Annotated in this window: 49 protein-coding genes (1 of these 49 cut by a window edge); 27 read left to right on the forward strand and 22 right to left on the reverse strand. The window is 65.8% G+C overall.

Annotated features, from left to right (window positions below; genetic code table 11):
• Nucleotides 1-172 precede the first annotated feature (172 nt).
• Genes ACE3RX_RS08640 through ACE3RX_RS08650 form a run of 3 tightly spaced genes read right to left on the reverse strand, consistent with a single transcriptional unit; the run spans nt 173 to nt 2,788 of the window.
• Nucleotides 173-961, reverse strand: coding sequence for a fumarylacetoacetate hydrolase family protein (locus ACE3RX_RS08640; RefSeq protein WP_374482373.1), 789 nt, complete (start codon nt 959-961; stop codon nt 173-175).
• Between the two features lie 16 nt (nt 962-977).
• On the reverse strand, nt 978-1,751 hold the full coding sequence (locus tag ACE3RX_RS08645) for a glucose 1-dehydrogenase (RefSeq protein WP_374482375.1): 774 nt from the start codon (nt 1,749-1,751) through the stop codon (nt 978-980).
• 41 nt (nt 1,752-1,792) lie between these two features.
• Nucleotides 1,793-2,788 carry a flavin reductase gene (locus ACE3RX_RS08650; protein ID WP_374482377.1) on the reverse strand — a complete coding sequence of 332 codons (996 nt, stop codon included), beginning with the start codon at nt 2,786-2,788 and terminating at the stop codon, nt 1,793-1,795.
• Between the two features lie 191 nt (nt 2,789-2,979).
• Here ACE3RX_RS08650 and ACE3RX_RS08655 point away from each other — a divergent pair, with 191 nt between their 5' ends.
• From ACE3RX_RS08655 to ACE3RX_RS08670, 4 genes are all read left to right on the forward strand, one after another.
• On the forward strand, nt 2,980-4,632 hold the full coding sequence (locus ACE3RX_RS08655) for a methyl-accepting chemotaxis protein (protein ID WP_374482379.1): 1,653 nt from the start codon (nt 2,980-2,982) through the stop codon (nt 4,630-4,632).
• 74 nt (nt 4,633-4,706) lie between these two features.
• On the forward strand, nt 4,707-6,137 hold the full coding sequence (locus ACE3RX_RS08660) for a coniferyl aldehyde dehydrogenase (RefSeq protein WP_374482381.1): 1,431 nt from the start codon (nt 4,707-4,709) through the stop codon (nt 6,135-6,137).
• Nucleotides 6,134-7,267: an acyl-CoA dehydrogenase family protein gene (locus ACE3RX_RS08665; RefSeq protein WP_374482383.1), complete on the forward strand. Its 1,134-nt coding sequence runs from the start codon at nt 6,134-6,136 to the stop codon at nt 7,265-7,267. Before ACE3RX_RS08660 ends, ACE3RX_RS08665 begins: the two co-directional genes overlap by 4 nt.
• Nucleotides 7,264-8,427, forward strand: coding sequence for an acyl-CoA dehydrogenase family protein (locus ACE3RX_RS08670; protein WP_374482385.1), 1,164 nt, complete (start codon nt 7,264-7,266; stop codon nt 8,425-8,427). Before ACE3RX_RS08665 ends, ACE3RX_RS08670 begins: the two co-directional genes overlap by 4 nt.
• Before the next feature lie 80 nt (nt 8,428-8,507).
• Here the strand turns inward: ACE3RX_RS08670 and ACE3RX_RS08675 are convergent, their stop codons facing one another.
• Complete coding sequence (locus ACE3RX_RS08675) at nt 8,508-9,980, reverse strand: FAD-dependent oxidoreductase (protein ID WP_374482387.1); 1,473 nt, start codon at nt 9,978-9,980, stop codon at nt 8,508-8,510.
• A 202-nt stretch (nt 9,981-10,182) separates the two neighbouring features.
• Here ACE3RX_RS08675 and ACE3RX_RS08680 point away from each other — a divergent pair, with 202 nt between their 5' ends.
• The 5 genes from ACE3RX_RS08680 to ACE3RX_RS08700 all read left to right on the forward strand — a co-directional run bounded on the left by ACE3RX_RS08680 (nt 10,183) and on the right by ACE3RX_RS08700 (nt 18,104).
• Nucleotides 10,183-11,892: an FAD-binding protein gene (locus ACE3RX_RS08680; protein ID WP_374482389.1), complete on the forward strand. Its 1,710-nt coding sequence runs from the start codon at nt 10,183-10,185 to the stop codon at nt 11,890-11,892.
• 41 nt (nt 11,893-11,933) lie between these two features.
• Nucleotides 11,934-12,695: a glucose 1-dehydrogenase gene (locus ACE3RX_RS08685; RefSeq protein WP_374482391.1), complete on the forward strand. Its 762-nt coding sequence runs from the start codon at nt 11,934-11,936 to the stop codon at nt 12,693-12,695.
• A 30-nt stretch (nt 12,696-12,725) separates the two neighbouring features.
• Nucleotides 12,726-14,327, forward strand: coding sequence for a FadD3 family acyl-CoA ligase (locus ACE3RX_RS08690; protein ID WP_374482393.1), 1,602 nt, complete (start codon nt 12,726-12,728; stop codon nt 14,325-14,327).
• Between the two features lie 48 nt (nt 14,328-14,375).
• The gene (locus ACE3RX_RS08695) at nt 14,376-15,599 is read left to right on the forward strand and encodes an NADH:flavin oxidoreductase (protein ID WP_374482395.1); all 1,224 of its coding nucleotides are present in this window, start codon (nt 14,376-14,378) and stop codon (nt 15,597-15,599) included.
• A 177-nt stretch (nt 15,600-15,776) separates the two neighbouring features.
• Nucleotides 15,777-18,104 (forward strand): ATP-binding protein, encoded by a 2,328-nt coding sequence (locus ACE3RX_RS08700; protein ID WP_374482397.1) that lies wholly within the window; start codon nt 15,777-15,779, stop codon nt 18,102-18,104.
• A gap of 24 nt (nt 18,105-18,128) precedes the next feature.
• On the opposite strand, the gene ACE3RX_RS08705 is transcribed toward ACE3RX_RS08700, so the two are convergent.
• A complete protein-coding gene (locus ACE3RX_RS08705; RefSeq protein ID WP_374482399.1) occupies nt 18,129-18,932 on the reverse strand; it encodes an enoyl-CoA hydratase in 804 nt (267 codons plus the stop codon).
• A 29-nt stretch (nt 18,933-18,961) separates the two neighbouring features.
• Complete coding sequence (locus ACE3RX_RS08710; RefSeq protein ID WP_374482401.1) at nt 18,962-20,269, reverse strand: spinster family MFS transporter; 1,308 nt, start codon at nt 20,267-20,269, stop codon at nt 18,962-18,964.
• Between the two features lie 202 nt (nt 20,270-20,471).
• Between ACE3RX_RS08710 and ACE3RX_RS08715 the strand changes: the two genes are divergently transcribed.
• From ACE3RX_RS08715 to ACE3RX_RS08740, 6 genes are all read left to right on the forward strand, one after another.
• The gene (locus ACE3RX_RS08715) at nt 20,472-21,206 is read left to right on the forward strand and encodes an SDR family NAD(P)-dependent oxidoreductase (RefSeq protein ID WP_374482403.1); all 735 of its coding nucleotides are present in this window, start codon (nt 20,472-20,474) and stop codon (nt 21,204-21,206) included.
• Between the two features lie 12 nt (nt 21,207-21,218).
• Nucleotides 21,219-21,848: a nuclear transport factor 2 family protein gene (locus ACE3RX_RS08720; RefSeq protein WP_374482405.1), complete on the forward strand. Its 630-nt coding sequence runs from the start codon at nt 21,219-21,221 to the stop codon at nt 21,846-21,848.
• The gene (locus ACE3RX_RS08725; RefSeq protein WP_374482407.1) at nt 21,848-22,543 is read left to right on the forward strand and encodes an EthD domain-containing protein; all 696 of its coding nucleotides are present in this window, start codon (nt 21,848-21,850) and stop codon (nt 22,541-22,543) included. Before ACE3RX_RS08720 ends, ACE3RX_RS08725 begins: the two co-directional genes overlap by 1 nt.
• Before the next feature lie 195 nt (nt 22,544-22,738).
• Nucleotides 22,739-23,257, forward strand: coding sequence for a hypothetical protein (locus ACE3RX_RS08730; protein ID WP_374482409.1), 519 nt, complete (start codon nt 22,739-22,741; stop codon nt 23,255-23,257).
• Nucleotides 23,258-23,373: 116 nt separating this feature from the next.
• Nucleotides 23,374-23,934 carry a hypothetical protein gene (locus ACE3RX_RS08735; protein ID WP_374482411.1) on the forward strand — a complete coding sequence of 187 codons (561 nt, stop codon included), beginning with the start codon at nt 23,374-23,376 and terminating at the stop codon, nt 23,932-23,934.
• A 104-nt stretch (nt 23,935-24,038) separates the two neighbouring features.
• Nucleotides 24,039-24,569, forward strand: coding sequence for a metal-dependent hydrolase (locus ACE3RX_RS08740; protein WP_374482413.1), 531 nt, complete (start codon nt 24,039-24,041; stop codon nt 24,567-24,569).
• A gap of 24 nt (nt 24,570-24,593) precedes the next feature.
• Here ACE3RX_RS08740 and ACE3RX_RS08745 read toward each other — a convergent pair whose 3' ends face one another.
• The 13 genes from ACE3RX_RS08745 to ACE3RX_RS08805 form a co-directional block, all read right to left on the reverse strand.
• A complete protein-coding gene (locus tag ACE3RX_RS08745; protein ID WP_374482415.1) occupies nt 24,594-26,510 on the reverse strand; it encodes an ATP-binding protein in 1,917 nt (638 codons plus the stop codon).
• Between the two features lie 6 nt (nt 26,511-26,516).
• Nucleotides 26,517-27,497: an ABC transporter substrate-binding protein gene (locus ACE3RX_RS08750; protein ID WP_374482417.1), complete on the reverse strand. Its 981-nt coding sequence runs from the start codon at nt 27,495-27,497 to the stop codon at nt 26,517-26,519.
• Between the two features lie 185 nt (nt 27,498-27,682).
• On the reverse strand, nt 27,683-28,153 hold the full coding sequence (locus ACE3RX_RS08755; protein WP_374482419.1) for a MarR family winged helix-turn-helix transcriptional regulator: 471 nt from the start codon (nt 28,151-28,153) through the stop codon (nt 27,683-27,685).
• Nucleotides 28,154-28,202: 49 nt separating this feature from the next.
• Complete coding sequence (locus ACE3RX_RS08760; protein ID WP_374482421.1) at nt 28,203-28,817, reverse strand: hypothetical protein; 615 nt, start codon at nt 28,815-28,817, stop codon at nt 28,203-28,205.
• Nucleotides 28,814-29,449 carry an SCO family protein gene (locus ACE3RX_RS08765; protein ID WP_374482423.1) on the reverse strand — a complete coding sequence of 212 codons (636 nt, stop codon included), beginning with the start codon at nt 29,447-29,449 and terminating at the stop codon, nt 28,814-28,816. The genes ACE3RX_RS08760 and ACE3RX_RS08765 overlap by 4 nt, the downstream gene beginning before the upstream one ends.
• A gap of 22 nt (nt 29,450-29,471) precedes the next feature.
• Nucleotides 29,472-30,083 carry a cytochrome c gene (locus ACE3RX_RS08770; RefSeq protein ID WP_374482425.1) on the reverse strand — a complete coding sequence of 204 codons (612 nt, stop codon included), beginning with the start codon at nt 30,081-30,083 and terminating at the stop codon, nt 29,472-29,474.
• Between the two features lie 12 nt (nt 30,084-30,095).
• Entirely contained in the window at nt 30,096-30,686 is a 591-nt protein-coding gene (locus tag ACE3RX_RS08775) for a cbb3-type cytochrome c oxidase subunit II (protein WP_374482427.1), read from the reverse strand.
• A 3-nt stretch (nt 30,687-30,689) separates the two neighbouring features.
• Complete coding sequence (locus ACE3RX_RS08780; RefSeq protein WP_374482429.1) at nt 30,690-32,321, reverse strand: cbb3-type cytochrome c oxidase subunit I; 1,632 nt, start codon at nt 32,319-32,321, stop codon at nt 30,690-30,692.
• A gap of 407 nt (nt 32,322-32,728) precedes the next feature.
• The gene (locus tag ACE3RX_RS08785; RefSeq protein WP_374482431.1) at nt 32,729-33,403 is read right to left on the reverse strand and encodes a dihydrodipicolinate reductase; all 675 of its coding nucleotides are present in this window, start codon (nt 33,401-33,403) and stop codon (nt 32,729-32,731) included.
• 69 nt (nt 33,404-33,472) lie between these two features.
• Entirely contained in the window at nt 33,473-35,491 is a 2,019-nt protein-coding gene (locus ACE3RX_RS08790; protein WP_374482433.1) for a PAS domain S-box protein, read from the reverse strand.
• 81 nt (nt 35,492-35,572) lie between these two features.
• Nucleotides 35,573-35,779 (reverse strand): hypothetical protein, encoded by a 207-nt coding sequence (locus ACE3RX_RS08795; RefSeq protein WP_374482435.1) that lies wholly within the window; start codon nt 35,777-35,779, stop codon nt 35,573-35,575.
• Between the two features lie 128 nt (nt 35,780-35,907).
• Nucleotides 35,908-36,513, reverse strand: coding sequence for a hypothetical protein (locus ACE3RX_RS08800; protein WP_374482437.1), 606 nt, complete (start codon nt 36,511-36,513; stop codon nt 35,908-35,910).
• 460 nt (nt 36,514-36,973) lie between these two features.
• A complete protein-coding gene (locus ACE3RX_RS08805) occupies nt 36,974-38,122 on the reverse strand; it encodes an alpha/beta hydrolase (protein ID WP_374482439.1) in 1,149 nt (382 codons plus the stop codon).
• Nucleotides 38,123-38,848: 726 nt separating this feature from the next.
• Between ACE3RX_RS08805 and ACE3RX_RS08810 the strand changes: the two genes are divergently transcribed.
• Genes ACE3RX_RS08810 through ACE3RX_RS08820 form a run of 3 tightly spaced genes read left to right on the forward strand, consistent with a single transcriptional unit; the run spans nt 38,849 to nt 41,917 of the window.
• Complete coding sequence (locus ACE3RX_RS08810; RefSeq protein WP_374482441.1) at nt 38,849-39,616, forward strand: SDR family NAD(P)-dependent oxidoreductase; 768 nt, start codon at nt 38,849-38,851, stop codon at nt 39,614-39,616.
• Nucleotides 39,617-39,631: 15 nt separating this feature from the next.
• Nucleotides 39,632-40,729, forward strand: coding sequence for an alkene reductase (locus tag ACE3RX_RS08815; protein WP_374482443.1), 1,098 nt, complete (start codon nt 39,632-39,634; stop codon nt 40,727-40,729).
• Between the two features lie 42 nt (nt 40,730-40,771).
• A complete protein-coding gene (locus ACE3RX_RS08820; protein WP_374482445.1) occupies nt 40,772-41,917 on the forward strand; it encodes a helix-turn-helix transcriptional regulator in 1,146 nt (381 codons plus the stop codon).
• Nucleotides 41,918-41,982: 65 nt separating this feature from the next.
• Here the strand turns inward: ACE3RX_RS08820 and ACE3RX_RS08825 are convergent, their stop codons facing one another.
• Nucleotides 41,983-42,843, reverse strand: a complete 861-nt coding sequence (locus tag ACE3RX_RS08825) for an SDR family NAD(P)-dependent oxidoreductase (protein ID WP_374482447.1) — start codon at nt 42,841-42,843, stop codon at nt 41,983-41,985.
• 133 nt (nt 42,844-42,976) lie between these two features.
• Here ACE3RX_RS08825 and ACE3RX_RS08830 point away from each other — a divergent pair, with 133 nt between their 5' ends.
• The 9 genes from ACE3RX_RS08830 to ACE3RX_RS08870 all read left to right on the forward strand — a co-directional run bounded on the left by ACE3RX_RS08830 (nt 42,977) and on the right by ACE3RX_RS08870 (nt 52,591).
• On the forward strand, nt 42,977-43,768 hold the full coding sequence (locus ACE3RX_RS08830; RefSeq protein WP_374482449.1) for an SDR family oxidoreductase: 792 nt from the start codon (nt 42,977-42,979) through the stop codon (nt 43,766-43,768).
• Between the two features lie 75 nt (nt 43,769-43,843).
• Complete coding sequence (locus ACE3RX_RS08835; RefSeq protein WP_374482452.1) at nt 43,844-44,824, forward strand: bifunctional MaoC family dehydratase N-terminal/OB-fold nucleic acid binding domain-containing protein; 981 nt, start codon at nt 43,844-43,846, stop codon at nt 44,822-44,824.
• Nucleotides 44,825-44,833: 9 nt separating this feature from the next.
• Nucleotides 44,834-45,970 carry an acyl-CoA dehydrogenase family protein gene (locus ACE3RX_RS08840; RefSeq protein WP_374482454.1) on the forward strand — a complete coding sequence of 379 codons (1,137 nt, stop codon included), beginning with the start codon at nt 44,834-44,836 and terminating at the stop codon, nt 45,968-45,970.
• Entirely contained in the window at nt 45,942-46,361 is a 420-nt protein-coding gene (locus ACE3RX_RS08845; RefSeq protein WP_374482456.1) for a MaoC family dehydratase, read from the forward strand. Before ACE3RX_RS08840 ends, ACE3RX_RS08845 begins: the two co-directional genes overlap by 29 nt.
• A gap of 18 nt (nt 46,362-46,379) precedes the next feature.
• The gene (locus ACE3RX_RS08850; protein WP_374482458.1) at nt 46,380-47,555 is read left to right on the forward strand and encodes a lipid-transfer protein; all 1,176 of its coding nucleotides are present in this window, start codon (nt 46,380-46,382) and stop codon (nt 47,553-47,555) included.
• Between the two features lie 12 nt (nt 47,556-47,567).
• Nucleotides 47,568-48,734 (forward strand): acyl-CoA dehydrogenase family protein, encoded by a 1,167-nt coding sequence (locus ACE3RX_RS08855; protein ID WP_374482460.1) that lies wholly within the window; start codon nt 47,568-47,570, stop codon nt 48,732-48,734.
• Between the two features lie 27 nt (nt 48,735-48,761).
• Entirely contained in the window at nt 48,762-49,970 is a 1,209-nt protein-coding gene (locus ACE3RX_RS08860) for an acyl-CoA dehydrogenase family protein (protein ID WP_374482462.1), read from the forward strand.
• Nucleotides 49,967-51,100 (forward strand): acyl-CoA dehydrogenase family protein, encoded by a 1,134-nt coding sequence (locus ACE3RX_RS08865; protein WP_374482464.1) that lies wholly within the window; start codon nt 49,967-49,969, stop codon nt 51,098-51,100. The genes ACE3RX_RS08860 and ACE3RX_RS08865 overlap by 4 nt, the downstream gene beginning before the upstream one ends.
• A gap of 45 nt (nt 51,101-51,145) precedes the next feature.
• Nucleotides 51,146-52,591, forward strand: coding sequence for a DHA2 family efflux MFS transporter permease subunit (locus ACE3RX_RS08870; RefSeq protein WP_374482466.1), 1,446 nt, complete (start codon nt 51,146-51,148; stop codon nt 52,589-52,591).
• A 12-nt stretch (nt 52,592-52,603) separates the two neighbouring features.
• Here ACE3RX_RS08870 and ACE3RX_RS08875 read toward each other — a convergent pair whose 3' ends face one another.
• Together ACE3RX_RS08875 and ACE3RX_RS08880 are read right to left on the reverse strand one after the other, a co-directional pair.
• Nucleotides 52,604-55,198, reverse strand: coding sequence for an ATP-binding protein (locus ACE3RX_RS08875; protein WP_374482468.1), 2,595 nt, complete (start codon nt 55,196-55,198; stop codon nt 52,604-52,606).
• A 154-nt stretch (nt 55,199-55,352) separates the two neighbouring features.
• A protein-coding gene (locus tag ACE3RX_RS08880) for an FAD-dependent oxidoreductase (RefSeq protein WP_374482470.1) crosses the window boundary here: on the reverse strand, nt 55,353-57,355 show its 3' portion. The gene runs 130 nt beyond the window's last position; the window shows 2,003 of its 2,133 coding nt (coding positions 131-2,133); its start codon lies off the right edge, out of view — the gene reads right to left on this strand; the stop codon is at nt 55,353-55,355.

The raw sequence follows: 57,355 nt of genomic DNA on the forward strand, positions 1-57,355 counted from the left end.
CCAGCAGGTCCGTGCCGATGTTGCCCGGGCCGATCAGGGCGCATTTGATTTTCTTCATGGCGAATCCTTGTTGGGGCTTGGGGTGCAGGACGCGCGGCGAGGCAGGGGAGGGAGGCGGGCCAGAGGCCCGGGGGTTGGGAGCCAACCCCGCCGCGCGGCTGCAAGCGGAAAATCAGCGGAAGCGGACCGAGCAGCAGCCCAGCCCGTCGATGTTCAACGTGAAATGGTCGCCGGCATGCACCGGAACCAGCGGCGCCAGCGCGCCGGACAGGATCAGTTCGCCCTTGTGGAAGGGGATGCCGAAGCGGCCCAGGGTGTTGGCCAGCCACGCGACGGCCTCGGCGGGGTGACCCTGGACAGCTGCGCCGGTGCCGCTGCCGGCCGGCTCGCCGTTGCGCTGCATCTCCATGCGTACCGCCGCTAGGTCGAGGCTGCGCGGATCGGTACGGCGCTGACCGACGACGAACACGCCGCAGGACGCGTTGTCCGCGACGGTGTCCTGGATGCGGATCTTCCAGTCGTGGATGCGGCTGTCGACGATTTCGAAGCAGGGCGCCACCCAGGCCGTGGCGGCGAGCACGTCGTCACGGGTGATGCCCGGTCCGTGCAGATCGTCCTTCAGCATGAAGGCGATCTCGCCTTCGGCGCGGGGTTGGATCAGCCCTGCGAGGGCGATGTCGATGTCGGCACCGTCCGGGTAGTGCATCGCATCGGTGAGGAAGCCGAAATCGGGCTGATGCACGTTCAGCATGTCCTGCACCGGTTTGCTGGTGACGCCGATCTTCTTGCCGATCAGCTTTTCGCCCGCTGCCTGCCGCAAGCGCAGCAGGTGAAGGGAGATGCGATAGGCGTCGTCGATACTGATGTCGGGGTGGCTGTCGGTTAGGGGGGCGATGGTGCGCCGCTCGCGGAGGGCCGCATGCAGGGCGTCGCCGAGACTGGCGATCAGGCTGTCGTTCATGGCGGGGCTCCGTGGCTTAACCGGGCCAGACGCTGGATTCGGCGCCGCCATCCACCTCTATGACCTTGCCCGTCACCCACGCGGAGGCGGGCGAGGCGAGATAGAGCGCGGCGGCGGCAATGTCCTCGGGCTGGCCGAGGCATTGAAGCGGGGTGTTGCGGATCATGCCGTCGCGCATCTCGGCAGGCAGGGCGCGGTCCAGCGCGGCGGTGAGGATGGGGCCGGGGGCAATGGCATTGACGCGCACTTGCGGGGCGAAGTCCTGCGCCAACAGGCGCGTCAGCTGGGTCAGCGCGGCCTTGGCGGAGCCGTAGGCACTGAAGTGGGGCTGGGCGTAGCGGGCAGCGCCGGAGGTGATGTTCACGATGTTGCCGCTGCCGGCCTCGCGCATGTGGGGCACGCACAGCTGCGTCAGCGCGTAGGCGGAGCTGACGTTGAAGCGCAGCACTTCCTCGAATCGCGCCGCCGACATCTTCAGCGGATCGTTGGGGCCCGCGCCGCCGGCGTTATTGACCAGGTGGGTCAGACGGCCGAAGGCTTCGATGGTGGCGCTGACAGCTGCGCCCCGCTGGTCGGCGTCGTTCACGTCGCAACTGATCGCCAGCGCCCGGCGGCCGAGTGCGCGCACTTCCTCGGCGACGGCCTCCACGTCGGCCAGGGTGCGGGCGGCGCAGACGACGTCAGCGCCGGCTTCGGCGTAGGCCAGGGCGATGGCGCGACCGATGCCGCGGCCGGCGCCGGTCACCAGCGCGACCTGGTTGGAGAGGGAAAAGCGTTCAAGCAGGGGCATGCGAGTTCCTTGAAGGGGCAGAGGTGTCCGTCGGCGCGGGATCAGGCTGCGGCGGCCGGTAGGTTCGTCGGTGCCCACAGGTCGGGCAGGCCGGGGTCGGTATTGGCGATCAGGTGCTTGAGCAGCATCTTCAGGGCCATGATCTCGCCAGCCCCGAGCTTGTCGGCGAGGTCCTCTTCCAGCGCCTTGGCGTGGGCGATGTGGCGCAGGGATGCTTCACGCCCATCGGCGGTGAGGACGTAACGGGCCTTGCCAGCGTGGAATTCGCGGGCGATGAAGCGCTGCCCCTCTAGCGCCTTGAGTTGTGCCTCGGTGGCCAGCATGCCGGTGTAGCCGATGATGCTGTTGAGTTCGTCCAGGCTCAGGCGATCACGGACGGCTAGGGTGGACAGGATGAAGAAGGTCGGTTCGTCGAGGGCCTGGCTGGCCAGCATCTGGCGTACCGAATTCAGCATCTGGTAGTGGGCGCGGCCCAGCAGATAGCCCAGCAGGTCTTCCGTATAGCTGCATTCGGGCGGCGGGTTGGCGCCGAGTCGCACTTCCTGGCGTGGCTTGCGCGCGGCAATGGCGTACTGGCCGGCCTGGAAAACCAGCGGCGGATGTTCACAGCGGTCGTAAGCCAGCACCTCGCCGACGAAGATCAGGTGGTCGCCGCCTTCATAGCTGAAGGCCGTGCGGCACTGGAAGCGGGCCGTGCAGGCCGGGATCAGTGGTGCGTCGGAGATTCCCTCGTCCAATACGATGTCGGCGAACTTGTCGGCCCCTTGGGATGCGAAGCGGCCGGACAAGGCCTCCTGGTCGGCGGACAGCACGTGCACGTTCCAGTGCCGGCTGCTTTCAAAGACTGGCCGGCTGCGGGCGGATTTCGCCAGGCTCCACAGCACCAGTGGCGGGTTGAGCGAGACGGAGTTGAAACTGTTGGCCGTGATGCCGATCGCCGTGCCGTCTTCGGCGCGGGCGGTAATGATCGTGACCCCGGTCGTGAAGGTGCCGAGAGCGGCGCGGAAAGCCTGGGGGTCAAAGCTCGCTTGGGTCATGGGAAGCCTCCCTGGGGCGTTGGTTTGTGAGGCGAGTATCGACACGGCCTCTCTGTGCAACATCGTCCCAACGGACTAACGGCGGGCTTGGTGCGGCAGTACCCGAAGGGCCTCATCCAATCGGACGATGGGCGGCGCGGCAGGGCTTGCTAGTGTGCGCATCACTCCGGGCTTCCCATGTATGCAACGCCATGTTCGAGAAGATCACCATTGCCCAGCGCCTGTGGCTGTGGGCCCTGCTGTCGACTGCGCTATTCCTGGCCGCCGTGGCCTTCGGCTGGTATGGCCTGTTCGAGGCCCGCGAGGCCTTGCGTGTCGTCCATGAGGAGCGGCTTGCGGCGTTGGGGCGTTTCGAAACCATCCAGCAGAAGCTGCAGGCCAACCGGCGTCTGGTGCTGCTGGCCTTCCAGCTCGATCCTGAAGGCGGTTTCGCCCGCGCCCACAGCCGCCCCTTGAGCCATTACCTGGACGAGATCGAACGCAACAACGGGCAGATCGATGCGTTGTGGAAGCAATACGCGGAGAAGCCACACGGCAGCGAAGAGGCCCGTCTCGAGAAGACTTACGTTGAAGCCTACCGGCGCTGGCGCAGCGAACTCGACGAAGTGCTGGCACCGCTGCGTCTCGAGAGCTTCCGCCTGAACAACATGACCGCCTTCGTGCAGGGCGGCGAGCCCGCCGGCGAGGCGGCCGCTGTTGCACTGGGCGCGCTCCACGACTACCAGGCGGCCGTAACCGCCCAGGACTACAAGGCGGCTGGCGAACGCTACGATGCGACGGTACTGGCCTACATCACGTTGGCCGTTATCGGTGCGCTGGCCGGCTCACTGATGGCCTTCGGTACCCTGCGCCGGATGCGCACCGCCTTCGGTGTGGCGTCCGGCGTGGCGCGGGCGATTGCCGACGGTGATCTGGCCCGGCCTGTTCCCGTCATGGGCAAGGACGAATTCGGCGTGCTGCTCACCGACGTCGGGCAGATGCGCGACAACCTGCATCGCCTGGTGGATGAAATGCGCTGCCAGGTGGAGCAGCTGGGCGTCGAGGCGCAGCAGATGGCCGGTACGGCGACCGATGCGTCAGCCCATGCCACGGCGCAGGCCGAGGCGGTGAGCAGCATCTCGGTTGCGGCGGCCCAGCTGGCCCGCTCCATCGAACAGGTCGAAGCCCACGCCGACGCATCCCTGCGCATGAGCCGGGAGTCCTTTGGACGCTCGGAGGAGAGCGAGCGCTACATCCAGCGCATGGCCGAGGAAATGGGCGGCGTCGCCCAGGTGGTGACGCAGACCGCCAGCCATGTGCGCGAACTCGACAACCTGTCCGACCAGATCAGCGGTGTCGTGCGGGTGATCCTCGAAGTGGCCGACCAGACCAATCTGCTGGCCCTCAATGCGGCCATCGAAGCAGCCCGCGCCGGTGAGCAGGGGCGCGGTTTCGCGGTGGTGGCGGACGAAGTGCGCAAGCTGGCCGAGCGTACGTCCTCGTCCACCGCCGAGATCTCGGCGACGATCGCCGACATCCAGCGGCGCACCCGCAGCGTGTGCGCGACGATGGAGTCCGCCGTCGAGCGGGTGCGCAGCGGCGCGGAGCTGGCGGCCCAGGCCGGCGAGTCGGTGGTCGGCATCCGCGCCGGCAGCGGCCAGGTGATTGCCGCGGTGGATGGTATCGGCGATGTGCTCAAGGAGCAGGCCGCCGCCACCCGCGAGATCGTCCGCCGCGTGCAGAGCGTTTCCGACGGCACCACGGCCCTGTCCACCAGTGCAGCGCGGAGCGCAGAATCGGCGGCGGGCCTGGACCGGCTGGCCCGGACGCTGGAACGTCTTTCCGCCCGTTTCCGCCTGGCTTGAGTTTTCTTCCGAGCAATTCCTGACAGCCCGATCGTTCGCGGCCGCTCCACCAACCCTGAGGTGAATCGAAGACCATGAGCACTCCCAACAGCACTCCGGCGCTTGCCGACATCCTGTCCGCCCAGCAGGCGGCCTTCACGGCCTCCGGTACCGTCGTGGCGGACACGCGCCGTCGCCGCCTGCAGACGGCCATCGACCTGCTGGTGAAGTACCACAAGCCGCTGGCGGCGGCGATGGACGCCGATTTCGGCGGCCGCCATCCGGGCTTCTCCTTGATGAACGATGTGCTCGGTTCGCTGGCGTCCCTCAAGCATGCCCGCGATCACTTCGAGCCGTGGATGGCGCCGGACAAGCGGGCACCCTTTGCGCCCTATGACCAACTTGGTGCGGAAGCCTGGGTGATGGTCCAGCCCAAGGGCTCGGTGGGCATCATCGGCACCTGGAACGCACCGCTGTTTACCTTGTTTGCGCCGCTGGCCTATGTACTCGCGGCGGGCAACCGGGCCATCCTGAAGCCGTCCGAGGTCGTGCCCCGCACGGCAGCGCTGGTGGCGGAAGCGGTTACCGACATGTTCGATCCGCTCGAAGTGGGTGTCGTGACCGGCGGCCCGGACGTGGGCGCCGCCTTTGCGGCGCAGCCCTTCGATCATCTGGTATTTACCGGCAGCACGGCGGTCGGCAAGGCCGTGATGCGGGCCGCCGCCGACAACCTGGCGCCGGTGACGCTGGAGCTTGGCGGCAAGTCGCCGACGATCATCGGCCGCAGCGCCGACCTGGCGACCGCCGCTTTCCGCATCGCGGCGGGCAAGGGGGCGAACGGCGGCCAGCTGTGCGTCAATCCGGACGTGATCTACGTGGCACGCGAGCAACTGGAATCCTTCGTCGCCAGCCTGAAGACGGCCTTCGCTGGCTTGTTCCCGACGGCGGCCGGCAATCCGGACCTGACGGCGGTCGTCAATGAGCGCCACCTGACCCGTATCGACGGCTATGTGGCGCAGGCCGCCGCCGCGGGCGCCCGTGTCGAGACCTGTCCCGATGGGGTGATCTCCGGCGACGGCGAGCGCCGTCGCCCGCTGCGCATCGTTATCGACCCGCCGGCGGATTCGGCGATCATGCGCGAGGAGATCTTCGGGCCGGCGGTCGTCGTGCTCAGCTACGACGACATCGACGCGGTGATTGCCGACATCAACGGGCGCAGCCGTCCGCTGGCCCTGTATTACTTTGGCGAGGATGCAGCCGAACAGCAGAAGGTGTTGACGCACACCCTGTCCGGCGGGGTGAGCATCAACGAGGTGATGTTCCACGCGGCCATGCACGACGCGCCCTTTGGCGGTGTCGGCGCCTCTGGCATGGGGCGCTACCACGGCCGCGAAGGCTTCCTCGAATTCAGCCACCTGCGCACCGTGTTCAAGGCGCCTGCCTACGATCCGCGCCGGGAGTGGGGCATGCTGCCGCCCTACGGCGAACACTTCCTGGCGGCGATGGAAGCGCAGGTCACGCCGTGAGTGCCTTCGCCATTCCCACCGATGAGCAGCGCGCGCTGCGGGAAACCGCGATGGCCTTTCTGGCCGGGCATGCCAATGCGCGCAGCGGCCGCGATGGCGACGCTGCCTTGTGGCAGACCATGGCCGAACTGGGCTGGCCGGCTGTGCTGGTGCCAGAGGAATTCGGCGGCCTGGGCCTCGGCGTCGCGGAAGCTGTCGTCTTGCTGGAGGAAATGGGGCGCAGCCTGACGCGCTCGCCGTTCTTCTCCACGGTAGCGCTGGCTCAGCCGTTGTTGCTGCACGCAGCCACTGAAGAGGCCTGCCAGCGCTGGCTGCCGGGGCTGGCGGAAGGTTCGGCGACGGCGACGGTCATTGCGGCCGACGGCCTGGCGCCGGCGTTTCGCCCTGACGAGCTGGCGATCCGTGCCTGCCGCCGCGGTGACCGCTGGGAACTGCAGGGCTGTGCGGAGCAGGTTCTTGATGGCGACGGCGCCGACATGGCCTTCGTCGTCGCCGAGCTGGAGGACGGCGCCTGCGGGCTGTTCCATGTTCCCGCTGACACACCGGGTCTGCAGCGCAGCGCGCTGGAAAGCTGGGATTCGACCCGCCCGCAAGGCCGTTGGGTTTTCGATGGGGTGCAGCTCCCGCTGGAGGCGCGTATCGACCGCCCGGCTGGCTTTGTAGCCGGCGTTGCCCATGCCCTGCAACTCGCCGCGCTGATGCTGGCGGCGGAGCAGGTCGGCGGCGCGGCCCGTTGCCTGGAGCTGACCGTCGCCTACACCGGCGAGCGGCGCCAGTTCGGGCGGGCGATCTCCGGCTTTCAGGCCGTCAAGCATCGCTGCGCGCAGATGATGGTGAAGCTGGAGACGGCCCGCTCGGCGCTGCAGGGCGCATTGGCGACGCTGGAACTCGATGAACAGGCCGTGGCAAGCGAGATCGCCGTGGCGCGGGTGCTGGCCACCGAGGCTTACCGCTTCTGCGCGGCTGAGGCCATCCAACTGCACGGCGGCGTAGGTTTTACCTGGGAATACGATCCCCAACTGCATTTCAAGCGCGCCCAATGGGCTTCCCACTGGTTCGGCGACGCAGACGCGTGGCGCGACGCGGTAGCCGACTGTGTGCTGGGTCGCGTGACGGAGAGACATCAATGAACAAGACGATGCCCGACGAACAGCAATTCCGGGCCGACGTGGCCGACTGGATGGAAAGCCATCTGTGTGGACGCTTCGCGCCGCTGCGCCACCGCGGTGGCCCGGGAGACGAGATGGCCTATCCCGAACTGCGCCGCGAGTGGGAGGCCGAGATGGCCGCCGGCGGCTGGATCGGTCTCGGCTGGCCGGAGACCCACGGCGGCCGCGATCTGCCGCTGGCGCTGCAGGTGGCCTTTCATGAGGAATACGCCCGCGCCGGTGGCCCCGGCCGCATGGGGCACATCGGCGAGACGCTACTGGCGCCGACCCTGATCGCCCATGGCACGCCGGAGCAGCAGGCGCGCTTCCTGCCCGGCATCCGCACCGGGCGGGTGTTCTGGTGCCAGGGTTACTCCGAGCCGGGCGCCGGCTCCGACCTGGCCGCCATCTCCACCCGTTGTTGGCTGGAGGACGGTGAATGGCGGCTGCGCGGCCAGAAGTTGTGGACCTCGCTGGCCCACGAATCCGAGTGGATCTTCGTGCTGGCCCGCAGCACGCCCGGCAGCGGCGGGCGGGAAGGGCTGAGCTTCCTGCTGGTGCCCCTCGACCAGCCCGGCGTGGAGATTTGCCCGATCCGCCAGATGACCGGCGAAGCGGAGTTCAACGAAGTGTTCTTCGACGACGCCCGCACGGCCGCCGACTGCATTGTCGGCAAGCCTGGCGACGGCTGGCGCATCGCGATGGCGCTGCTCGGCTTCGAGCGCGGCTTGTCCACGCTGGGCCAGCAGATGCACTTCGCCCATGAGCTGCATTTGCTGGTGGAGGCGGCCCGTAGCTGCGGCGCCGACCGGGACGTGGGGGTGCGCCGGCGTATCGCCGATGCGTGGATCGGCCTGCGGGCACTCCGCGCCAATGCACTACGCATCTTCGCGCGCGGCGAGAACGCCACCGGACCCGAAGCGCTGGTCTACAAGTACGCTTGGTCGAACTGGCACCGGGATCTGGGCCAGTTGGCGATGGACGTGATGGGCGTCGCGGGGGATGTGCCGGCCAACGAAGACCCGTGGCGAAGGCTGCAGCAGGTGTTCTTCTTCTCCCGCGCCGATACGATCTACGCCGGGACCAACGAGATCCAGCTCAACATTATCGCCGAGCGCGGGCTGGGGATGCCCAAGGGCTGAACGGAGCGGGCTTCGCCCGGCTTGACCTCAAAGCCCACTTGCCGCCAGCCGTGTCGTAAGCGGCTGGCGGCGTTTCCATTTCAGCGCTGGGCGGCCGAGCCTCCGGCCTGACGGCCGAAGAAGGTCGAATCGCCGAGGGACAGGCCGGAGCTGTAGCCCTCACCCCAGCGCGGCAGGCCACAGGCGGTACGCCCTGCGGCGAACAGGCCGGCGATCGGGCGGCCGTCCGCGTCGAGCACCTCGCCCCCCGGCAAGGTGTGGAGGCCGCCGAGGGTGAAGGCATGGGCTTCCAGATCCTCGCTGCAATAGCTGAGAGCGGCAAAGGGCGGTACGCTCAGCGGCCGCAGCCACGGCGCGGCCTTGTGGAAGTAGGGGTCCTGTCCCTCGGCGGCGCGCACGTTGAATTCTTCAACTGTGTGTTGCAATGCGCCGGCGGGAATGCCCAGCTCCTGCTCGATCTCCGCCCACGTCTCGCCGACCGCGGCGATTTCGACGTTGGGCTTGATGACCGGCCGGCCGAAGATTTCGTTGTCCACCAGCAGCCAGGCGCGGCCACCCGGCTGACGCAGCACGTAGTGGCCGACACGGCCATGGTAGGCGTCCTCGTTGATGAAGCGCTCGCCGCGTTCATTGACGAAGATCCCCTTCACCAGTGACTCGGGCGGGAAGAAGGGCACCGTCGCAAAGAACTGATCCATGTGGATCGCCGTTGCGCCGACCGCCATGCCCATGCGGATGCCCGAGCCGTCGTCGTTGCCACCGCTCACTTCCTTCACGCAGGCCAGCGCCGCCGGGGCGAAGCGGGCCACCATGTCCCGATTGACGATGAAGCCGCCCGCCGACAGCACCACGCCCTTCAGGGCGCGGACGAAGCGCACTTCGCCGTCGATGCGCGCCACCACGCCGGCCACGCCACCGTCGCGATCCACCACCAGCGTCAGCCCACGGGCGTTGTAGTGGATGTCGGCACCGGCGGCCGCGGCCTGGGCGCACAGGTGTTCCATCAGCACCTTGCCGCCGCCCCAGCCCTTGAACTGCACCGTATGCCCGCGTGGCGCGGGCTTGGCGGTGGCGCTGAAGGGCCAGGCCAGCTCGTTGCCGGACCACAGCAGGGTGTCGTCGGTGGTGGGCTCGATCCACTTGCCGGGCAGGTAGCTGCCCTTGAAGGGCACGCCGAGTTCCTGCAGCCAGCGGAAGTGGGCCTCGGCGCCTTCCGCATAGACGCGCACGCGCTCGCCGTCGGCGCCCGGGCCGCCGCTCAGCGTCAGGTAGGCGGCCAGGTCCTCGGTGCTGTCCTCGAAGCCGTTGGCGCGCTGGATGGAGGTGCCGCCGCTGCCGCCCACATACACTTCGCCGCCCGACAGCGCGGCACTGCCGCCACCGGCTGAGGCGACTTCCAGCACGCACACACGGGCGCCGGCCCGGCGGGCCTCGATGGCGGCACAGCTGCCGGCGGCGCCAAAGCCGACGACGAGCACGTCGGTCTCGATGTTCCAGGCCGGGACGTCCTCGACGCGGCAGGGACGGGAAGGGGTGTAGGTAGCGTTCTGCATGGGGCTTTGCTCTCCGTTCTGATGGGCAGGGTTTTCTCCAGCGTGATCGTGGCGGCAGCGCGGGAGGCGCCGCATCGCCCGATTGAACGATGGCGTTCGCCCGCCGGGGGATGCCCGGTTCGGCCTAGTCCGCCTTGACGATGGCCGGCCGCCGGGCAAGCGGGAACATCCGCTGCGGCCAACCATTTCCGAGGACCCCAGCGTGAGTGCACAAGAACAGAACCAGACCGCCTTCGATGTCATCGTCGTCGGCTCCGGCGCCGGCGCGATGACGTCCGCCGTGATCGCCGCCGACCACGGCCTGTCGGTGCTGGTGGTGGAGAAGAGCGACAAGTTCGGCGGCACGTCCGCCATTTCTGGCGGCGGCATCTGGATTCCCAACAACCCGCACTTCAAGCGCATCGGCGGCAAGGACAGCTACGACAAGGCGCTGCAGTACGTGCGTGCCGCGACGGCCGGCCGGGTGGACGAGAGCCGCCTGCGGGCCTACCTCGACAACGCGCCGAAGATGATCACCCACCTGGAGACCAAGGGCCGCCTGCGCTATGCGGTGGCCGACAAGTATCCCGATTACTACCAGCACCTCCCGGGTGCCTTGCCCGGCGGGCGCACGCTGGACCCGGAACTCTTCGACACCAGCCTACTCGGCGACGAGCTGCGCCATCTGCGCACGCCGTCGCCGTCCACGCTGCTGATGGGACGCATCGCATGGACGGCCCGCGATGCCCACAAGGCGATGGCCAAGGAGCGCGGCTGGCGTCTGAAAGTGATGGGGCTGATGCTGCGTTACCAGCTGGACTTGCGCTGGCGGCGCAAGACCCGCAACGACCGCCGTGCCGCCCTAGGCAGCGCGCTGGTCTGCGCGCTGCGCCGCACCCTGATGGATCGCCAGGTGCCCCTGTGGCTGAACACCGACTTTCAGGACCTGATCCGTGACGGCGAACGGGTGACGGGCATCCGGGTGAAGCGTGAAGGGCGTGAGCTGCATCTGCGGGCGCGCCGTGGCGTGATCCTCGGCGCCGGTGGCTTCGAGCAGAACCAGGCCTTGCGCGACAAGTACCTGCCCAAACCGACCCGCACCGGCTGGAGCGCAACGCCGCCCGGCAACAATACCGGCGCGGCGCTGGAGGCCGGGTTGGCAGCCGGTGCGGCCACCGACCTGCTCAACTGGTCCTGGTGGGCGCCGACCATCGCCGTGCCGAAGGAAGAGAAGCCCCGCGGCGTGTTTGCCGAGCGTGCCTTCCCGGGCGCCATCGTCGTCAATGGCCTGGGCCGGCGCTTCGTCAACGAGGCCACGCCTTACCTGGAGTTTGTGGACGCGATGTACCGCGACAACGGGGCCAGCGGCGGCAAGTCGATCCCGGCATGGGTGATCTTCGACGCCCACTTCCGTTTCCACTACGCGATGGGCCCGCTGATGCCGGCCCAGGTGATGCCGGACGGCCGTCTGCGCAAGGAATGGCTCAACACCGTGTACTGGAAGGCCGACACGCTGGCCGACCTGGCGCGCCAGATCGGCGTCGATGCGGCTGGTCTGGAAACCACTGCGCGGACCATGAATGAATACGCCCGGACCGGCGTGGACAAGGATTTTGCCCGCGGCGGCAACGTCTTTGACCGCTACTACGGCGACGTGAACGTGAAGCCCAACCCGTGCCTCGCGCCAATTGCCAAGGGGCCGTTCTACGCGATGCGGCTGGATGCCGGTGATATCGGCACCAAGGGGGGCCTGCTCACCAACGAGCATGCCCAGGTCGTCCGTCCAGATGGCTCGCCGATCAGCGGCCTGTACGCCATCGGTAACACCTCCGCGTCGGTGATGGGCACCAGCTACCCCGGCGCCGGCGCGACCCTCGGCCCGGCGATGACCTTCGGCTACATCGCCGCCAATCACATCGCCTCGGGCAACTGAACGCGCAACCAATAAGAAACGACCCAAAAAGGAGACGCAGCATGGCAGGACGTGTGCAGGACAAGGTGGCGCTGGTCACCGGCGGGGCGAGCGGCGTGGGGCAGGCCACCGCGCGGCTGCTGGCCGCCGAGGGCGCCCGCGTGGTGATCACCGACATCAACGAGGCCGCCGGCCGTGCTCTGGCCGACGAACTGGGGCCTGAGGCCTTGTTCCTGCGCCAGGATGCCGCTTCCGAGGCCGACTGGCGCACTGTTGAGGAGACGGTGAGGGAACGCTTCGGCGGCCTCAACGTGCTGGTGAACAACGCCGGCATCCTCATCAAGGGCAGTATCGAGGAAGCCAGCCTGGACGACTGGCAGCGCCTGATGCGTGTGAACGCGGACAGCGTCTTCCTCGGCTGCAAGGCCGGTGTCGCGCTGATGAAGGCACGCGGCGGCGGCTCCATCGTCAACATGTCGTCGATTGCCGGCATCGCCGGCAAGGACGACTACGCGGCCTATTGCGGCTCCAAGGGTGCCATCGCCGCGCTGACCCGTGCCGTCGCCGCCCATTGCCGGCGCAGCAAGTACCGCATCCGCTGCAATTCGGTGCACCCGGACGGCATCCTGACCCCGATGAGCACCGCGGCCTATCCGCCGGGCATCGACCCGGCACGGCTGACCATCGACGTCGACCCGATGTTCCGGGCCTGCCTGCCGGAAGACGTGGGCAACGCCATCGTGTTCCTCGCGTCCGACGAGTCCCGCGCGGTCAATGGCATCGAGCTGCGCGTGGACAGCGGCCAGTTCGTGATGAGCATCTGACCCGTCCGTAACCCTGGAACCTATTTCGCCATGCCAGCCTCCATGCCCGACCTGCCGATCCCGGCCATTGCGCCGACCATTCCTGCATTGCTGTTTTCCGCAGCCCGTCACCACGCGTCCCGTATCGCCATCGAGGAGAACGGTCAGCGCATCACCTACGCCGAGCTGCCCGACCGGGCGTTGGTGGTGGCGCGGGCGTTGATGGCCTGCGGTGTAGAGCCAGGTGACAAGGTGGCGATCTGGGCACCGAACTGCAGCGAGTGGGTGCTGGCGGCCCTCGGCGTGCATTGCGCCGGCGCCGTGCTGGTGCCGATCAATACCCGCATGAAGGGCCAGGAGGCCGCCGACATTCTGGCCCGCAGCTACGCGCGGGTGCTGGTTTGCATCGGCGAATTCCTCGGTGCCGACTATCCGGCCATGCTGGCACCGCACCGTCCGCCAACGCTGGAACGGGTCGTGGTGCTTGGTGACGGGCATCCGATCGGGGAAGGCACGCAGGCTTGGGTGGATTTCCTGGCCGGCGGCGCCCAGGTGGCCGGGTCGCTCGCCCGCGCCCGGGCCGAGGCAGTGGACATGCGGGACACCGCCGACCTGATGTTCACCTCCGGTACCACCGGCAAGCCGAAGGGTGTCATGCACGCCCACGGGCCGACCTTGCGGGCCTTCGCCGAGTACGTGCGGATCATCGGCCTGCGGCCCGGCGACCGCTACCTGATCGTCAATCCCTTCTTTCACACCTTCGGCTACAAGGCCGGCTGGGTGACCTGCCTGATCGCCGGGGCGACCATCCTGCCGCACCCGGTGTTCGACGCGGAAGCGGTGTTCCAGCGCATCGAGGCTGATCGGGTGACCGTGCTGCCCGGTCCGCCGACCCTCTACCTGTCGATGCTGGCCCATCCGCGGCTGGCCGAGGCGAACCTGTCCAGCCTGCGCATCGCTGTCACCGGCGCCGCGACCATTCCGCCGGTGCTCGTCGAGCGCATGCGCAGCGAGCTGGGCTTCGAGGTGGTGACCACCGCCTACGGCCTCACCGAATGCGGCGGGCTGGCGACGATCTGCGACCCGGACGATGACGCTGCGACCATCGCCGGCACCAGCGGCAAAGCCATCCCCGGCACCGAGTTGCGTATCGTCGACAGCCATAACCAGCCCTTGCCGGCGGGCGAGGCGGGTGAAATCTGCCTGCGCGGCTTCCACGTGATGCAGGGCTACTTCGAGAATCCCGAAGCCACCGCCGAGACCATCGATGCCGACGGCTGGTTGCACACCGGCGACATCGGCACGCTGGACGCACGCGGCTACCTCCGTATCACCGACCGCCTGAAGGACATGTTCATCGTCGGCGGCTTCAACTGCTACCCGGCCGAGATCGAAGCTGCGCTGACGGAGCACCCGGCCATCGCCCAGGTGGCGGTGATCGGGGTGCCGGACGAGCGAATGGGGGAGGTGGGCTGCGCCTGCGTCGTGCTACGCGCTGGCGCTGCGCTGGACGCGGCCGGCCTCATCGCCTGGTCGCGCAACCGCATGGCCAACTACAAGGTGCCGCGCCTGGTGCGCTTCTTCGATGCGCTGCCGGTGAATGCGTCCAACAAGGTCGCCAAGAACGAGTTGCGCAGCTGCGTCGCGGCCTGAGCGGATTCCCATCCTGCCCCGATCCGATTCCTACGCGAAAGGCCCACCATGGCTGACGACATGCTTTTCGAGCCGTTCCGGCTCGGTCCGATCACGCTGCGCAACCGCGTCATTCGCGCCGGTGCCAACGAAGGCATGGTCGTCGAAGGGGCGCCGAGCCGGGCTCTGGTCAAGCACCACCGGGATCTCGCCGCCGGTGGTGTCGGCCTGACGACCGTGGCCTACGGTGCGGTCAGCGACGTGGGGCGCACGCTGCCGAACCAGGTCTGGCTGCGTCCCGAGATCCTGCCAGACCTGCGTGCGCTGGCCGACGCTGTGCACCGGGAAGGCGGCGCGATTTCCTACCAGCTGACCCACGGCGGCTCCTTTGTCACGTCGCGCCGCGTGGATGGCCCGACGATGAGCGCCTCCAGTGGCTTCAACAAGGCCGGCTTCCTGCGTGGCAACTTCTGGCATCGGGCGATGAACCGGGCCGACATGGAGCAGGTGGCGCGGGAGTTCGTGGATGCGGCCCTGCTGTGCCGGGACGCGGGTTTCGACGCGGTCGAGCTGCACATGGGCCATGGTTACTTGCTCAACCAGTTCATCTCGCCCTTGTCGAACCGCCGTACCGATGTTTTCGGCGGCAACGCCGTGAATCGCGTGCGCTTCCCGGCCGCCGTGCTGGCGCGGGTCAAGGATGCGGTTGGCAGCCGCATGGCGGTGCTCGCCAAGATCAACGTGGCTGACGGGGTACCCGGCGGGGCGACGGTGGAGGACGGCATCGTTACCGCCCAGGCGCTGGAAGCGGCTGGCGCCGACCTGCTGGTGCTGTCGGGTGGGCGCAACGTCGAGTCTGGCTGGTTCATGTTCGGCAGCAACTTTGCGATGGACGAGATGGAGAAGGTGCTCAAGGGCAGCTGGATCACCGGCCTGATGCTCAAGGCCGCCCAGGCCCGGGCGCCGCGGGTGGACTTCCGCGAGATGTACTTCCTCGACTATTCGCGACGGATCCGCGCCGCGGTGAAGGTGCCGCTCGGCTACCTGGGCGGCGTCAGCAGCCCGCACAACGCGCGCCAAGCCGTGGCCGAGGGCTTCGACGCGGTGGTCATGGCGCGCCCGCTGATCCACGATCCAGCGCTGGTCGCCAAATGGCGGAATGGCGCGCAGGACACGTCGGGCTGCACCCACTGCAACCGCTGCGTGCCCTACATCTATCACCCAGCGGGAACCTGGTGCGTGATGAACCCGCCCAACGATCCGGCACTCAATCGCATCCGGGCGTCTGCCTGAAAACCCGCTCGAATCCATGTTCGGGGCTGTGCTCTCCGGCTCCGCCCGAAATGTTCTCCCACCGCGGGGCTTGCGTGTCGGAGGTGGAAATACTTCACTGTCTGCAGGGAGCGGATGACTTAGAGTATGAATCAATAATAATCATAAAAATGAAAAAATCGATACTCAGAGCCATTCATGGCTGGTGTAACCCTGAGCTGGGTGCCAGGACGGGGCAGGATTGCGTTGCTCCTGTTGGTCGTTACCCTGCTTACCTGTGTCTCCTGGATCGCGGCATCGGTTGTAACCGACCGCATGATGGATGTGGCCTACCGGCAGCAACTCCAGTTGGCCCAGCAACAACTCGACAGCCTGGACGGAAGCATCGAGGACGCGCTGTCATCCCTGGCGGGTATCCCTGCCGTGCTGGGGCGGGCGGATTTCATCGGCGCCGAGCTCGTGCGCCAAGCGCGCCACATGGAAGAGGCGACCCTGCCCCTGGTAGAGCGCAAGCAGCGCTGGGAGCGTGACCCTGCCTTGCAGCAGGTCGGTAGGCGCCTTGATTTCGCTGCGACAAGGTTGAAAGCAGACGCGCTATGGGTGCTGAATGCGCGGGGCGATTGCGTGGCATCCAGCAATTTCGACAAGCCGCTGAGCTTCGTGGGGCCCAACTATTCGGACCGCGCGTATTTCCGTGACGCGATGGACGGCCGCCAGGGCCGCCAGTATGTGGTTGGCAAGTTGAGCCGGGTTCCGGGCCTGTATTTTTCTTCGCCCGTCATCGTGGGCGACAGGATCGTCGGGGTGATTGCCGCCAAGCGGGATCTCACACGCCTCGATGGATGGACACGTTACATCGATGCGTTCATCACCGACGCCTATGGCGTCGTGGTGCTGGCGCGCAACAAATCCCTGGAATTCCGTACGCTACCAGGCGTTGATCTGTCGGCAATGCCCGAACGGGAACGGCAGGACGTCTACTCTCGAAGCGTCTTCAAGCCGCTCGCTCTCACGCGTTTCGACGCTAAGACCTACCCGCATCTGATGCTGCTGGATGGCGAGCGGAGCATCCCGTACCTGTTCCTCAGTGCGAAGGAAGCGAGCAGCGGATTTACCGTTCATTTGTTGCAGCCGGTGCCCGAACTGCGGCGGCTGGAGACCCAGCGGGAATCCCTCTTTGCGTTGCTGGCGGTGTCGGCCAATCTGCTGGTGGTGACGGGGATTTTCATAGCGCTGTATTTCTCGTCCCTGAAGAGGGCGCGCCAGGAAACCTTGCGCGTCAATCAGGAGCTGGAAGGGCTGGTGGTGCAACGGACCTCCGAACTCAGGCAGGCAAAGGAGATGGCAGAAGCGGCCAATGAGGCGAAGAGCCGTTTCATTGCCAATATGAGCCATGAAATCCGCACGCCGATGAATGCCATCATCGGCCTGTCCGGCATCCTGAGGCGGCGCTATGAGAACGATGAGGCGGCCGACAAACTCGGCAAGATCGAGGCGGCCGGCAAGCATTTGCTGTGCATAGTTAATGACATACTGGATATCTCCAAGATCGAAGCCGGCCAACTGGTGCTGGCCGAGGAGCGTTTCGACATTCGCTTGCTGGCGCCCTCGGTTATCGCCATGCAGGCCGATCTGGCGCATAGCAAGAACATTCACATCGAGGTCGTTTCGGACCCGCTGCCAGAGGTCGTCCTTGGCGACCGCACGCGTCTGGTGCAGGCCCTGTTGAACCTCGTCAGTAACGCGGTGAAGTTCACCGCGACGGGCTCGGTGACGGTAAGGGTCCTGCGGGAAGAGGAAGACGCGACGCGGATAAGGCTACGTTTCGAGGTCAGCGATACGGGCATCGGCATCGCTCCAGACAAATTGTCGACGCTGTTCAGTCCCTTCAGCCAGGCCGACAATTCCATATCCCGACGATATGGCGGTACCGGCCTCGGGCTCGCCATCACCAAGCGCCTGGCGCAGTTGATGGACGGCGATGCGGGGGCCGAGAGCCAGCCCGGTGTGGGCAGTATGTTCTGGTTCACCGCAAGCCTTGCCAAGCCCATGGAGGATTGCCCGGAGCCGAAGCAGGAGGTGCCGGAGAACGCTGCAGACTGTCTGCGCCACAGGTTTGCCGGCAGTCGAGTGCTGCTGGTCGAGGACGAGCCGGTCAATCAGCTCGTCGCCGAGGAAAATCTGCGGGACTTCGGCTTGGCCGTGGATATTGCTCCGGATGGCGTCGAGGCGCTGGAGATGCTGGTGCGGGCTGCGCCCGATACCTATGCGTTGATCCTGATGGATATGCAGATGCCGCGCATGGATGGCCTTACGGCCACCCGGGCGCTCCGGCAGCTGCCGGCATTCCAGCACATTCCGGTGGTTGCGATGACCGCCAATGCCTTCATGGAAGACCGGCAGCGTTGTTTTGACGTAGGGATGAACGACTTCCTGGCCAAACCCGTCGATCCGGCGCAGATGAGTGGAGTCCTGCTTCAGTGGTTAGGCCATGGCCTTCGACAGAAAACAGCGGTTGGGTCATGAATGTTCCTCGTGAGGGTGAGGCGTTCAACGCCCCTCGAAACGGGGTGGGCGTTTTTCGATGAAGGCCTGCATGCCTTCCTTCTGATCCTGGGACGCGAAGAGCAGGGCATTGGCGCGCCGCTCTAGGGCCAGCGCGGTGTCGAGGGAGGCGTCCACGCCGGCCAGGATCACCTCCTTGATCTGCTCGGCGGCCAGCGGCGGCATCGCGGCGATGCGCCGGGCGAGGGCGAGGGCGGTGTTGTGCACTTCGGCGTCCGGCACCACGTCGCTGACGAGGCCAGCCACCCAGGCTTCCTGAGCGCTGATCGGCTCGCCGGTCAGCGCCATACGCATTGCCTTGACCTTGCCGACCGCCCGTACCAGGCGCTGGGTGCCGCCGATGCCGGGCATGATGCCGATGCGGATCTCCGGTTGGCAGAAGCGTGCCCCTTCGCCGGCCACGATCAGGTCGGCCAGCATCGCCAGCTCGCAGCCGCCGCCATAGGCATAACCGCACACCGCGGCGATCACCGGCTTGGGGCAGTGCTGGATCGGCGCCCATACCCGCTCGGTGTGGCGGCGCAGGATATCGATGGCGCCGACGCCGGCCATGCTCTTGATGTCGCCGCCTGCTGCAAAGACCGTGTCGCCGCCGGTGAGCACGATGCAGCGCACGCTGTCGTCGTCGGCCAGTTCGGCAAAGTGGCGGGCGAGGAGCGCCTGGAGCTCCAGGCTGAGGGCGTTGGTGGCATTCGGACGGTTGAGGCGCAGCACGGCGACGCCGTCTTCGGGACGTTCGAGGAGGACCGGCGGCGCGGCGGTGAGGTCTGCGCTGGATGCGTGGAACATGGGATTTCCTTTGGGGACAGTCGTTAGGTTCATGCTGCCGCGGCAGCCAGGCTGCGCTGCTGGCGGAAACGCGGAATGGCCTTCAGCAGGCACAGCACCGTCACGCCGTAGAGACTGGCGATCGCCGCCAGCGCGTAACGCAGCGCGTCGGCGCCGAGGCCCGGCGTCAGCAGGTCGCTGAGGCCACCGGCGAGGATCGGGCCGAGACCGACGCCGAGCAGCGTCATCGACATCACGAACAGGGACGTGGCCTGGGCCAGGCGCTGGGGCGGAAAGAGGTGGCTCATGGCGCCGAAGCAGGGCACCGACCACCAGGTCGCCGTGAAGCTGAAGGCCAGGTAGGACAGGAAAGCCTGCGGCACCGGCAGGCTGCCGACGTGAAAGGCGGTGCCCGCCGGCCACAGGTAGAAAGCCACGCCCAGCGGCACGCTGAGGCTGCAGGCAATGGCCGCGACGCCGAGCTGCCAGCCCCGGTCGCGCTTGACGAGGCGGTCGGTCACGGCACCGCAGGTGAGGGTGCCGATGGTGGACATCAGCCCGCCGCCGAGGCCGACCAGCAGGCCGGCCTGTTTCACGTCGAGGCCGTGGCTACGGATCAGGAAGCTGGGGTTCCAGGTGCCCATCGCGTAGCCGGTGACGGCTGCTGCCGTGCCCGCGGCAATCACCCACAGGAAGGACGGCGTGCGTAGCAGCGCGGCGAGGGTGGTGGTCCACGCCTCGGCGTCGTCGACGTGGCGTCGAGCGGTCGGGCGGGGTGCCCGCACCGTCAGTGCCAGCAGGGCGCCAAGTAGCACGCCTGGCGCGCCGATGGCGATGAAGGCGATGCGCCAGCCGTAGGTCTGTGCGATCCAGCCGCCAAGACCAAGGCCGATCACCGCGCCCAGGCTGGGGCCCATCATGAACACCGCCAGCGCCGTGGAGCGACGCCGTTCCGGATACAGCTCCGACACCATCGCCACCGACGGAGCCGTGCCGCCGGCTTCGCCCACCGCCACGCCGATGCGGCACAGGAGCAGCAACGCGAAGCTGGTGGCCAGCCCGCACAGCATGGTGGTGGCGCTCCACGCTATGCAGGCCAGCGCCACCACCGGCTTGCGGCCGATACGGTCGGACAGGCGGCCGAGGGGAAAGCCGAACAGCGTGTAGAAGATAGCGAAGGCGACGCCGGACAAGAGCCCGATCTGGGTGTCCGAGATGGCGAACTCAGCCTTGATCGGCTCGACGAGGATCGAGATGACCAACCGGTCGATGTAGTTGAACACATAGATGGTGGCGAGCACCGCCAGCGCGTAGTGGGTGCGCCAAGTGACGGGCGGGTGGGGGAGGTCTGGCTTCAAGGCTGCGCTCCGACAGGAAGAGTGCCCATGCTGTGGCGCGGGCCGTCGGCCGGCATCGTCCGTTCAGACCAGCTGCCGGCCTAGTCTCCTCGGACGATGTTGGGGCATGGCCCGGCGGGGAATGATCGGTGCCGTCAGGGCGCTGCGGCCATTTTGCCGGGCGCCCCTTCCGACCCCACCACATTCGCTGAAGGAGATCCGCATGAAGTTCGACAACAAGGTGGTATTCGTCACCGGCGCCGCCCAGGGCATGGGCCTCGCCATCGTTCGCCGTTTTGCCGCCGAAGGCGCTTCGGTGGTGGCCGCCGACATCAACGCCGAAGCCGCTGCCCGTGCGGTTGCCGACCTGGGCGAGCGTGGCCTCGCGGTGGCCTGCAACGTGGCCGACAGCGCCTCCGTGGCGGAAGCCTTCCAGGCCGTTGAAAGCCGCTTCGGCCGTGTGGACGTGGTGGTGAACAGCGCCGGCATCGGCTCGATGGACAGCTTTGTGGACACCCCCGACGAAGCCTGGGCGCGCGTCCTCGGCGTCAACCTCACCGGCACCTTCCTGTGCAGCCGAGAGGGTGCCCGCCTGATGCAGAAGTGCGGCGCCAAGGGGGCGATCATCAACGTGTCGAGCACCGCCGCGATGTCTGGCGAAGGCCCGGCCCACTACTGCGCGTCGAAGGCCGCCGTGATGGGCCTGACCCGCAGCGCGGCCCGCGAGCTGGCACCGAGCGGCATCCGTGTGAACACCATCGTCCCCGGCCCGACCAACACGCCGATGATGGCCGGCATCCCCGACGAATGGACCCAGGCCATGATCCGTGCGATCCCCCTCGGCCGCATGGGCGAGCCGGAAGAGATCGCCGGCGTGGCGGTTTTCCTGGCCAGCGACGACGCCGGTTTCGTCACCGGTCAGAACATTGCCGTCAATGGCGGCATGGCCTTCATCTGAGGCGCCGCCGCGATGACCGACAACGCATTCCTGGCGCGGCTGGACCGCCTCGAATCCATCGAGGAGATCCGCCAGCTCGCCGGCAAGTATTCCCTGTCCCTCGACATGCGCGACCTCGACGCGCATGTAAACCTCTTCGCGCCGGACATCCGCGTCGGCCGTCGTGGCACCGGCCGTGCGGCCCTCAAGGGCTGGGTCGACGAGACCCTGCGCGAGCAGTTCTCCGGTACATCCCACCATGTGGGCCAGCACATCATCGAGTTCACCGACCCGGACCACGCGGTCGGCGTGGTGTACTCGAAGAACGAGCATGAGACCGGCCCCGAGTGGGTGATCATGCAGATGCTCTACTGGGACGACTACGAGCGCATCGACGGGCGCTGGTACTTCCGCCGCCGCCTGCCGTGCTACTGGTATGCGGTGGATCTCAACAAGCCGCCGATCGGCGAGCGCAAGATGCGCTGGCCCGGCCGCGAGCCCTATGATGGCAGCTTCCATTCGCTGTTCCCGTCCTGGCAAGCCTTCTGGGCCCAGCGCCCGGACAAGGACAGCCTGCCCGAAGTGGCGCCGGCAGCACCGCTGGAAGGCTTCCTCGCCAACCTGCGGCGCGACGCGCCCGATCCGCGCATCCGGGTCCGCTGATGAGCTGGAAGATGATCTACCTCGCCAGGCGCAACCCCGCCCTGGCGGCGGAGGACTTCCCGCAGGCCTGGCGGGAGCACTCGGCCCTCGGCAGCCGGTGTACCAACGTGCGCGACAAGGTGCTGACCGTTACCCAGTGCTCCCGCATCCTCGACCGGCCGGCCACGCTGGCCGGCGCGTCGGCGGACTACGACGGAGTGAACTTGCTCGGACTGCGCGACCGTCAGGCCGCTGACGATATCTGGAGCGACGAGGAAACCCTGCGCGTCATGCGGCCGGACGAACCGCGGGTGTTCTCCACCTATGTGCGCGATTTCACCCTGGTCGCCCATGAATCGCTGTTGTACTGCGGGCCGGTCAGCGGCACCTGCGTCATCGGCTTCCTGCGCTTGCGCACCGGAGTGAACTGCGGTGACTTCGCCCGTGCTGTCCATGCCAGCACGCCATCCATGTGGCGCGCTTCGCCGACCCTGGCGCGGGCGAGCCGGTTGGTCTTCAACAAGGTGCATGGGGTGCCGCCGCCCGGCTACGAATACGCCGCCGTGCTCGAAGCCTGGTTTGGATCGCCGGAGGAGATTGCCGAAATCTTCGACGGCACGACGCTGTGGCAGAGCTTGCCAGCGCAAATTGCCGCCTGCATCGATGTGGACGGCTCGGTGTGCATGCTCACGCGGGTGACCCACAAGCGCCCCTGAGCGGCCCGTGGGCCGACGACGATGTGCCAATCGTCATGCTGGCTCACCAGGGTTGGGCGTCGCATGGGGCTATACACGGGCGGCCACGCCATCTTTGATTTTCCGGATTTCACGAAGTCAAGTAATTGCTTCATTTTCGCCGGCTGTCGATCGGCCCAACATCTGAGCCCATCGAAACATCGTGCTGGGGTGTCCTTGTTGTCCGCCGCTACGCTTACGACCCGCCCATCCACCGAAATTGTGCCCAGCGACTACCTGGCCGTGCCGGTGCTCCTGAATCTGCGCACTTCATTCGTTTTGCCCCTTGCGCCGGATTTCGTCGATGGGCCGCTGGCATGGATTCCCTGCGGGGTCAGCCTGCCCCTGCCGCACGCGCTGCCGCCTCTTCCAGAGGGTGAAACGGCGTGTGTCATCGCGCTGTATCCGCGAGATGATTCGGAAGATCCGCCCGGAGAGCTCCAGCAGGGTTTGCCGCTGACGCCGGCTTGGTTACGCGCGGCCTTGCTGCGCAGCGAATGGGACGATGCGATCGCCGTCGGGCCCGTGCTCCCGCTCGATGCGGCCCAAATGGCCGGCCAGTTCATGCATGCCATCGCGGCGGGGCAGGAAGCCGCGTACGAGCTGGCCCGAACCCTGTCGTCGGAAGCTGTGGACGTCGCCGAGCGGGCCGCAAGACGCTTCCGCGCCGAAGTCCAGGTCCTCGAGCTCAGCTAACTCGAGCCGTCCTTGCGACCGGATAAGGGACATCTCCCTGTAATGTCCCTGCGCTAGTCTTACGAATCGAACGAAAAGCGGCCTCTCAAATGCAGACCGGCGCTTACGCGTAAAAGGTGTTCATCCTGCAAGTCTTTTCCGTTTCTGTTCCTTTGCTTGATCGACCGGCCCGGTTGGTGCAAGCCTTCGATGCGTTTGAAGCGGCGCAGCGTGTGGCGCGTCAACTGCCTACGCCGGCGCCCGTCGTGGTGGCATGCCGGTGCCACGTTGCACCCAAGGAGTTGGCTGCGCATGTTCAGGGCGAAGCCCTTGCCCCTGCGCCGGGCAATGCCTTCCAGGCAAAGTCCGTTACATTCCATTTCCTTGCGGAAGAGTTTGACGGCGTGGCGCGCGTCGAAGTCCTCGCCCCCCAGTGCAGCATCACGGTGGACTATCGCGTCGGTGCCGACGGCGTTGTCGCAGGCCTGACGACCGAAGGGGCCGGCCAATTGCTGCTGCATCTCAAGGGCAAGACCTGCATTCAGGAATTCACCGAATATCTGGCCAGAACGGTAGAACGCGCCTTTGTGGCCGGCGATCTCCTGCCGGCCAGGGTGAGCAATGCCCTGCGCAGCGACGTCTCGTCGGTTGCCGTGCCCCCGAACCAGGATGTCCGCCCGGGGTTGATGCCCGGCTGAATGTTCTACGCCTTCGGGCTTTGTAGAACTGTATTTTTATTCAATACTCTGCCACCATTGCGCCCCTTCGTTTTTCCCGTGCGGGAAAAGAACGCTGTCGAGCAATGGCTTCAAACAAAGCGCACCACGCCACCGGCTGGGCCGCGGCGGTGATCGCGGCGGCCGTCGTTGCCCATTCTGGCGCTGGCGGCCCTTATCAAATGTGGAGCGCCTTGAGCTTCGTGATGGGCCTGGCCGGCAGTACTGCCCCCGACTGGCTGGAAGTGGCATGGTGGTCGCGGTCGCGCCGCCTGTGGATCACCCATCGAACCCTGACGCACTGGGGGCTGGCCTGGATCGCGCTCCTTTTCTATTCCTATGAACAGCTTGGAAAAAACTCCCTGGCAGCGCTGGGCGTGGGCTTTGCCATCGGTGGGGTGATGCACCTGCTGGCGGATTGGCCCAATCCGCTCGGTGTCCCCTGGTTGTGCTGCCGCCATTCCCTGAAGTGGTGGAAGAGCGGCCGCTGCGACCTGATCGTCGTCGCCGCCTCGTGGATCGGCGCCTTCGCCTGCGCGGACTACGTTTGGTTCCACGGGGTTCACTGCGCGTGGATCATGGAGTGTGTGCGTTCGGTGGCGAGAGATGGCTTGTAGCGGGCCGATTCTTTGTGCGCTAATTTACGCAAGCCACCTCAGCAGCACACCGTAGAGCCTGTCGGGGGCAACCGGTTTGGAAACGAAGTCGTTCATGCCAGCCTCCAGGCAGCGTACCTCGTCCTCACTGAAGGCATTGGCGGTCATGGCGATGATGGGCGTCTTCTTGTCGCTTTCCAGCTGGCGGATGAGTTTCGTCGCGGTGACGCCATCCATCCTGGGCATCTGAATATCCATCAGGATCAGGGCGTAAGTGCCCGGCCGGACATCGCGCATCTTTTCGACGGCAATCTCGCCGTCTTCAGCAAAGTCGCACACCAGGCCGACCTCTTCCAGCATCGCCTGGGCGACCATCTGGTTCACCTCGTTGTCCTCGACCAGCAATACACGCGTTCCGGCATGCCGTTCGCGCAACTGCTCAGCCATCGCGGCCTCTGAAGCCGGGATGGAAGCGGGGCTGTCGCCTTCCGCCTTCCGCAGGCGCACCGTAAACCAGAAGGTGCTGCCTTCGCCCAGGACGCTCTCGACCCCCGCGTCTCCGCCCATCAGCTGGGCCAGCCGCCGGGTGATGGCCAGGCCGAGGCCCGTGCCGCCATAGCGGCGGACCGTCGATGCATCGGCTTGCTCGAAGGGCGAGAACAAGCGGCACATGGTCTCCCGGGAGATGCCGATGCCCGTATCGATGACCTCGAAACGCAGCGCGACGGTGTGCTCGTCCTCGTCTGCCTGGATGGCGCGTATGGTGACGGAACCCGTCCGGGTGAATTTGATGGCGTTGCCTACCAGGTTGAGCAGGGCCTGGGTCAGGCGCGTGGCGTCGCCCAGCAGTCTGGGCGGCAGGCTGGCCACGTCGATCTTGAGCTGTAGCCCCTTGGCGGCGGCGCTCTCGGCCACCATTGAGTAGACATTGAAGGGCAGGACGCGGATATCCAGCTCCTCTTCCGTCAGCTGGAACTTGCCCGCCTCGATCTTCGAGAAATCGAGAATGTCGTTGATGATGGACAGCAGGTGCCTGGCCGAGGCCTTGCTGTTGTTGAGCCAGTCGAGCTGTTTCGGATCGGTGGCGCGGTGGGTCGCCAGTTCGATCATGCCCATGATGCCGTTCATGGGGGTGCGCAGCTCGTGACTCATGTTGGCGAGAAAGGCGCTCTTGGCGCGATTGGCAGCCTCCGCCGCCTCGGCCCGGTTGGCGAGATCCAGCTGCATCGCGCGGATCTTGATCGCCATCTCGTTGAACGAGTGGGCCAGATCGGAGAACTCATCGGCGCCGCCATCCTCGATCCGGTATTCCAGATTGCCGTCGGCGATCATCTGCGCGCCATCGTGCAGGGGGAGCAGGCGCTCCTTCAACAACCTGCTCAGGTGAAGGGTGAGCATGATGGAGCCGATGCCGAGGGTGAAGGCAAACAGGATCACCGTAATGCTCAGGCGTCGATAGGTGGCCTCGACGCGCTCATCCGTGGCGCTTTGCAGGGCCAGGGCCGCATTCTGCAGGCTGGTGGCCTTGAGCAGGAGCTGGCTGTACAGCCGTCTGTCGAGCTCTTCGTGGATGAGTTTGTTGGTGCCGGGGTTCTTCAGGGCTTCGGTGTTCTGGACGATGCGCTGGAACAGTTGCGTGGCGTCGTCCGTATTCCTGCGCAACTGTTCGAGGAGGCGCTTTTCCCGCTCCCGCGTAAACTTCTCGGTGGCCTCACCCAGCAATTCATCGGCGAGCCTTCGCTTCTTTTCCCAGGTGGCACGCAGGTGATTCTCGCGGAACAGGAAATACTGGTCCCGAAATGCGGCACGCTGGAAATAATTGTCGCTGATCGCATTGGCCAGCGTCGCATTGCTCTTGGCAAAGTTGAATTCGCGGAAAGTGCCGACAAGAATCCCGCCCAGCGCGAGTAGCGCTGCCGCCGCAAGGGCAGAGATGATTCTTAGCCTGGCAGAAACGCTCATGCAGCTTTACTTGCGGATAAGTACGGCCTCCGGCTTCACCGCCATCAGTCCATCCAGATAGACGTAGCTGGCATAGTCCGGCATGTCCGATTGTTCGGTGAGCCTGTTCTTGAGCGCCCAGCGGGTCTCATCCTCCAGGGTCAGCAGCAGCGTCTGATCGAGGACAACCTTGTAATTGAACGCATCCCAGACCTCCTGTACCAGTTTCTTGTCGATATTTGCCGCCGTCGCAACGATCTCCTGCGCGTCGGCGGGATGCTGCTCCACAAACTCTTCGGCCTTGATCAGCGCGCGGAGAAAGCGCCTGACCGTTTCCGGATGCTTGCCGACGAAGTCCTGCTTGGCCGCGATATTGAAGGTTTCAGTGTAGATCTGCCGGTCATAGAAGACCACGCCGCTTGTGCCCAGCTGATGCTTGATCTGGGTGACGGGATAGTTCCAGGTCGATACCGCATCCACCCGCCGGGCCACCATGGCTTGCTGCATTTCGTCGGGCTTCAGCGCCACGGCGTATACGTCGCTCTTGGCGAGACCTTTGGCAGTCAACATCGAATCGAGGAAGAACTCCGAGGTGGTGCCGGGGGTATAGCCGATGCGCTTGCCTTTCAGGTCTTCCGCTGTCTTGATGCCGGCGTTCGTGTTCGCGACGATGGCGTTGTTGAGGGTACTCGACTCGATATTGGCAAGGATGAAGATCCTGGCGCCGCTGAGGATGCTGAACATCACTGGCGTCTCCGCCACGGTGGCCACGTCGGCCTTTCCATCCAGAACCGACTGCAGCGCTTCCTTGCCGTGGGTGTGCTGCAGCAACTGCGCATCCAGACCCTCGTCCGCAAAATAGCGCTTCGCGACTGCCACATGGATCAGGGTGCTTTGCGGTTGGTAGGTATAGGCAACCGATATTTTCTGGGGGGCTTCCGTCGCAGCTCGGGGAGACGGTGTGAGGTTGTCACAGCCCGCAATGATCAGCATGGCCACGATGGCCATCACTGTGTTCCACATGGCGTCCCCCTTCTTCATCAACCGCTGGCGCCTGTATGCATCCTGCGTCATCGGGGAGCGTCTCACCTCAAGATGGGCGCTCGCTATGAAGTGCTGCACTAGCCATCGGATTCTCCGCAAGCGGCGCCTTGCGGTCCGCTGTCCGCTCGTGAATTCGCACGGCGAATCGGTTATGCACCGCTTTCTGCTGCTGGCAAACTGAATGAGCTCTCCAGCATCCGCAATTCGGGTTGGTGCAGAACCGCCAGACGCTCAAGCACTTTTTCCCCCTCGGGCAGGAGATGAATCTCCACCTGACGCCGGTCCTCCTGATTGATGCGTCGCTGGATCAGACCCAGCTTCTCACAGCGATCCAGCAGGGCCACAACGCCGTGGTGCTTGGCCTGCAGCTTTTCGGCGAGTTCCCCGACGCTGGCCCAGTCCTTTCCGCGCATGGCCTTCACGTGCAAGAGCAGCTGATACTGAAGGGACGTGAGGCCTTCCGCATGGCAGATATCTTCACTGAATCGCAAAAAGCGCCTCAGTTGGTAGCGGACATGGGATAGCCGCCGGTAGTCGTCCTGGGAGAGGGTGACGGGAAGGTCGGAGGGGCTTTCCGCTGGGGGCGAATTCGTGGGGTTGCAGGGATCTACATTCGGCATTCGTATCGTGTGCAGCTGAGTCGATCCCCGGATTCTAAAACGTCGCCGTCTAGGATTTCACATGATCCGCAGCGTCCATCGGAACCTGGTCGTCCCCGAGGAGCCGCCGTAAATCCCCACTCCACCAAAGATCGAGACACCACGCGAGAAATGCCAGCAGGGCGGCGACCACCAGCCAGAATCCGGCGTTGATCTGTTCGTCGGCCAGATACACGGCGCACAGACGGGTTGGCGCGTCCTGATAAAGCAGGCCGACGACAGCTGCCATCCAGCACCAGTTGCCGATAAAGAATGCCTGCACGATGCGACCGGCCAGCGGCCACGAGTATCGAAATGCGGCGCCGGCGGCGAGCAGCGAGCCGAACTTGGCCGCCTCCGCCCACGGCAGGAGGCGCGCGGCATCGATGGCACGGGGGATCATCCAGAACGACGTTGCCAACACGCCAAGCAATAGCCCGGTGAGGCCGTAGGCATTCCACGCGTGGAGAGGTGAGGCTCGCGCTGGTTCACGGCCGCCAGCCAGCAACCATCCTGTGGCGGTGATCAGCGGCAGTTGGACAAGCATGTGCCGCGTCATATGGCTTTCAAACCAGCCGCGCACCGCAGGTATCGCCAGGAACAGCAGCAGGCCAAGGGCGATAAGGACACCAGGGCGGTTCTTCATGAACCGGCCCGTGCTTTCGGCGCGTTGCCCGCCGCAACTCTTGCGAGCGCCTCCGTCAGCGCTGCGGCCGGATTGGAGAGATCCATGATCCGTACCAGGCGGCCACGCTGGTCCACCACGTGTATGGCTGCATTGTGCTCAAAGCCACCCAGCCCATCGGGGATGACGACGATCCCGAAGTTGCCGAGCAGTTTTGGCAAATCCGCGGCGTTGGCGAGTGCCGCGAATTGCCACACGGCGCCGTCGGCGCGCTGGTGGCGGGCATAGGCGGCAAGCTCGGCTGGCGTGTCGTGCTCAGGGTCGAAGCTGATGCTGAGCAGGCGAACATGGTCCTGCAAGCCGCGCGCACGGATTTCGGTCTGCAGTTGCTGGAACTCGCTTCCGAGCGTGCGGCATACCGTTTCACAACGGGTATAGACGAAATCGAGAAGGGTCACACGGTCCGGATCGCTCAGGGACACCGGCCTGCCGTCCGTGCCCAGCACCTCCAGAGCGGGCAGCTGAACCGGGGCCTCCGAAACGTCAAGCCGACGCGCGTCTTCACTGGTGAAGGCGCGCAGCCCGTCGGTGGTCAGCACGAGGGCGGAGCCGCCGGCCAGCGCCACGCACAGCAAGGCGAGCAGCGTCCGCATCTCGTCTCGTCCCGACTTCCGGCTAGCGAAATTGCGCCAGTTCGTCGCCCCCCGTCCAGGGCTTGCTGCGCGCCTTGGTGGCGTCACGTTCGGTCGCAACCGTAGCCGGGCTGATCGGGCTGGCCGTGTTGCCCCACTGTTTCCGGACGTAGCTCGTCACCGCAGCGATTTCGGCGTCGTTGAGCTTCTCGCCGAAATTCGGCATCGCTCCCTGATAGCTCGCACCTTTCACCGTGATCGGACCATCGATGCCGTGCAGCAGGATTTGCACAATAAGGCGCTCTTTTCCCGTCGCCCATTCCGACCCGGCCAGCGGGGGGAATACGCCAAGAATCCCTTGCCCGGTCGCCTGGTGACAGGCCGCGCACTGCGCCGAAAAGATCTGCGCACCGTCCACTGCCGCGCCAGGTGCCGCCGCTGCGGTGGCGGAAAGGTCCGAGAGGGTACGCCGGTCGCCGAATTGCGGCGGAGTACGTGGATTCGCAGTCGCAATGTAATAAATGGCCCAGCCGAGCAAAATTGCGACCAAGCCCAGCAGGAGCACGGGAATCGGCGTCGACGACTCGTGGGGTTCGGGGTTTTCGCGCAAATGGGCGTCATGGATGGCCTGTCCACGCTTTGAATGTAAGGTCATGGCTCTGAATTCCTATTTAGCCTGTGCGGCGTCTGGAATGGGGTAGGTGTGGTCAAGCGACAGGAGATACTTGGCCAACCTGATGGCCTCAGGCTTGGCCACGATCACGCCCTTGGCCGGCGCGAACGACGGGGGAAGCGTCACTACCTTGTCGCCGGCCGCGGCCTGCGCCTTCAATTCGAACAGATACGGGAAGCCCGGCATGATGCTGTTCGGGGTATAGGCCCGGGGCTGGTACAGGTGGCCGAGTTGCCAGTCGATGCTCGGCTGGCGGGCGCCAATGTTGAACAGATCGGGGCCTGTACGCATGGTGCCCAGCAGGTGGGGCTTGTCGTAATAGTAGTCGCCGGGAACAGGGGCTCTGCCCCAGCCGCGCTTGGCATCCGGAGCCTGGCTGGCATCGCGCGGCTGTTGGGAATGGCAGTACACGCAGCCTTCGCTGATGTATTGCTGACGCCCCTGAGCTTCTTCCGGGCTGTAATCCTTGAGCTTTTCGGGAGGCCGGACCGACTGCAGCTGGAAATAGGGCAGGACGACCAGGGCGCTGGCGGAAACGGCGAGGGTGACCAGGGCGCCGGAGATGAGCTTGAATTCGTTTTCCATGATTCAGGCCGCAAAAGGGTTGCCGAGAATGACGGAACCAGTACGTTTGGGACCATAACGCAAGGCCATGGCCGCGAAATGGAAGGCAAACACCAGATGGCCGGCCGTCATCAGCGCGCCGCCGACTGAACGCGCTTCCAGATAGGGCAGGGTCACGGTCACCGAATCCATGAACGGACGCGTGGCGTCGACCATGGCGAGACCTTGCAGGACGCCGCCGATGGTCAGGCCGACGAAATAGACAGCGAAGCCGACAACGACCAGCCAGAAATGCCATTCAATCAGGCGCGGATAGGGCCACTCCCAGGCCATGATGCGTGGCATCACGAAGTAGATCGCGCCGAACATCACCATCGTCACGAATCCGTAGAGCCCCAGGTGGGCATGGGCAACGGTGAAGTGCGTGAAATGCGTGATGGTGTTGATGCTGCGCAGCGCCTCAAAAGAGCCCTGGATCGAGCTGAGCGTGTACATCAAGCCCCCCAGCGCGATGAAGCGCAGCGTCGGGGAGTGCGGGATGGCGGCCAGAACACCACGGAGCGTCAGGAACTGATTGGTCGTGAAGGCCAGCACCGGCACGATCATCATCACGCTCTGGACGATCGACAGCGTCACCATCCATTCCGGCACCGGGCCGCCGATCAGGTGGTGGCCGCCGACCTGGCCGTAAAAGAAGGCCAGCGCCCAGAAGCCAAGCAACGAAAGGTTGTAGGACTGGATGGGACGGCCGAGCACCTTCGGCAAAAAGTAATAGGTGGTCGCCAAGGCCATCGGCGTATAGAAAAGCCCCAGCACGTTGTGGCCAAACCACCAGTTCATGGTGGCCTGTTCAACCCCGAAATGAAGCCCAGGGAACTTGGCGACGACGAACAGGATAGGGAACCAGAAAAGGGCCGCGCCCATGTACCAGATCGACACGTACAGGTGCTTCTCGGTGCGTCGGTGCAGGGTCAGGATCAGCGGCAAGCCGATCATCGCGCCGCCGGCCACCATGAACAGCCCCAGTTGCCAGGGGATCTCGAGCCACTCCATGCCGTCGTTGATGCCATTGCCGATACAGACCAGGCCCGCAATCAGCGCCGCGTTCCACAACACGGCACCGAGCATGGCATAGCGCCCTCCAACCAGCTTCGTCTTGAGAAGGCGCGGCAGCATCCAGATCGCGATGCCGAATGACGCCATGGGCGCCCAGCCGTAGGCGACCACATTGAGGTGCAGCGTCCGGATTCGACCGAAGGTCAGCCACGGCGTGTTGGTCAGCCAGTCCGGGTTGTGCAGCTTGAGCGAGCTGGTCAGCCCCGCAAACGAGGCCAGCACCAACCAGACGACGGCGCAGCACAGAAAGATGAAAGCCGGTTTGGCGCTCGAGCGATCCGCTTCAAGCCGGGCGCGGAGGGCGCCCTGATCCGGCTGTGTGTTATCGGCACCACCATGGGCCACCACGCGTTGCAGGGCCGAGATGCCTGCCCGCGTGGCGCCCGGATCTTCGACATGACCAATTTCCCCGGCAGCGAAGATCGTGCGGGCGCCTTTGGCGTTGCGCTCGAACAGATTCCTGCGCAAAGACCAGATGAAAAAGAACAATCCTGTGACTGACAGGATGAATGAAGAAAGCAAGATAGTGACGGTATCCATGGCTCTTCCGTTGGGGTTTGGGGGTGACGACTCGCGGAGCTTCGGCTCCTGCTGATAGTTATTTGCGTGTTGCCAGCGGTGAAGTTCGTCGCCTCTACGGCCTGCTTGGATAGAGAGATGCCTTCGCGCTGCCGATAATTAGATCATAACGTGATATAAATACAACCGCGCTGGCCAAGTGGGTAAGGTGTCACTTCAAATTTGGACAGTAAGGGGCTAAATCGGAGCGTGCAGACGTGCAGTACGAGGCTCGGGCGTGTCCGAGCCTGTCCGAATTCTTGTGTCTGAGGCCTGGCGGCCAAGTCGCTCGAAGAGGTAATACGCGACTTCAAAGGGCGGGCATGGGCGCCGCAGACCCTGTTGATCGTCTTCCCGACGGGAGTGTGCCGGGTGGATCTACGCCGACATCAAAGCCAGCCGTTGGTGATGAACTCCATTACCGGATACACCCGGTTTTCCAGCCGTCGCGCATGCACCGCCTCGACGATGCGCGCCACGCCGCTGGCGTAAGGCGTATCCCCATAGACGCGCGTCTCCATCTGCACGCTGCACGCCCCATCCTCGATGCGGATGCGGTGGAAGGCGTGGCGGGCGAGCTGGTTCTCGGGGATGTGCAGCGTGTCGTGCTGCACCGACGGCTTGCGGACGGACTGGATCTCGTCCGGTGCCAGCCCCAGCGAATGGGCCATGCTGACCGCCGTGCCCGGCACCGACGTCTTTGACGCCTGGTGGGACTCCACCAGCTCGATCTTGTAGCCGCGGAACAGCGGCCCCGACGCTTCAAGCATCGCCATGAACTTGAGCATCAGGATGTTGGTGTTGGGGCACAGCACCACCGGAAAGCCGAACTCGCCCCCCTCGACGTCCGACCCCGTGGACAGCTCGATCAGCGGCGACCTGGTCTCCGCGCAGAACGCACTGACCGCCGCCAACTCCCGCCCGGACCCCGCATGGACCACGATGGCCTCCCCATCGCCCGGAGCCCGCTGCTCCCACGAAACAACCTGATACCGCGTGTCCAGCTCCAGCGAACCGAGCAGCTCCTTCGCCAGCTTGCCGGCTCCTACGATGATGACTTGCATGTCTATGGCGTCGAGATTGAAAGCGGGGAATTGTGAGGGAAGGGGGCGGGGTTGTGGTGGGGCGAAGGCTCACCTCGTGCGTTCAAGCCACCTGAGGAGCGTTTCAAAAAGCACATCGGGATCTACCGGCTTCGCAATAAAGTCGTTCATGCCGGCCTCCAGGCAGTGCCGCTTGTCCTCGGCAAAAGCATTTGCCGTCATGGCGAGGATGGGCACTGTTGTGCCACGAGACGATCGCCGGATCGTCCGGGTCGCTTCCAGACCATCCATCCGGGGCATCTGCACGTCCATCAGGATCAGGCGGTATTCATTTTTCTCAGCCAATTGAACCGCCTCGATGCCATCCACTGCAATGCTCACGTCCTGCCCGATGTCCTTCAGCAGTTCCAGCATCACCTCACGATTCACCAGGTCATCCTCCACGAGCAGGATCCGGCAACCGGGATGCAGCTTCAGCAGCGCCGCTTCAGAAGCACCAGCCTGGGGCGCAGGGATCGCTTCTTCGGCACGCCCTTCCTTTTTGAGCCTCGCGGTGAACCAGAACGTGCTGCCACGGCCAAGCATACTGACTGCGCCAGCTTCGCCACCCATCAACCGGGCAAGTTTTCGGGTGATGGCCAAGCCGAGGCCGGTACCACCGTATTTGCGGGTGATGGAGTTATCCGCCTGCTCGAAGGTGGAAAACAGCCTCGAGAGGGTGTCTTTCGGAATGCCGATACCGGTATCTTCGACCTCGAAACGTACCAGGACCTCGTCAGTGGTCTCGTCCTCCGCGCGCACCCGCAGGACGACGGCGCCCGTTTCGGTGAACTTGATCGCATTGCTGGCGTAGTTGAGCAGGGCCTGTTGCAAGCGGGTGGGGTCGCCCAACACCCGGTGTGTCGAGGGCGGGCTGTCGACGATCAGCTTGAGCTTGCGGGCCTTTGCCTCCTCCTGAAGGAGGGACGCGACGTTGGTCGCGATGCCATCGATGTTGACAGCGCTTTCTTCCAGAACCAGCTTGCCGGCCTCGATCTTGGATAGATCGAGCGTCGCATTGATGATTGCCAGCAGGTGCTGGCTGGCGGCATCGATCTTTACCAGTCGTTCAATTTGATCCGACGGCAAGCCGGCGCGCCGCATCAGGTGCACCATGCCGGTGATGGCGTTGAGCGGGGTACGAATCTCATGGCTCATATTGGCCAGAAACGTACTCTTGGCGATGTTTGCAGCCTCGGCGGCCTCCTTGGCAAGAAACAGCTCGTGCGTGCGCGCTTTGACCACCTCTTCGAGGTGATCGCGGTGACGCTTCAACTCGGCCTCATGTTTCTTCCGTTCGGTAATGTCATGCACGGTGCCGATCAGTTGAGTGCAGACGCCATTACCATCAAATACCGGGACCACGCTGACCTCCCCGACCTTCAGGCCGGCGGGGTAGGGGGTCGTTTCTTCCCAATGGACTGTTTTGCGCTCGTCTATGGCTTGCAGGTAGTGGCCGATAACCATCGTGCAAGACGGCTCGGGAATGACATCCTGAACTCGCTTCCCGACAACATCCGCAGCGGGCACATTGATCGCTTCCAGAAAACGCCTATTAACCGAGGCAAAGCGGAATTGCGCCCCTTCTTCCACGGAGATGACGAAGACCGCGTCATGAACATTCTCGTAAATGGCGGCCAACTGGTTTTCACGGGCACGCAAGCGGACGTCAGCCTGCTTGCGCAGGGTGATGTCGCGGCTGATGACAACAAAGAAATCCCGATCCCCCACGCGCGCCAGGCGAACGGTGATGTCAACCGCGAATGCCGAGCCATCTGCGCGCCGGTCCTCCCATTCAAAATGGGCCGTCTCTCCGGCCCGGACCCGCGCGAATAGCTCGCCCGCCATCTCAGCACTCGGCCGCCCGTTCGGCTGAAATTCCGGCGACCAGTCCGCTGGCGAGGTGCCAATGATTTCTTCCTCGCTACAGCCAAACAAATCCAGCGTGGCCGGATTGCACTGAACCGCAACGCCTTGCTCCGAACAGATGATGATCGAATCCGCAGCCGCATCGAAGAGCGCACGGAACAGATGCGGGTCAATTTCTGAAGAATCCATACTGTCGGTCAAATCACGGGCTCCAGGGCGGATAGGGTCAATGATACGGATCTTTCGCACTCCGCCCAGGGGTTCAGCCAACAGAAGGGCGCTTCAAGCTGCGTTCTCTCCCGCTGGCAGAGCACGCCGCTCGACCAGCCTCATCAAGTCCCGGGCCTCGTCCGCAATCATCCCGCAAGCCCAAAGGTAGTGCTCCTGATACTCCGCATCCATGCGCCGGAACATCTCCGCGGCATTGCTGCGCGTCATCGCGAGCATGGCCTGCAACTGCGCGAGGCGGGCGCTGAGCTGGTCAAGCAACTCTTTCGCCAATTTGCTGACCAGACTTGTTCTGAACTACCTCGAGTGCGTTGTGAGAAAGCCAAAGCAGATCGAGATGGAGAGCGGGCCTATCGGTTGATCAATTGAATGAAATTCTTATTTATCTATTAAATACCAATCGATATTGATTTGTAGAAGTCTGAAAGGATGGCGTGGATAATAATAGAGAAAATAGTAAGGGTTGCAATTGCTGAGAATACTCCCGCCTGCCATCGATGCCGAAAAGGAATTTTAGAAAAAAATATAGCAATAGCATAACCTGCGCTCAAAAATACTGCCCCACCTGAGAGAATGAAAAAGAAGCCCTCAAGGAGGTTTGAGTCTTCATTAAAAATGAACCCACCAAGTATGGCCAAGATGAGACCAATTGGGATGAGCACAGCTGATGTGCCAAATAAGCAAGCAAGCAAGCGGCCCTTTGGAGATAGAATGTCAGCCGGAGTTAGCGGCTTGGCAATATTCGGCAAATGGGGAAGAGGGGGAAGGTGCAAAGTATGTGGGTCTTGCCCTGCAGCTTTAGCTAGGGCTTGCACTTCTAAACGAATCTTCAGGTGTTCAAGAAACGTCTTGTTAGCTTTGACGTCCTTTTCTTCCCCACGCCAAGCCTCCCATGTCTCTTGAAGCTTTGGTAGCGCGCCAAAAAGTGCTGTAATCGTGGCCCCTATAACAGGGTTTATGCCAATAGCCTCGAATACTTCTTTCAATTCGGACATTGTCAAGGCCCCCAATAAATATATAGTAAATTTGATGGTACTTCGTGCTGGAGCAGTCCTTCCGTTTTCGTGCCCGCCTGTTATTATTCTCAATCGACTCTCCGATTTCGGAGATTTTTCCAAAATAGTTAGAAGGTCGAAGGCGCATTCGTTGTTGTGTGGGTTTTAAAATTTCGGCGGCTCGCAATAGATGGGTCGTATTAAAAAATTTAATATAAGATTGGCGATTACATTGCTCTTATTGTTATCTACTTTCTGTGGGCTTATGGCCTAATAGTGGTTGAGTTCAACGAGTTTCTTTGAAAAAGTCACTCAGAAGCCCTCACAAAAGGATCGATTTATCTCTGTTTAAGAATCAAAAATAGATCGTTACCGTAGGTCCTAGGGCTGGAGCGTTTATGTTTTCTCCAATGGTCTGGGGAAGGCCAATAGGTAAGCCCCCACCAGCCGTCCCATGCCATCACACCGGCTTCATCACCCAAACGTTTTCCGTCGTTGCGCTGCGCTGGCGCGGGCGGCGTGTGTCGTCCTGCGGCCAGCCATCGATGCTGGCTCGGATATCGGCGTTGATCGATCCTGTCTGGTAGTAGCTGTGTTCAGTGACCCCATGTACCACTGGCGTGCAGTCCACCTGGCTGATCTTGTTGTGCAACAGGGTCGGACGCGCTGCGCCGGCGCCTCCCAAGCGTTCGGGATTGCCCTTGGTGTAGTCGGATACCACCATGGCCTTGTCTTCCCTGTTGAAATAGATCGTGACCTGCCGCGCGATCTGGTCCAGGTTTGCCAGCGGCTGTCCTTTTTCCAGGGCGTTGTCGTCCACGTCTGGTGCGCACAGGAATACGTGTTCGAATATGCGCGGCAGGACGTTGCCCGGAGTGAAATCGGCGACCCGTGCCAAGGCGTTCTGCAGGACGTAATTGCCCATCGAGTGGCAGAGCAGGTGGATGTCCTGGCCGCAGACCTCACGGCCTCCCTTCTTTGCACCGTCGCGGATGCCAGCCAGGTAATCCCGCACCTTCAGAAAGGCTCTGCCCACGGCGGCACCCGAGCCGGCGGCCTCGCTGCGATCTGACTTGTAGGAGACCCAGGGCAGGGCCATGCCGTCGGACGGCCAGCTGAACAGCACGACCACCACATCCTGCTTGGGGTCGCGTCCGGGCGCATTGCGCAGCATGAGTTGCAGCGCCAGTGCCGATCCCACCGCTTCGGCCCAGGAAACATTGAAGCCGTGGATATAGACCAGCACGTCACTGGCGTTCCGCATCACGGCTTCGACGTTGGCGAACAGGGCCTGCGAGCCAAGCTTTACGTCGCTTTGGCTGTTCTCGTGGATATCGCCGGACAGTTTTTCTTCGTAAGCGCTGATGTCTGCCGACTTGGCGCACTTGGCGAGATATCCGCCCAGTTCTTCGCCGTCGCCAACACCGCAACCCTTCATGCGCTTGCCGAGATGGCGATTGACCTCGGCGTCTTCTGCCTGCACCGTAACCACCCCGAAGCGCAGGTTCTCCATGCCGTCGTCGCTGAACTTGGTGCCGTAGGAAGTGGGGTGCATCCGGTCCCGGCCGACATGCTTGCGATTGGTGGCGTAATACAGCGTGAGTTCCATGACTGGTCTCCCCGAATGTTTGGTTATGCCTTACAGATGGCAAGTCCGTTGCCGTCGTGCATCCACTGCCCACCTGCGCCTACCACTACTCCGGTAGCGGAATTCCATCCAGATATGGGTAGTCGCTATGAATGGCGCCACTTCTGTATCAGCCTAGTTCAAACAGATTCGTTAGCAAGCTCGAGACATGTTGTCCATGACAACGACCTTGCCTGTGCGACGGAGGCCCGCCATCCCACGCACAGTCGATATCTCCTGGCCGGGCTTCGTCTCACGCCTTCAGTCAAGGTATTGGCCGCGCCAAAGTTCTCCGTGCACCGGTGCATGAAGAACTTTGGGATGTGCACGAAGACCTCACACCCGTGCACGCTCAAGGTGCACGCACCAACATTCAACGTGCACCGCTGTTACCTCTTCGTGCACGCGTGTGAGATCAACTCTCACGCGTGCACGAAGAGGTAACACGCCTGAAAGTTCTTCTCACACGCACCAATGTTGATCTCACACGCGCGATATCTCTTGTTCACGCCGCCATACATCAACTTCGCACTGCTGTAGCACACCCCTAGTCCCATCGGACGATGGTCACGCTGCTCAACCCTAATAGGCTGCGTCTCGCAGGCTGGGCCGGGGTGGGCTGGGCTTGTGCCGTCCGGGCGCGGCTTGAACTTCCAATTACGCACCGTCCGTCGTCCGGGGCGGGTGGGCTGGTTCAGGAGACAGACAATGGCTTTTCGCTTGCAGGACAAGGTCGCTTTCGTAACGGGCGGTGGTACGGGCATTGGCGCGGCCACCGCGATCCGCTTTGCGCAGGAGGGGGCGACGGTGGTGATCTGTGGTCGCCGCCGCGAGCCGCTGGATGCGGTGGTGGCGTCCATCGTGGCGGCCGGTGGCAAGGCCGAGGCGGTGGTGGCGGACGTGAGCGACGAGGCGGGCTTTACCGCTACGCTGGCCGATTGCGCGGCGCGCCACGGGCGGTTCGATATCCTGGTGAACAATGCGATGGCCTATACCTGGGGCTCCATCGAGGAGACGTCCACCGCCGACTGGCACGCCAATTTCAGCACCTCGGTGGACGGCACTTTCTGGGGCACCCGCAGCGCGATGAAGCTGATGAAGGGGAAGGGCGGTTCGATCATCAATCTGTCGTCCATCTGCGGCACGCTGGGTACGCCGTGGATGTCCGGCTATTCGGCGGCCAAGGCGGCGGTGATCAATTTCTCCCGCGCGGCGGCGGCGGAGGGCGCGCCCCACGGCATCCGCGTGAATGTGGTGATTCCGGCGGTGGTCGAGACGCCCGCCACGGCCGGCATGCTGGCCGACGAGGCTTCGCGCAAGAACACCGAAAAGCTGATTCCTATGGGCCGTGTCGGGCAGCCGGAAGAGCTGGCCAACGCGATCCTGTTCCTGGCCAGCGATGAGGCGTCCTACATCACCGGTGCGGCCTTGCCGGTGGATGGCGGGCGTTCGTCGGTGCTGGTGACGGCGCTGTAAACGGGGAGCCTGCAGATGGAACGTGCCAGCCTTGCCGCGCTCGCCGTGGCGCCCTTGTTCGAGCCCGTGCAGTTGGGCGAGCTGCGTCTCGCCAACCGCATCGTGATGGCGCCGATGACCCGCAACCGGGCGGATGCGGACGGCGTGCCCGGCGATCTGATGGTCGAGCACTACGCGGCCCGCGCCGCGGCGGGCCTGATCGTTGCCGAAGGCTGCTGGCCGAGCGTGACCGGCCAGGCCTATTGCCGGCAGCCGGGTATCGAGACGGCCGCCCAGGTGGCCGGCTGGCGGCGCGTGACGGATGCCGTGCATGCCCGCGGTGGCCGCATCGTGCTGCAGCTGATGCACGCTGGCCGCATTGGTAGCCGACACATCAAGCCGGCAGGGGTCGAGACGGTGGCCCCGTCCGCCGTGCAAGCGGCCGGCGAGATCTACACCGACAGCGCCGGCATGCAGCCCTTCGACCTGCCGCGCGCGTTGGAGACCGATGAGGTGGCCGCGGTGGTGGAAGAGTTCCGCCGCGCCGCGTCGAATGCCATCGAGGCCGGCTTCGACGGCGTGGAGCTGCATTGCACCAGCGGCTACCTGCCGATGCAGTTCATGTGCTCGGGCACCAATACCCGCACGGACCAATACGGCGGCAGTGCCGCCAACCGGGTGCGCTTCGCGGTGGAGTGCCTGCAGACCATGGCGGATGCAGTGGGTGCCGGGCGGGTGGGTTTCCGCATCAATCCGGGCAACACCTACAACGACACCCGCGACGCGGATTCCGCTGCCACCCACGCCGAGCTGTTGCGCCAGGCCAATCCCCTGGGGCTGGCCTACGCCCATGTAATGCGTGCGCCGGCGGACGTGCCGGGGCTGGATGCCTTCGCGCTGGCGCGGGCCAATTTCGATGGGCCACTGATCCTCAACGACGGTTTCGATGCGCCGTCCGCCGCTGCGGCACTGGAGTCCGGCGCCGGCGAGGCGGTGTCCTTCGCGCGGCATTTCATCGCCAACCCGGATCTGGTGGCGCGCCTGCGCGATGGGCTGGATCTGGCCCGTTTCGACCGGCGCACGCTGTATACCGCCGGCGCGGCGGGCTACAACGACTATCCGGCCGTGGCCTGACGGCGGCGAGGGCGTGGCGATGCCAATCACGGAGACGCAGGGATGGCGACGATAGACCTCGACGTGGTGGACTACGACCGGCTGGTGGCGGCCCTCTACGCGGCGGCGCTGGACAGCAAGCGCTGGGGGCTGGCGCTGAGCCAGTTCCAGCAGATTTTCGGGGCCAACTATGTGACGCTGATCCTGCGCATGCCGGAGTATTCCGACACGGGGCTGATGATTGCCGTCGGCGAGGCGGAGGGCGTGAACAGCGGGGAGCTGAGCTACATGGCCTACCCGTATGCGTCCACGCCCTTTGTGGACATGCCCGCCGACCGGGTGTTTACGGTGGACGACGTGATGCGCGAGCCGGAGTGGCGCGGCAGTGCCTATTACCGGGACTGGTGCATGAACCATGACGTGTTCCATGTGATGGGCGCCGACATCTCCACGCCGGACGCGGGGCGCCTGCGCTTCCGCATCACCCGGCCGGAGAGCGCGCCGCGTTTCTCGGCGGCGGAAAAGGCGCGTTGCGAGGCCTTGCTGCCGCATCTGCGGCAGGCGCTGCTGATCAACAACAAGCTCGGCCGCCGCGAGCACATCGGCGCGCTCTATGCGCGGGCCATGGGCCGGCTGGCGGTGGGCACGGTGGTGCTCGACGAGAGCGGCCAGATCATCGAGCAGAACCTGGCCGCCCGCGAGGTGCTGGCCCGCGCCGATGGCCTGAAGGTGGTGGGCAACCGCCTGGAGGCGTCCTACCCGAGCATCAACCGGGAGCTGCAGCAGCTGATCCGCAAGGTGCTCACCCATCGGGGCGCGGCCGGCGCGAGCCTCGCCGAAGCGATGTCGGTGTCGCGCCCGTCCGGCCAGCACAGCCTGGGGCTGGTGGTGGAGTCGGTGGTGTCGGCGGAGTGGGCCGAAGGGCGCGGCCAGCCGGCGGCGGTGGTGTACATCCGCGATGCGGCGGGCAAGTCGATGACCAGCATCACCGCGGCCAAGCAGTTGTTCAACCTGACGCCGTCCGAAACCGCGCTGGCGATGGAGCTGGCCAACGGCCTGTCGCTGGAAGAGGCGGCGGAGGCCCTCGACATCCGCCGCAACACGGCCCGCGCCCACCTGCGTTCGATCTTCTCCAAGACCGGGGTGCGCCGGCAGACCGAGCTGGTGCGCATCATGCTCAACAGCGTGGCGGCGCTCAGCGGGCGCTGATTCTTCGTACTGCGGGTGATGGGATTGCGCGGCACCGGGAAGCCTTCCGGTGCCGCGTTGTCGTTTCAGGCGGCGCTGGCGGCGGGCTCGGTGCTGCGCCAGTCGGCCACGATGCCGTGTTCCAGTGCGAAGGGCTGGGCGTGGATGGTGCGTTTCTGGAAGCGCGGCGCCTCCGCTGCGGTGGCGAGCCACAGCATCACGGCGGCGGGTACCTCGGGCGGCGCGGCGCCGTTGCGCAGGGCCAGCACGCCCTTGTCGCCGATGGTGGCCTTGAGCGCCTCGGTGGTGACGACACCCGGATTGACGGTGTAAGCCTGGATGCCCTGGTCGCCCAGCTCGGTGGCGAGGATGCCGGACAGGCGCGACACGGCGGCCTTGCCGGCGCCGTAGGCGTAGCCCCAGCCGCCGCGCCCGGCGGCCACCGGCGGGTCGCTCTCGCCGGCGCCGGAGGTGACGTTGATGACCACGCCGCCGCCCTGGACCTGCATGCCGGCAACGATGGCGCGGGTGAGCAGGAAGGGGGCCATCACATAGCCCTGGAAGACGCGCTTGAGGGTGGCGGGCTCCAGCTCCATGAAGGGCAGGTTGAGGTCACTGCCCTGGTAGATGGCGTTGTTCACCAGCACGTCTACCCGCCCGAAGGCGCGCAGCACCACGTCGGCGGCAGAGAGCACCGAGGTGTCGTCGAGCAGGTCCATGCGCACTTCGCGCACCTGGCGGCCGAGGGCGCGGATCTCCGCGGCGACGGATTCGAGGCTGCCGGGCAGGGCGCTGCCGTCCGGGCGGCGCAGGGCGTGGGAATGGGCTTCGCCTTCGCGCAGGGTGCGCGCGCTGATCGCCACGTCGTAGCCGGCGCGGGCGAAGGCGAGGGCCGTCTCGCGGCCGATGCCGCGGCTGGCACCGGTGATGAAAGCCACTTTGTTCATGGGGTTCTCCTGAATGGATTGGGCGCTGCCAGTCTAGGGAGGGGGCGCGGTGCGCCCATCGTCCGTACGGACGACGAGGGCCGGGCGGGCTCTCCCTAGACTGCGTTCCAAGATCAAACGCAGGAGAACGATGATGGCGGGTCCCGTAGCGCCGCAGGCGGCATTCGATTACCGGGGCAAGGTGGTGCTGGTGACCGGCGGCACCAAGGGCGTCGGCGCGGGCATTGCCCGCTCCTTCCTGGCGGCTGGCGCCCATGTGGTGGTGTGCGGGCGCAACGCGCCGGAGAGCCTGCCCGCGGTGGGCGACGCGGTGGCGGAGTTCATCCCGGCGGACGTGCGCGCGGCGGAATCCCTCGATGCGTTGTTCGCGGCGATCCGTGAGCGCCACGGCCGCCTCGACGTGCTCATCAACAATGCGGGCGGCGCGCCCTTCGCGCTGGCCGACAAGGCTTCGCCGCGTTTCCACGAGGGGATTATCCGCCTCAACCTGATTGCGCCCCTCAACGTGGCCCAGCAGGCCAACGCCCTGATGCAGGACGGGGAGGGCGGCACCATCGTCTTCATCGGCAGCATCAGCGCGCTGCGCGCCTCGCCGGGCACGGCGGCCTACGGCGCGGCCAAAGCGGGCGTGCTGTCCCTGGCCAAATCGCTGGCGGTGGAGTGGGCGCCGAAGGTGCGCGTGGTGGCGATCAGCCCGGGCCTCGTGCACACGGAGCAGTCGCACCTGCACTACGGGGACGATGCCGGCATTGCCGCCGTGGCAGCGACGATTCCGGCCGGCCGCCTGGCGACCCCGGAAGACATCGGCAGTGCCTGCCTCTTCATCGCCTCGCCGCTGGCCAGCTACGCGGGCGGCAGCAACCTGCTGCTCGACGGCGGCGGCGAGCGGCCGGCTTTCCTCGCGGCAACGTCCGCCCACAACTGAACACGCCGGATGCCGCGTCCATCGCCCTTGGCTGCGGACGCGCCGGCACACCCTCAACACGAGCAGGAGACGAACTTGGCTGAACAGGAATGGATGTCCGAAGTGCGTGCCAAGGTGGGTCGCGAGTACGGTCGCGTCTACGCCTGGGACGAAGTCAATGCGCCGATGATCCGGCAATGGTGCGAGGTGATGGGGGTCGATAACCCCCTCTATACCGACCCGGCCTTCGCCGCGACCACCGAGCACGGCGGCATCGTGGCGCCGCCGGCGATGCTGCAGGCCTGGTGCCTCGAAGGCCTGCATATGAACAACTACCCGCCGGGCTCCACCAGCGAGAACCCCTACGAGGTGCTCAAGCTGATGGAGGCCCACGGCTACGGCTCGGTGGTGGCGGTCAATTCCGACCTGAGCTTCGAGCGCTACGTGAAGCCGGGCGAGCGCCTGTACTACACCACCCGCCTCGACGCGGTGGGCGAGGAGAAGACCACCGCGCTCGGCACCGGCTACTTTGTGACCCTGGTGATGAGCTTCTTCTCGGAGAAACCGACGGGCGACGAAAAGGTCGGTTCGCTGCTGTTCCGGGTCTTCAAGTTCCGGCCGGCCAACCCGGTCAAGCCGGCTAAGGAGGGCGACGCCGCGCCGGCCGTGCCGAAGTACAAGCGCGCCAAGCCCGGCATCAGCGACGACACCCGTTTCTTCTGGGACGGCTGCAAGGCCGGCAAGCTGCTGATCCAGCGCTGCACCAGTTGCGGCACCCTGCGCCATCCGCCGGGGCCGGTGTGCGTGAAGTGCCATTCCTTCGAGTGGGACAGCGTGGAGGCGGCCGGCACCGGCACGATCCATTCCTTTGTGGTGATGCACTACCCGGAGGTGCCGCCCTTTGACTACCCGAACCCCATCGGCCTGATCGAACTGGACGAGGGCGTGCGCCTGGTGGCGGGCCTGGTTGGCGTGAAGCGCGACGAGATCCGCATCGGCCAGCGGGTGAAGGTGGAGTTCAACACCTTTGACGACGGGGAGCTGACGCTGCCCCAGTTCCGTCCCGTCGAGCCCTGAGGAGCCGCCATGGACTTTCAACTGAACGAGGACCAGCGCGCCATCGCCGACATGGCCGGCGGACTGTTCGCCGACTTTTGCACCGACGAGCGGATGCGTGCCTTCGACACCGCCAGCCAGCCTTTCATGGCCGACCTGTGGGGCCAGTGCGTGGAGACCGGCTTGCATGGGCTGGCGATTCCCGAAGAAGCCGGCGGCCTCGGCCTCGGCATGACCGAGCTGATGCTGGTGCTGGAAGCCCAGGGCCGCGCGCTGGCGCCGGTACCGCTGTGGCGGCACCAGCTGGCCGCCGCCACGCTGGCGCGCTTCGGCGGCGCGGCGGGTGTCGAAACGGCCCAGGCGGCGGCTTCCAATAGTCTGCTGATCACGCTGGCGCTGGACGGCTTGGCATCTTCCCGCCCGGTTGGCTTGCGGCTGACTCGCAGCGGTGACGGCTTCCGCCTCGACGGGGTGGCCAGCGCGGTGCCGCTGGGCGCCGAAGTCTGCCGTGCGCTGCTGCTGGCGCAGGGCGAGGCGGGTGTGTGCCTGGTGAGCGTGGATCTGCGTGCACCGGCCGGCATCGACAAGGTGCCGGGCGTGTTCACGAACGGCGAGCCGGTGGCCGATCTGCGCTTCGACGGCTTCGCGCTGGGCGCTGACGCGGTGTTGCCGCCGGCTGCGCTGGCCTGGCTGGAGCCGCGCGCCATCGCCGCCCTGGCGGCGCTGCAACTGGGCGTCAGTGCCGAGCAGGTGCGCCGCACGGTGGGCTATGTGAGCGAGCGGCGCCAGTTCGACCGGGCGATCGGCAGCTTCCAGGCGGTGCAGATGAGCCTCGCCGATGCGCACATCGCCATCGAGGCGCTGCGTTCGGCCCTGTGGCAGCTCGTCTATCGCCTCGACGTCGGCCTGCCGACGGCGCCGGAAGCCCTGGCCACGCGCTACCTCGCCTGCGAGACCGGCCATTCGGTCGGCCACAAGGCGCAGCACGTGCATGGGGGCATCGGCGTCGACCTGACCTACCCGATCCACCGCTACCTGTACTGGAGCCGCGCGCTGGGCCTCGCCCTCGGCGGCCCGGCCGCGACCCTCGAACGCCTTGGCGACTGGCTCGCCGACAACGACACGCTGGGATGGAAATATGACCTCGAAGAAAACCCGACGCTTTGACGAAGTGCGCCCCGGCGAAAGCCTGCCGGACCTGGCGATCCCGATCACCGTGGCGCTGGTGGCCTCCGGCGCCATCGCGACCCGCGACTACTTTCCCGGCCACCACGACCTGCAGGCCGCTCGCGAACTCGGCTCGCCGCACATCTTCATGAACATCCTGACCACCAGCGGCCTCGCGCAGCGCTACGTGGAAGCGTGGGCCGGCCCGCTGGCCTGCTTCAAGGACCTGAAGATCAAGCTCGGCGCGCCCAACTATCCGGGCGACACGATGACCTTCAGCGGCGAGGTGCTGGCCACCGATCCGGCGCGCCGCACGGTGGACGTGGCGCTGAAGGGCAAGAACTCCATGGGCAACCACGTGACCGGCACGGCCACGCTGGTGCTGCCCTGATCCGCGGGAGCACAGCAGATGAACGATATGTCGATTTCCGGCCGCGCCGCCATCGTTGGCCTGGGCGCTACCGAATTCTCCAAGAACTCCGGCCGCACCGAGCTGCGCCTGGCCATGGAGGCCACGCTGGCGGCCCTCGCCGACGCGGGCATCGAGCCCTCGGAGGTGGACGGCTTCAGCTCCTACACCATGGACAAGGTGCCCGATTACGAGATCGCGCGCCTCCTGGGTAGCAAGAACGTCCGCTTCTTCTCGCAGATTCCCCACGGCGGCGGCGCGGCCTGCGCGCCGGTGGTCCATGCGGCGATGGCGGTGGCCACCGGCCTCGCCAAGACGGTGGTGGTGTGGCGCGCGATGAACGAGCGCTCCTGGTACCGTTTCGGGGCGCCCCATGACTTCGGCGGGGCGCCGGTGTTCGATGCGGTGAACTACGGCTGGTACATGCCTCACGGTTTCCACACGCCGGCGGCGTGGGTGGGCATGTTTGCGCAGCGTTACATGCACACCTACGGCGCCACATCGGAGGACTTCGGCCGGGTGGCGGTGGCGGTGCGTGATTTTGCGGCGACGAATCCGGCGGCCTTCTTCTACGGCAAGCCGATCACGCTGGAAGAGCACCAGGCCTCGCGCTGGATTGCCGAGCCGCTGCACCTGCTGGACTGCTGCCAGGAATCCGACGGCGCGGTGGCGATGGTGATCACCTCCGCCGAGCGCGCGAAGGATCTGCGCCAGAAACCGGTGATCGTGAAAGCGGGCTCCCAGGGCATTACCGAGGGCCAGCAGAGCATGACCTCCTTTTACCGTGACGACATCACCGGCCTGCCGGAGATGGGCGTGGTGGCAAAGGAGCTGTACGCCCAGTCCGGCCTTGGCCCGGATGCTTTCCAGACGGCGGTGATCTACGACCACTTCACGCCCTTCGTGCTGCCGCAGCTGGAGGAGTTCGGCTTCTGCAAGCGCGGCGAGGCGAAGGAGTTCATCCGCGCCGGCCAGCACGCCCGCGGCGGCAGGCTGCCGATCAACACCCACGGCGGCCAGCTCGGCGAGGCCTACATCCACGGCATGAACGGCGTGGCGGAGGCGGTGCGCCAGGTGCGCGGCACCGCGGTGAACCAGGTGGCGGACGTGGAGAACGTGCTGGTGACCGCCGGCACCGGCGTACCGACCAGCGGCCTGATTCTCGGCACGGCCTGAGGAGGAAGCACGATGTTCGTCGATCTGACCCCCGAACAGCGGGCCCTGCGCCTCAAGGTGCGGGACTATTTCCAGAACCTCATGACGCCGGAACTGCGCGCCAGCCTGCGCGGCAAGGAAGGCGGCGACGAGTACCGCGCCACCATCCGCCGGATGGGGCGCGACGGCTGGCTGGCGGTGGGCTGGCCCAAGGCCCACGGCGGCCAGGGCTATGCGGCCACCGAGCAGCTGATCTTCTTCGAGGAAGCCAACATCGCCGGGGCGCCGCTGCCCTTCGTGACGATCAGCACCGTCGGCCCCGCGCTGATGGAGTTCGGCACGGAACTGCAAAAGCGCAAGTTCCTGCCGGGCATTGCCGCCGGCGAGATCATCTTCGCGATCGGCTACTCCGAACCCGGCGCCGGCAGCGACCTGGCGGCGCTGAAGACCACCGCGCGGCCGGATGGCGATCACTTCGTGGTGAACGGCAACAAGCTGTGGACTTCCGGCGCCGAGGCGGCGGACTTCATCTGGCTGGCCGCCCGTACCGATACGGACTTGCCGCGCCATAAGGGCGTGTCGATCCTGATCCTCGACACCACGCTGCCCGGCTTCTCCCATACGGTGATCCCGACCTGCAGCAATCCCACCGCCGCCACCTATTACGATAACGTGCAGGTGCCGGCCGACATGCTGGTGGGCGAGCTGAACGGCGGCTGGAAGCTGATCACCGCCCAGCTCAACCACGAGCGCCTGGGCCTGGGTTCGTGGTCCGACAAGGTGGCCGGGCTGTTCCGCCGGGTGTACCTGTGGGCGCGCAGCCAGGACGAGGCGGGTGCCCGCGCGGCGGACAAGCCCTGGGTGCGCAGCCTGCTTGCCGAGTGCTATGCGCGCCTGGAGGCGATGCGCCTGATCAACTTCCGCATTGCGGCGGACCTGGAGCGTGGGCAGATGGACGTGGCGTTGGCGTCCACGACCAAGGTCTATGGCTCCGAGTCGTCCATCGAGATCCTGCGCAAGTTGTCGGAGGTGGTGGGCTGCAGCGGCGCGGTGCGCGCCGGCTCGGCCGCCGCGGCCCTGCTTGGCGAGCTGGAATATGAACTGCGTGCATCGGTGACGCTGACCTTCGGCGGCGGCACCAACGAGATCCAGCGCGGGCTGATTGCCCAGTTCGGTCTCGGCATGCCCCGCGCCATGTGATGGCGCGGTGGATGAGAGGAGAGAGCGATGAGTGAGATGGACGCGTTCCGCGCGGAAACCCGCGCCTGGCTGGACGTCAACTGCCCGCCGTCCATGCGCACCCCGACGCCGGATGGCGGGCTGGTGTGGGGCGGCCGTCAGGTGGACTTCCAGTCGGAAGAGCAGCGCCTGTGGTTCGAGCGTATGCGCGACAAGGGCTGGTTCTGCCCAGACTGGCCGGAAGCCTACGGCGGCGGAGGGCTGAACCCGGAGCAGAACGCCATTCTGGAGGCCGAGATGCGGCGTATGCGCTGCCGGCCGCCGCAGATCAACCTGGGTATCTGGATGCTCGGGCCGGTGCTGCTGGAGTACGGCAGCGAGGAACAGAAGCAGCGCTTCCTGAGGCCGATGGCGCGCGGCGAGATCCGCTGGTGCCAGGGCTTCTCGGAGCCCAACGCCGGCTCGGACCTGGCCAGCCTGAAGACCACCGCCCGCGACGCCGGCGACCATTACGTGATCGACGGCAGCAAGATCTGGACGTCTTACGGTGACAAGTCGGACTGGATGTACGCGCTGGTGCGCACCGATCCGCACGCGCCGAAGCACCTGGGCATCAGCCTGATCGTGCTCGACATGCGTTCGCCGGGCGTCAGCGTGGCACCGATCGACCTGATCAGCGGCAAGTCGGCCTTCTGCCAGGTGTTCTTCGACGGCGTGAAGGTGCCCAAGGACCAGCTGATCGGCCCCCTCAACGGTGGCTGGACGCTGGCCAAGCGGCTGTTGCAGCACGAGCGCAAGGCGATGTCCAAGTTCGGCGAGATCAGCCTGCCGACGCACTTCCACCTGTTGCCGCTGATCGAGCGCTACGTGCCGGCGTCCACGCGCCCAGCCGACGTGGCCCTGCGCGCCCGCGCCAGCGCGGTGGCGATGGACGAGCATGCCTACGCGCTCACCGTGCAGCGCATGGGGGAGGAAGCCCGTGTCGGCCGCGACGTGTCGGGCCTGATGGCGATCATGAAGCTGGTGCACACCGAGCAGGAGCGCGACAAGTTCGAGGTGCTGCTCGATGCCCTCGGCCACCGTGCGCTGGGCTGGGAGTGCGATGAGTTCACTGAGCAAGAAAAGGCCATCACCAAGGGCTGGTTGGGCAGCTTCGCGCTGACGATTTCCGGCGGCGCCTCCGAGATCCAGCTCAACGTCATCGCCAAGCGGGTGCTCGGATTGCCCGATGGCAAACAGGGAGACAAGCAGTCATGAGTCTGATCCTCAACGAAGAGCAGCGCCTGCTCGCCGACACCGCGCGGGAATTCCTCTCCGCGCGCAGCCCGGTGACGGCCCAGCGCCGCCTGCGTGACGAGCGCGTGGCGGAGGGCTTCGACGCCAAACTGTGGCAGGACATCGCCGGCCTTGGGTGGACCGGTATTCCGTTCGGCGAGGAGTCCGGCGGGCTGGCTTTCGGCTACCAGGGCCTCGGCCCGGTGTTCGAAGAGATCGGCCGCAACCTGAGCGCGACGCCGTTGCTGTCGTCGGTGGTGCTGGCCGGCTCGCTGCTGGAACAGGCTGGGTCGCAGGCCCAGCGCGAGGCCTGGCTGCCAGCGCTCATCGCCGGTGAAAAGCGCCTGGCACTGGCGGTGGATGAGCAGGTTCGCCACGACCCGTCGGCCATCGCCTTGACGGCCGTGGCCGACGGCGACGGTCTGCGGCTGGACGGCGAGAAGGTGTTCGTGGTCGATGGCGTGGGTGCGGATGGCTGGCTGGTGGTGGCCCGCGAGGGTGCGGATCTCGGTCTGTTCCTGGTGGAAGCCGGTACGCCGGGTGTCACCGTGATGCAGACCGGCCTGGTGGACTCGCGCAACCATGCGCGCCTGCGTCTGGACGGCGTGCGCCTGCCGGCGTCGGCGCGGATCGGCGCGGCGGGAGAAGCGGCGGCGGTTCTCGATGCGGCCCTCGACCGTGGGCGCCTGTGCCAGGCGGCGGAGCTGCTCGGCGCGTCGGCGAAGCTCTTTGAGCTGACGTTGGAGTACCTGAAGACCCGCGTGCAGTTCGATGCGCCCATCGGTTCCTTCCAGGCCCTGCAGCATCGGGCGGCCTGGTGCCATGTGCACCTGGAACTGGCGCGCAGCACGGTGATGGCCGGCTTCGCGGCCCTCGACGACGCCAAATGCGGTGCGGACGAACGGGCGCGGCTGGCCAGCCTGGCCAAGTGGAAGGCCGGCGAAACGGCCCACCGGGTCAGCAACGAGGCGGTGCAGATGCACGGCGGCATCGGCGTGACCGACGAGCTGGATGTGGGCCTGTACCTGAAGCGCATCCGCGTCGCCCAGGCCTGCCTGGGGGATGGGGACTTCCACAGCCAGCGCTACGCGGCGCTTACCGGCGAGGGCTGAGATGAATCGGCGCGGCGCAGCAGTGACAGCGACAAGGAGCAGACCATGAGCCGACTCGCAGCCGCGCTGCTGCCGCCCGCGCCGAGCCGCGATGCGCTGCTGGAGCGCCACGGCGAGCGCTACAAGTGGTGGGCGCTGGCGGTGGTGGCCTGCGGCATCATCGCGGCGGTGTTCTCCACCACCAGCTTCAGCGTGGCGGTGCCGGCGATGGGGGCCTACTTCGGCATGGGCCAGGACCGGGTCCAGTGGGTTATCACCGGTTACATGGCGGCGATGACCGTCGCCATGCTGCCGACGCCGTGGCTGCTCGACCGCTACGGCTTCCGGCAGGTTTTTCTCGGCACGGTGCTGTTCCTGGCGGTGAGCAGCGTGGCGGGCTTCCTCGCCACGGACTTCGCGACGACGGTGGCGATACGCATCGTGCAGGGCGCGGCGGCGGGCATCCAGCAGCCGCTGGCGATGATCGTGGTGATGCGCCTGTTTCCGCCCGGCAGCCAGGGCAGGGCATCGGGGCTGCTGAGCTTCGGCATCGTGCTGGCGCCGGCGGTGGCGCCGACCCTGGCCGGCATGCTGCTGGACCGCTACGGCTGGCAGGCGATCTTCCTCCTCAACGTGCCGTTCTGCCTGATTGCCGGCGTGCTGGCCATGCATTTGCTGGCCCGTGCCGACGAGACCCTGCGGCGGCCCTTCGACTGGTACGGTGTGGCGCTGCTGAGCGTGCTGACGCTGGTGCTGATCGAATGGGTGGCCGGCTTGCGCGAGGCGGGGCCGCTGGCGACCGCGAGCCTTGTTGAAGCGGCGGTGGTGGCCTTGAGCGGCACGCTGTTCGTGCGCCATGCGTCGCGGGCCAAGGCGCCGATCTTCGCGCTGAGCCTGTTCCATGAGCGCTCGTTTGCGATGGGCATCGTGGTGTCCTTCGCCTACGGCGTCGGCGTGTATGCGTCCACCTACCTGATCCCGGTGTTCCTGCAGAACGCGCTGGGCTACCAGGCGACACCTGCGGGCCTGGCGCTGATGCCGTCCGGCTTTGCGCTGGCGGTGACGATCCCGCTGGCCGGCATCCTCGCCGACCGCCATTCGCCGCGCTGGATCACCGTGGGCGGCTTGCTGCTGTTCGGCCTGTCATTCCTGTTCTTCGCGATGCGCGGCAAGGCCATCAGTTACGGCGAGCTGCTGTGGGTGACGGTGGCCGGGCGCATCGGCCTGGGGCTGATCATCCCGGCGCTGACGTTGGCCACGCTGCGCCACCTGCAGCCGCGCCAGCTCGGCGAGGCGTCGATGGTCAACAACTACATCCGCCAGCTTGGTGGCGTGCTGGGCATTGCGATCGTTGCGGTGTTCGTGGAGTGGCGGCTGGCCGTGCATGGGCAGGGCCCGGCAGGCGTGGATGCGGCCTATTCGGAGGCTTTCCTGTTTCTCACTGGGACTTTCCTGGTTGCGACGGTGGCGGCGCTGCGCATGAAGCCGCGTGAGGATGCCGCGGCGCGGTGAGCGGCTGCGATCTCAGGGCTTGGCCGCGGACAGCCAGCGGAGCACGGCGGCGTAAAGCGCGGATGGCTCGACCGGCTTGGCCAGGTGGTCGTTCATGCCGGCTTCCAGGCAGCGTTGGCGGTCCTCGTCGAAGGCATTCGCCGTCATCGCAATGATCGGCGTTGCCCCGTGGCCGGGCTGCCGGCGGATCGCGCGGGTGGCGTCGAGACCGTTCAGGCGCGGCATCTGCATGTCCATCAGGATCAGCGCGTAGATGTGCAGGCTGGTCATCTCCACGGCCTCGGCGCCGTCCGTTGCCATGTCCACGCGCAGGCCGGCTTGTTCGAGCAGCTCATGGGCGATCTCGCGGGTGACCGGCTCGTCCTCTACCAGCAACACACGGGCGCCCGCGTATTCCGTGCGCAGCCGCAGTTCGGCATCAAGGCCGCACCCCATGTCCGGCGTGCCGACGGTCTGTCGCTTGTCGAGGGGCAGGATCAGCCAGAACGTGCTGCCTGAACCGGGCTCGCTGTCGACGCCCAGCGAGCCGTTCATCAGCTGTGCGAGACGCTTGCTGATTGCCAGCCCCAGGCCGGTTCCGCCGTATTTTCGGGTCATCGAGCCGTCGGCCTGCTCGAAGGCCTTGAACAGCCGGCTTTGCTCTTCGGCGGTGATGCCGATGCCCGTGTCGGTGACAGCGATGTGCAGCCGGGCGTGGGTCGGCGTGTCCTCTAGGCAGCGTATCGCGATCGTTACCGAGCCGTGCTCCGTGAATTTGATTGCGTTGCCCACGAGGTTGAGAAGGATCTGGCCGAGCCGCAGGGGGTCGCCTTCAAAATGCATCTGTCTCAGGGGTTCGGCCATGTCGACGCGCAGTTGCAGGCCCTTGTCTTCGGCCTGCTTGCCGATCAGCGAGAGGAGATCGCCGACCACATCGCGTAGTGCGAAGGGCGTGCGTTCCAGCACCAGGCGGTCCGCCTCGATCTTCGACAGGTCGAGGATGTCGTTGATGACCTGCAGAAGGTGGCGGGATGCCTGGCCTATCTTCGCCAGGCGGTCCTGCTGGCGCGGCGAGCTTGCTTCGCGCAGGGCCAGGCTGGTCATGCCGAGGATGGCGTTCATCGGCGTGCGCAGCTCGTGGCTCATGTTGGCGAGGAACATGCTCTTGGCGCGGCTGGCTGCTTCGGCGGCTTCCCGCTGGTCGCGGGTGCGCAGGGTCTCGATGCCGAAGCCGAGGTTGCGGGCCAGCTCTTCGAGCAGCACCACTTCCTGTGGTTTGAAGAAGTCCCGGTCGGCGGCGTAAAGGGTCAGGGCGCCTAGGGTCGTGTGGGAGACGTTGAGGGGCAGGGCGATGCTGGAGCGGAAGCCGGACTGGTTGCCATAGGTGCGCCACGGCGCCATCCGTGGGTTGGTCTGGAAATGCTGGATGATCTGCGTGGTGCCGGTTCGCACGGCCGTGCCGGTCGGCCCGCGCCCGATGGGGAGGGCTTCGTCCCACGATACGCGGATGTTCGACAGGTATTCGTCGGCGTGCTCGCCGAACTGGGCGACAGGGCGCACGCTGCGCGCCTCGTCCTGTTCGCTGAAGCCGACCCACACCATCTGGTAGCCACCGGTTTCGACGATCAGGCGGCACACGTCGGACAGGAGTTGCGCCTCGCTCTGGGCAGAGAACAAGACCAGGTTGCAATCGCTCAGCAGGCGCAGGGCACGGTTGAGGCGGAACTGTTCGCGGACTGAATCGATGCGTTCCTGGTCAAGCTGGTGCAGCCGTTCCTGGGTGTCGGCCAGCCGGTCGAGCACGCTGCCTTCCGCTCCGGCCGGGCGCGGTAGCGGGCTGCGGCCGAGTTCCGCGATGGCGGTATAGACATCGAGCACCGAGCCCCCAAGGATCTTCTTCTGGCGGCGATGGACGCTGCGGACCAGGGCCACCAGCAGGAGCAGCATCAGGCCAAAGGCGGAGCGGACCTGGATGGCCTGGTCCTGTGCGGCTTGCACATCCTTCAGCGTGCGCTGGTCGAGCATTTTTTCGAATTCGCCGATCGGCGTCATGATCCCCGCCTTGGCCCGATGGTAGGCCGCGTCGTGGAGCATCAGGATGGCCTGTTCGCGTTGGGCCGGCCGGGCGTGTGTGCCGGTCTCGATCAGGGTCATCGCCGCGATTTCGGTGCGGGTCAGCGCGTCGGACTTGACCTTGGCCTCCTGCAGTTTGGCGAACTCCTCGTCGGAGACGCCGGCGCGGCGCAGCAGGGTCATCAATGGCACTGCCTCGCCGGTGGCCCGAGGGCGGCGGTCGTCGGTCAGGACTAGATCCCAGTAGATGCTATTGTCGTAGTTGGCCGGGCGGGCGCGGCGGCCATCGCGGATGTCGAGGATTTCCTGGTAGTGGGTCTTGTAGCGCGGGTCGCCGGTGACGATATAGGTTCGCACCATGCGCGTCAGGTCGTCGGAGGACTGGCGTAGTTCCTCGGCCAGCCGGAAGGACTGCTGGCGCAGCTCATTGGCCCGGTCGACCTGCTTCTCAGCCCGAACGTAGAACACGAAGGTCATCACCATCACGATGAACAAGCCGAGCGTCAGCCAGATGTGGCTGGAAAACCTGGGCAGGGTGCCTTGGGCTGACGGCATACGGGTGATGGCGTGTGCGATGGATCGGTCTGGGCAGGGGACGAAAACATTATCACCGATATGGGCATGCCGACGCTGTGCCGGAATGTGTCCGGTAACGTGTCCGGGCGGTGCGGTCCATCCTCCGCACCGCCCGGGGGAGCAATGTCCCCGCTCAGACGGCCAGGCCGGCCTTGAAGCCCGAGGCGAGGGCGCCTTCGATGTAGCCGATGGCGGCACCGTCACCGATGGCGGTGACCGGGATGCCGGTCTCTTCCAGCGCGCGGGCCAGGCGGTCGTCCGGGCGGGCGCCAACGGCGAGCACCACCGATTCGACGGCCAGGTTGTGCTCGGCGCCGTCGGCGTCGGTGTAGCGCAGGGCCTTGCGGTCGATGGCGCTTACCTTGACGTTGGTGAGCAGCTCCGCGCCGTGCTGGCGCAGGCCGTCGAGCACCCGCCAGCGGCGCACGATGGACAGCTCGCGGCCGAGGTTCGGGCCTTCTTCCAGTACCGTCACGCGGCGGCCCCGGTCCACCAGGAACTCGGCCAGCTCCAGCCCGACCAGCCCACCGCCGATGATGGCGACGCTTTTGCCGAGGGGCATCCACAGGCGCGACAGGTTCTGGATGGCGTCGGTGCTGTCGGTCACGCCGGCCAGGCTGCCGGCCTTCATCAGCGCGCGCTGGGCGAAGGACAGCTTGCGCTTGGCGATCTCGTCGGCGCGGTCGTCGGTCATCAGGCGGCGCAGCTCGTCGCCGGACCACACGTGGTCCTGCTCGGCGCCGGGGATGTCCGGCGCGTTACGCTCGGCGCCCGCGGCGACGATCACCGCATCGGCTCGCAGGCTGCGCAGCAGATCAGGCGTGGCGGCGGTGTTGAGGCGGACCTCGATGGGCAGCCGGCGCACCTGTTCGACGAGATAGTCGAGCAGCACGCCGTTCTCGGCGTAGGCCAGGCCGGCGAAGAACAAGGTGCCGCCAAGGCGCGCGCTGCGTTCGACGAGGGTGACCCGATGTCCGCGCAGGGCTGCCACGCGGGCGGCCTCCATGCCAGCCGGGCCGCCACCGACCACCACCACGTGACGCGCTGTGGCGGCCGGTTCGATAAGGGTTTCGAACTCATGGCCGGTGAGGGGATTGACCGCGCATTTGACGCGCTGGTTGACGAAGATCTGGCTGACGCAGGCGTAGCAGTAGATGCACGGGCGGATGTCCTGCGGCCGGCCGGCGATCAGCTTGTTGGGCAGCTCCGGGTCGGCTAGCAGCTTGCGCGCCATGGCGACGAAGTCGCACTGGCCGGCACCGATGGCGGTGTCGGCCACTTCCGGCTCCAGCCGCCCGACGGCGATCACCGGGATGCGCAGTTCGGCCTTGATCTCGGCGGTCCAGTGCAGAAAACCGGCCTTCTGCTGGACCAGCGGCGCCTCGGTGAAGGCCACGCCGGTGCTGGTGTTGGCATAGGCCGACACGCTGACCGCGTCGGCGCCGGCGGCTTCCGCGAGGCGGGCCACGGCCTTGGCGTCGTCCAGCGTGATGCCGCCGGGGGTGCGCATCTCCTCGGCGTCGATGCGCAGCCACACCGGGAAGTCGGCGCCGACGCGGGCGCGTACCGCGGCGATCACCTCCAGCAGCAGGCGGGCGCGGTTCTCCAGCGGGCCGCCGTAGTCGTCGTCGCGGCGGTTGTAGTAGGGCGACAGGAAGCCGGCCAGGATGTAACCGTGCCCCGCGTGGAGTTCGACACCGTCCATGCCGGCGCGCTTGGCGCGCTCGGCGGCGGCCGCGAACCATTCGACCATCTGGGCGATGTCGGCGCGGTCCATCACGCGGATCTTCACGCCGCCGGACTCGCGGCTCTTGCTGGAGCTGATGAAGGCGCCGAGTTCCTCGCGGGTGAGGGCGTTCATCATGTCGGTCTTGAAGGCCGGCGGGATGGACGGCACCCACAGCTCGCGCCCTTCAGCCATGTCGCGCACCGAGGTCTTGCCGGCGTGCTGGAGCTGCATGGCGATCTTGGCGCCGTGGTGGTGGATCCGCTCGGCAAGGGCTGACAGGCCGGGGATGAACTTGTCGTCGGAGACGCCGACCTGGAAGGGCTCGGCGGTACCGGCCGGGTAGGCAATGGCACAGACGCCCATGATCAGCAGGCCGGCACCGCCGGCCGCGCGGGCTTCGTAGTAGG

Source organism: Zoogloea sp., from assembly GCF_041914405.1.
Lineage (GTDB): Bacteria > Pseudomonadota > Gammaproteobacteria > Burkholderiales > Rhodocyclaceae > Zoogloea.

Bases quoted from the DNA above. Each gene is read 5' to 3' on its own strand.
- ACE3RX_RS08640 (WP_374482373.1), bottom strand. From the start codon at position 961: ATGAACGACAGCCTGATCGCCAGTCTCGGCGACGCCCTGCATGCGGCC.
- ACE3RX_RS08645 (WP_374482375.1), bottom strand. From the start codon at position 1,751: ATGCCCCTGCTTGAACGCTTTTCCCTCTCCAACCAGGTCGCGCTGGTG.
- ACE3RX_RS08650 (WP_374482377.1), bottom strand. From the start codon at position 2,788: ATGACCCAAGCGAGCTTTGACCCCCAGGCTTTCCGCGCCGCTCTCGGC.
- ACE3RX_RS08655 (WP_374482379.1), top strand. From the start codon at position 2,980: ATGTTCGAGAAGATCACCATTGCCCAGCGCCTGTGGCTGTGGGCCCTG.
- ACE3RX_RS08660 (WP_374482381.1), top strand. From the start codon at position 4,707: ATGAGCACTCCCAACAGCACTCCGGCGCTTGCCGACATCCTGTCCGCC.
- ACE3RX_RS08670 (WP_374482385.1), top strand. From the start codon at position 7,264: ATGAACAAGACGATGCCCGACGAACAGCAATTCCGGGCCGACGTGGCC.
- ACE3RX_RS08675 (WP_374482387.1), bottom strand. From the start codon at position 9,980: ATGCAGAACGCTACCTACACCCCTTCCCGTCCCTGCCGCGTCGAGGAC.
- ACE3RX_RS08685 (WP_374482391.1), top strand. From the start codon at position 11,934: ATGGCAGGACGTGTGCAGGACAAGGTGGCGCTGGTCACCGGCGGGGCG.
- ACE3RX_RS08690 (WP_374482393.1), top strand. From the start codon at position 12,726: ATGCCAGCCTCCATGCCCGACCTGCCGATCCCGGCCATTGCGCCGACC.
- ACE3RX_RS08695 (WP_374482395.1), top strand. From the start codon at position 14,376: ATGGCTGACGACATGCTTTTCGAGCCGTTCCGGCTCGGTCCGATCACG.
- ACE3RX_RS08700 (WP_374482397.1), top strand. From the start codon at position 15,777: ATGGCTGGTGTAACCCTGAGCTGGGTGCCAGGACGGGGCAGGATTGCG.
- ACE3RX_RS08705 (WP_374482399.1), bottom strand. From the start codon at position 18,932: ATGTTCCACGCATCCAGCGCAGACCTCACCGCCGCGCCGCCGGTCCTC.
- ACE3RX_RS08715 (WP_374482403.1), top strand. From the start codon at position 20,472: ATGAAGTTCGACAACAAGGTGGTATTCGTCACCGGCGCCGCCCAGGGC.
- ACE3RX_RS08720 (WP_374482405.1), top strand. From the start codon at position 21,219: ATGACCGACAACGCATTCCTGGCGCGGCTGGACCGCCTCGAATCCATC.
- ACE3RX_RS08725 (WP_374482407.1), top strand. From the start codon at position 21,848: ATGAGCTGGAAGATGATCTACCTCGCCAGGCGCAACCCCGCCCTGGCG.
- ACE3RX_RS08740 (WP_374482413.1), top strand. From the start codon at position 24,039: ATGGCTTCAAACAAAGCGCACCACGCCACCGGCTGGGCCGCGGCGGTG.
- ACE3RX_RS08745 (WP_374482415.1), bottom strand. From the start codon at position 26,510: ATGAGCGTTTCTGCCAGGCTAAGAATCATCTCTGCCCTTGCGGCGGCA.
- ACE3RX_RS08750 (WP_374482417.1), bottom strand. From the start codon at position 27,497: ATGGCCATCGTGGCCATGCTGATCATTGCGGGCTGTGACAACCTCACA.
- ACE3RX_RS08755 (WP_374482419.1), bottom strand. From the start codon at position 28,153: ATGCCGAATGTAGATCCCTGCAACCCCACGAATTCGCCCCCAGCGGAA.
- ACE3RX_RS08760 (WP_374482421.1), bottom strand. From the start codon at position 28,817: ATGAAGAACCGCCCTGGTGTCCTTATCGCCCTTGGCCTGCTGCTGTTC.
- ACE3RX_RS08765 (WP_374482423.1), bottom strand. From the start codon at position 29,449: ATGCGGACGCTGCTCGCCTTGCTGTGCGTGGCGCTGGCCGGCGGCTCC.
- ACE3RX_RS08770 (WP_374482425.1), bottom strand. From the start codon at position 30,083: ATGACCTTACATTCAAAGCGTGGACAGGCCATCCATGACGCCCATTTG.
- ACE3RX_RS08775 (WP_374482427.1), bottom strand. From the start codon at position 30,686: ATGGAAAACGAATTCAAGCTCATCTCCGGCGCCCTGGTCACCCTCGCC.
- ACE3RX_RS08780 (WP_374482429.1), bottom strand. From the start codon at position 32,321: ATGGATACCGTCACTATCTTGCTTTCTTCATTCATCCTGTCAGTCACA.
- ACE3RX_RS08785 (WP_374482431.1), bottom strand. From the start codon at position 33,403: ATGCAAGTCATCATCGTAGGAGCCGGCAAGCTGGCGAAGGAGCTGCTC.
- ACE3RX_RS08800 (WP_374482437.1), bottom strand. From the start codon at position 36,513: ATGTCCGAATTGAAAGAAGTATTCGAGGCTATTGGCATAAACCCTGTT.
- ACE3RX_RS08805 (WP_374482439.1), bottom strand. From the start codon at position 38,122: ATGGAACTCACGCTGTATTACGCCACCAATCGCAAGCATGTCGGCCGG.
- ACE3RX_RS08810 (WP_374482441.1), top strand. From the start codon at position 38,849: ATGGCTTTTCGCTTGCAGGACAAGGTCGCTTTCGTAACGGGCGGTGGT.
- ACE3RX_RS08815 (WP_374482443.1), top strand. From the start codon at position 39,632: ATGGAACGTGCCAGCCTTGCCGCGCTCGCCGTGGCGCCCTTGTTCGAG.
- ACE3RX_RS08820 (WP_374482445.1), top strand. From the start codon at position 40,772: ATGGCGACGATAGACCTCGACGTGGTGGACTACGACCGGCTGGTGGCG.
- ACE3RX_RS08825 (WP_374482447.1), bottom strand. From the start codon at position 42,843: ATGAACAAAGTGGCTTTCATCACCGGTGCCAGCCGCGGCATCGGCCGC.
- ACE3RX_RS08830 (WP_374482449.1), top strand. From the start codon at position 42,977: ATGGCGGGTCCCGTAGCGCCGCAGGCGGCATTCGATTACCGGGGCAAG.
- ACE3RX_RS08840 (WP_374482454.1), top strand. From the start codon at position 44,834: ATGGACTTTCAACTGAACGAGGACCAGCGCGCCATCGCCGACATGGCC.
- ACE3RX_RS08845 (WP_374482456.1), top strand. From the start codon at position 45,942: ATGACCTCGAAGAAAACCCGACGCTTTGACGAAGTGCGCCCCGGCGAA.
- ACE3RX_RS08850 (WP_374482458.1), top strand. From the start codon at position 46,380: ATGAACGATATGTCGATTTCCGGCCGCGCCGCCATCGTTGGCCTGGGC.
- ACE3RX_RS08855 (WP_374482460.1), top strand. From the start codon at position 47,568: ATGTTCGTCGATCTGACCCCCGAACAGCGGGCCCTGCGCCTCAAGGTG.
- ACE3RX_RS08860 (WP_374482462.1), top strand. From the start codon at position 48,762: ATGAGTGAGATGGACGCGTTCCGCGCGGAAACCCGCGCCTGGCTGGAC.
- ACE3RX_RS08865 (WP_374482464.1), top strand. From the start codon at position 49,967: ATGAGTCTGATCCTCAACGAAGAGCAGCGCCTGCTCGCCGACACCGCG.
- ACE3RX_RS08870 (WP_374482466.1), top strand. From the start codon at position 51,146: ATGAGCCGACTCGCAGCCGCGCTGCTGCCGCCCGCGCCGAGCCGCGAT.
- ACE3RX_RS08875 (WP_374482468.1), bottom strand. From the start codon at position 55,198: ATGCCGTCAGCCCAAGGCACCCTGCCCAGGTTTTCCAGCCACATCTGG.